Here is a 53,948-nt window from a genome sequence, read left to right on the forward strand (position 1 = left end):
AGTAAAATATGGGATTGCATGAATCCAAGAGTGAATTTGTTGAATGCTCGCTGTTTCCAGTTGGTCAGTGGCAGCTTGAGCGAATTCCGGAGAGCCGAGTGCGCCAAGAGTTATTTGAATATCATATCGGTGCATGGGATCAGTCAGGGGGGCGTTCGCAACTTCAGATAGCAAGTCGATAACCTCCTGAGAAACGTCTTCTCCTCCATTACGACTCAAGTAAGAAAGAGGATAAACTTTACCCCCGGTCTGCTTCGTTCGACACATTCCGCGAAAATGAGCCTTCCACCAACTTGTCGACATGTACGTCACACTAAAGCTTTGCCAGAGTCCACCATATTCCGCTTCTTGGAATGCGGCTTCTATTAGCGCGCTCTGGGAGCCATCTGAATATTCTTCTACAAAAAATGTTGCTACAGCTCTAATAACTAATGGGAGGCTAGTGTCAACAACAACAACTTTCCAGTTGATCGAATCATCTTCACGCAATTGAAAAATAACTTCAGCAATTACGGCGGAGGATAAAGTACTTGAGCCTTCCTTTCGAGCTCTCTCCAAAAGAAGCTCAAGGGCCTCGTTTGTTGCGAGCGTTATTGCACGATGCCAATCCAAATCCCATAGTTCTCTAATGTCTTCGTACCCAAGCACGACTTTTAGGCAGTCGAGCATGAGCTCGCTACTGGCAACTCGAACTAGGATGGTTGCTCGCTCATAAACATCACGATCGCTGTTTAAAAGTGCACTCCGAATGTCAGGGTGCAGTGGCTTGCAGAAACCGTCAGCGATCAAATTACCAATTTGTATTCTGATTTGATGTCCACCTCTAGTTAAGGCGTACGCTAACTTTGAAGCAACCATTTCCCGAAGATCTGAGCTAACAGAGGCGCCATTGACAATACAACGCGCAGCCAGCCTCAATGAAGTATAGAAAATATCATCATCTCGATCGATCTGACGACGCAGCAAGATATCCGCGTTGTCAATTTTCTCTACGGCAAATTGAATCGCTTGAGCCCATGGGCGGCGATAAACATTCTCAAGCCAATCGTCTGCATCGAGTCTACCGGCAAAAGCCAGTACACAGCCGGCCAAGTATTCTTGAATCGTAGGAATGCTAAAAGCAAGTCGTGGCCCCCTACGCTCAAGGAGCCCATTTTGGACGAGTGCATCAATGCAGTCGTCACCAATGGGGTCGCCGAGCGCTTTACTGAGGCATAAACGTGCCATTGATTCAGGAACTGCTGCTTCATTTCGTTCAAGAGATAAAAGCGCAATCGCTTCGGCTCCACGTCGTAATTGTGACTTTCCAATTGTAGACTTAACTACCCCTTTATGCCTTTCTGGCGAAAGTGCATGTAGGATGTAAAGTTCCAATACGTCTGATCTACTGGTGGGGATCACTCCACTTTTCGGCAGTGTGGCGGCATAAATTGCGAGAAACAGCGGAGTTCGGCAGAGCAGCTCTAACTCCTCATAGGCGCGAACATGACTCACGCTTCTTTGTATGTCGATTTCTCCTCGAGTGCGAAGGTAGGCTCGCAACATCTGAATCATTTGGTCGTGATCAAGCCGCTGCAACCGAAACAATTTGAATAGAGGTGGGAAAGATGTTACAGAAGCATCGCGAGCTCCGACCAATACTGGCATCTCTGGGAAGCGTGCCACCGCACGGCCAACCATGTTAATTAGTGCAGCTCTGGAGCTGTCATTAAGCTCATCGACGCCATCAATGAATAAGACTGCGCGTCCCTGTTCACAAAGCGCTGTCCAATCTATAGCCACTTGGTACTGAGCGTTATAGTCGGTATTTAAGTAATCCTGTATTGTGGGATGGTCAGGCAACCGCTCGGCATGTATGAAAGCCGGGACAAATGTTGTTTGATGTGCCAAGCGGCGAACTGTTGCACGGAGTAATGTTGACTTACCGTGACCTGCTCCGCTTTCCAGAATTACTAATCTCATTTCCGGCGTTGGGAATTCACGTAAATCTACTTCATCACCATTGTATCGGTGGGCACGCCATGGATCCTCATCATCAAAATTTGCCTGTTCGGTTTTTTCAAGCGACACAATGGTAGGCCAAACAAGCAAGTCATCTTGATGCATTGAAATAGATGTGCCAGGTACGCCAATATGATCCACCTGTGTGGCTATAGCTTGGCCATATCGCTCAAGTCCATCGGACTGAGTGCCAAAGACGCGAATATGATATTTTTTAAACAATGTTTCTGATAACTCATTCGCCCGGAAAGTATGACGAACTCTGGCGGCCCCACCACAGCAATCCCGCAATCGACTGTATAGGGCAGATGGGGTATCAGAGGCATGGGGCATCCAGTCCCTTATTCCTGACGTTTCAACTGAGCTCAGTGTTACAAATTCTGCACGGGTTCGCTTTACCACAAAAAATGCATCATCATCAGGTAAAGAAAGTGCATTCAATATCAAATCAGCAATTTCGCTATGCTTTTTATTAAGAGCGTCACGCCACTCTCCAATATTTTCTTTTCCTTGTGCTCGCTCTAACGTCTCCCGCAGATTTTCCAGCGCCGAGCCAAAAGTTCCGAGGACTAGTCGAAACTGATTTGAATCTGTACGACTTTTCTCAGCCTGTTTCCTAGCGGAGCTCCAAAATTTTACCCAAGCCTCACCTTGAAGAGCTAGTTGCTCTTTTGCCTGAATGTAAAGCACCGACCCATTCGCGTAGCTTACGACTATATCATCGATATGTTCGGGGGCCTCTACACGTACCGAAATAACTCTCGAGTGCCCATTGACTGGCGCCCGAATATCGAGTAATGCGCCCAAGTAAAGCGCGGTGATACTGTTTTGGTAATAAATTCCCGACTGCGTTGTCGGACCTCCGGACTCGGCCAATTTGCCTCCTTGTAAATCGAATTGTATCTATAGATAGGGGGGGACCGCGTGCTTCATCTAAATCATGCTTTTGGGCTATGTACTCCATTCTGGGAGATGAAAGCAAAGTAAGACACGTTCGCTAACCTACGTATTCCACTGCCTTAGTGCTACGCGCTTATGCCCTCGTTAGGCATTGTAGAAGAAGTAGTGCTCAGCGATCTGAGGTTTTAGCAGCAGCTTGCCCGTTAAGCAATTAGCAGCCATAGCTACTTTAGTGGTGGGTGCTGCATTCTCGACAGAGTAGATCAGCGGTAAAAAAATATGCTTAGCTCCGCTTATCTTATGCAGATGGTCGGAAAAGTCGTCCGCGAACGGAAGCTAATGGCCGTTTTCTGCCTGTCACGACTGACCAGGTTGGCTGCAAAAATCTCACTTCAGATGAAAGTCGCTTTCCATCAAGCGCAGTCTCTCGATTGCAGCTATGAAATTTAGGGCGATCATGAGCCCACCCAGAACGCCAAATAACCGGCCAAATTCGTTTCCGCAAATAAGTTCCCACCCCTTGATTCCAGAGGCCTCCAGAGCATTAATGAATACTGCCTAGCGGAAATGAATAAAACTTAAAGTATTGAAATATAAGGATTAATCTTCGGACTTGAAAACCGTCGACTGTAACAGGTCCATGAGTTCGAATCCCATCGCCTCCGCCATCTTATGTACGACAAAGCCCTGATTATTCAGGGCTTTGTCGTTTCTGGGGGTTGAGCGGCGTCCTCGTTTTTTGAAGGCGTTACAAAACTATTTGGTAACCGTTACAAAACTTTCCTGATTTTCCGTGCTCCCCCGGCTTTCTGCTAAACGATCACACCTCCTCTGACTGCTACGCTCTTTCCTATCAACGGAGGAATACCATGCCCGCTTAGGCTACCCCATTCCCTGCTTTCCAAGATCAGCAAAACTCAACTCGCCCTTGAGATCGCCACCCCGAGTGCTACCGATGCGCACATCCTTGAAATGGCTGGTCGACAAAAATAAAAGAGAGATGCTTGCTTTCATGGGAGCGGGAATCGCGGTCGTCATTGGTGGCGCCTGGACTGCCTTCATGTATTTTCAGAACAAACCGGGTTTCCCCCTGAAAATTGAAGCTTCATACAATGCCTGTATCGGCGCCGAGAAAGAACGTTGCCCTCCAAATACAGTGTTCTTGACGTGCGGACAGAGCGTTGCCGATTGGGCAAAGAAAGAGTGTTCTGAATACTTGATCACGCCAGTTTCCTCGAAAGGTGGGGGCATGTGCGGATACTCCGTAATTGCAATCAAGTGCACATCTGGTAACTAACAGCTACGTTCAGCACACGAACGCTGAAGGCTGCTGCCCGAGCAGAGCTACACCACGATTCTAAAGGGGGTAGGCATGACGAGGTCGTCTCTAGCGCCAGAAGACGCCATTCGGATCATCGAATCCGCATTCACCCCACTACGTTGCGTAGCTGAGCGATGGGCGACATGGTCGGGGTCGATGTGATCGACACGTAGCCGTTGTAGATGATGCTGCTACCGCCTGGCAGGTTGAGACGAAGCACTCGCACCTGCTTGTCATCGTCAGCAGCCTCGCAGACATCGACATAAGGCTTGGAAGGATCGTCCGCCACCGTTATGTTCAGCGTGATCGGGTTCTTGGTGGTCGGCATCTGGCGATCGTCATCGTCAGCCAGAAAGCCGTAGGTCAGGAACTGTTGATCACCACCACTGGACGCCAGTTCGGTGATCTGCGAGATTTCGGTAAACGACGTGACTTCGCGCACAGAACCAATACCGGAGCCGGCCGGATACTGCTGAACGTTGGTGGTGTTGATGCTGCCCAGCGCAAAGGTGCCGCTGGCGATTACACCGACCTGAACAGCTCGGCCGTCCAATCGCGTCCAGCCCGAGTTCACCGCAATAATGTCGCCCTCGGCCAAGCCATGCGCGGCGGCCGTGGCCACCGCCGGGTTCGCATTAGTCAGCGCAGTAAATGGGATTGCAGTGCCATAGGCGGAAGCAATTTCGAAAGTTGCGCCGTTGGGCATTTGAATGCCGGCCATGGGTTTTTCCTCTTTTCAGAAATGAAAAAACCCGCTCAGTGGCGGGTTCATTGGTCATCGATTGAAATGGTGAGTGGATAATCCAGGCGCTTCGGCTTGGCTTCAGACTGGTTGTGCAGATCCATTGTCGAGTTTGCGAGCTAGTTCGACATTCATCTCGAACTGTTCGCCAACATCGATCATCGTGCGGCGGCTTTCCTCGATTGAGCCTTCCTGAGTCCAGAGAAACGGAAAGAATGAAAAACACTGATCGGCTTTCAGTGCCTGCAAGTCGCTACGCCAGCCATCCCAGCGCAGGCCGTCGTAAAAGATTGCGAGCCGATCGCTCAAGGCCCAGCCAAGAAAGTCGGTATAGCCAATGTCCAACTGCTCCCAGCGCAGCGTGTCGGGCGCCCAGTAGTACATCGCTCCTACATCATCGCCCAAACCGCCGCCGTTGATGGAAAAGAACCCTCCAGCAGCATCGTCCGCGACCAGCAGATAAGCATCAGCTCGGCCGTCGTTCCAATCAACAAGGTTTCGTGGCAGCTGAGGATGCCCGGAGCCGAGCACGCGTAACCAGCCATGGTCGATAAGCAGACCACCAGTCCCGTAGGCGATCGCACCCAAAGTCGATCTGGTCGTAACCTGAAGGCCAGAAAGAACTCGGCCGTTCTCGGTGGACGGGGGTAGTAACTGATAGTTTAGGGTGGCTTCTACCAGCATTTTTTCAATGAGAGGCAGCGCGGGGTCGCGGCTATCTATCAAATCTTCCAAACTTTTCATCTACCGATCCTTGGGAAAAGGAAGCGATTATAGCCGCATAGGCAATGGAGCGGATTGGAGCTCGGGGTGATAACAAATCAGCTATAGACCCGTGTCCGCGCGGTACATGAACGACACGGGTACAGTAAAAGTTGTGTCGTCGGGAATGCCTGGGCCAGGGTCAACTGGCGTCATGGTCACGACGGTCAGTGCGCCCTTCGTGTTCCGTTCGTACAGCGGGAACAACGCGGCGATCTGGTCAGCCAGTGCACCGGCCGCACCGCGATACTTACCCGAGGGCGTCACGATGCTGACCTGAAATACACCGGTGTACAGCTTGTGGTCACCGCCGAGCGTGTTGCTTGCGGTGTCGCCCGGCAGCGTGAACGCCTTCAGGTAGGTGGCGCCGTCCACCGGCGTGTAAGCCTCGTTTTCGACGACAACCTTCAGCGGTACTGGCAACGCCTTCGCCCAATTGATCAGCTTGGCCTCGTAGATCGAGGCAATGAGGTTATGGCTCATACCTGGTTGTTCCTGATGGCTTCGTCGACGATCCGTTGAAAGCGGGCCAGAGTGATTCGGACCATTCCGCCGGGCGCCTGCTTCGAATGTCCGTACTCAAGCGGCACCGCATAAGGCAGGTTGTTCACGATGTACGCGGTCTGGCCGATGGTCAGGGCCTGCACCTGGGTCATGAGCACCGCAACCGACACGTTGCCCGATGGGTCGATCTGATCAAGTTCGCCATCGGCCGGAGTACCGATAGAGAACTGCCAGTTCCCGCGGAATCGCCCGCCCATGTAGTCCTTGCCCCCGACCAGGCCGTTTACGTTGAAGTTCTGGTCGCGCTCAGTCTTGGTCAGAGGCTTGGCGTACTTCACGCCGCGTTTCAATTTGCCGGCCTTGGTGAAGTTGCTGTCGGTCAGATTGATGACCGTACCGCTGACAAGCGCTGCGCCAGACTGCGGCGTCAAGGATGCACCCTTGGCGAGATTGCCAGCGTCACCGGTGTTGATCGAGACAAGGTCGCCGCACGTATCACCCTGGGCGAACGACTCCTCAGTCTTGAGGTTATCCCGTGACCCGACGCCAGCGGGCAAGGCGTCTGCTGATTTGGCGCGGCTCACTCCCGGTGATCGCCATCTTCACCTTCCTGATGCTGCTCAGCGCTCTGGCTGATCGCGTCACTCAGTAACCCACCATTTCAACGCTGCGTGCATCGCGGAAAGGAACACTCATGTCCACGAATATGCGGATCTGGGATCTGGTCGATACCACCGATCCGAGCGCCACCAAGAACTTCACCGGCATGGGCGGCTTCAAAGGCACCGCCATCAAGCCAACCTACCTGATGCGCAAGGCTACTGAGATCTTCGGGCCGTGCGGTGAAGGCTGGGGCTGGACTGTCCTTGAGGAACGCTTCGACGAGGGTGCACCGCTCCAGGCCCCCACCAAGGAATGGCCCGGCGCCCCGCTCATTAACGCCAAGCTGCACACAGTGAAGATTGAGCTTTGGTATCTGGGTAAAGAGGGCCAGAAATGCACTGTTCAGCGCTACGGTCACACGCCGTTCGTGTTGCTGCAGCAAGGCAAGATCATTACCGACTGGGAAGCAGCGAAAAAGTCGCTTACTGACGCCATTGGAAAATGCTTGCAGCCCCTGGGCTTTGCAGCAGACATCCACATGGGCATGTTCGACGATGCAGCGTATGTCGAGACTGTTCGCGATGAAGTGGCGATCGCCAAGGCAGAAGACAAGCAGCAAGAGATCGAGCGCCAGCAGCAAGAGCGCCTGGAATTCATCAGGTCGGTTATCGACACCATGGCCGGCGCCCAGTCCGCCCAGGAACTCAAGAAGATCCACGACACCGCTGTACGCAAGCTGAGCCTCCGCACCGAGGAACTGGCTGGTCCGGCACTGGCCTGGACAATAGACAGCATCGAGGGCGCCCAGCAGCCCGACGCCGGTCAGCTGCAACTGCCCTTCGCCCGTCGCTTCGACGTCGACCACCTGATCGAGAAGTACAGGGTCTGGGTCGAACGCGGGCACAGATACCCATGGCTGGCTGACGCCACGCGCGATCCTTGCAATCGCCAGCCCGGTGAAACACGCGAGGTCGCTGTGTGCCGAGCCGTCGTATTCGCCCAGACCGGTATAACAGTCAGCGTCCCCGCCGACCTCGTCCAGTTATAAGCCCCCGATTGACAACTCACAGCCTGCCGGTGAGCGGCGTATAGCGAAAGAGTGTTCTCCCTGCACATGACCTCGCCATCCATGGGCCGGTAAAGAGTCATGTAGCAGGGTGAACAGCTGAAACGATACACCACCCGAATTAGACCTGACAATTTATACCTATCGGCCTGCCGGTGAACGGCGGGCGAGGAATCGCTATGTTCGATTTTCAAACGGAATCCACGCCCACCGCTCGCAAGGTGCACAAGTGCAACGAGTGCCATGGGCACATCGAGCCCGGTCAGAAATACCAACTCATCTCCGGAAGCTGGGATGGAGACATGGGGGCGTTCAAGACCTGCATGCCTTGTCTCGCAGCTCGCACCTGGGCCATTGCTCAGCCCGAATGGGGCAGCGATGGCGAGCATCTCTATTACTTCGGCCAGTTGGAAGAAGACCTGTCCTACCTGGCACCGGAAATCACCTCACAGGACGGCCGCCGATTCCACGCCTACCGCTTGCAGGTACTCATGTGTCGCCGTCGGCTCGCCGCTAAGACGCTGCTCAAAGTGGCTTAACCCAATAACCACCTTCTGCCGCCACGCGCGACATGGAGCATCAACATGGAAACTGAAATTCTCTCAGACGAAGAACTGGCAGATCTCACCGGCTACAAGGCCAGGGCCTACCAGCGGCGCTGGCTGATTGATCGTCATTGGGTGTTCGTCGAAAGCCGCGGCAAGCGTCCACTGGTTGGACGGATGTACGCCCGCATGAAGCTGGGGATGGTCTCCCCGACCATCGCTGACCCAAACCCTCCCCCGGCGACTCCGGCATGGACGCCCGACTTCTCTCGAGTGAACTGATATGCGACCCCGCAAGGCCGAAACACGCAACTTACCGCCCCGGATGTATCAGTGGACTCGGAAACGGAAAAGCGGAAAGGACTGGATTGCCTATTACTACCTGGACCTGACCGGTAAGGCGATCCCGCTGGGCAAAGACTTGGACAAGGCCAGGATCAAATGGGCAGAACTTGAAGCCAAGGAAAAGCCGCTCGACCTGCGCACAATGAAGGGCATCTTCGACCGGTACATCCGCGACATTGTCTCCAAAAAAGCACCGCGCACTCAGAAGGACAACCTGTCAGAGATCAAGCAGCTCCGACCGATGTTCGACAGCGCCCCCATCGACTCGATCACCCCGGCCACGATTGCCGGTTACCGGGATGCACGGACAGCGAAGGTGCGGGCGAACCGTGAGATCGCCACCCTCTCCCACGTCTTCATTATCGCCCGGGAATGGGGGCTGACGACCAAGGAGAACCCCTGCCAGGGCGTGCGCAAAAACAAGGAAACGCCCAGGGACTATTACGCGAATGATGTGGTTTGGGATGCTGTTTACAAGAAGGCAGCTCAAGAGCTGAAAGACGCAATGGACCTGGCTTACCTGACCGGGCAACGGCCCGCGGATGTCCTGGTCATGCGGAAGGATGATATCGAAGGGGAATATTTGGGGGGGCAGCAGAACAAGACGCACAAAAAGCTTCGAATTCAAATGACGGCCGATGGCAAGGCAAACAGCCTGGGCCTGCTGATCGCAAAAATGGCCGAGCGCGATGCTCAGCACATTTGCAGCTATCTGATCGTGAGCGCGCGTGGTAAGCGCATGACCGCGAAGATGCTTCGCGATCGGTGGGACAAGGCTCGGGAAAAGGCCAAGAAGGAGGCGGATGAGCTCGGCGACACTCTGCTGGCCGAGAAAATCGGTAGCTTCCAGTTCCGTGACATCAGGCCAAAAGCTGCGTCAGAAATCATCGACGTCGCCGACGCGAGTCTGCTCCTAGGGCACACCAAAGGCGACATCACGGAGCGCGTTTACCGACGCATTGGCGCCATTGCGAAGCCGTCAAAATAGCCCAAAAACCCGTTACAAAACTCAAACTTCGCCCCTTGTAGAATGCGGTCTACAGAGGTGGCGAAAAACAAAAGTATTGAAACGAAAAAGCACTACAGGCCACGGTTTTAGCGACTTTAAATAGCGGTCTTGAAAACCGTCGACTGTAACAGGTCCATGAGTTCGAATCCCATCGCCTCCGCCATTTTTATACGACAAAGCCCTGATTAGTCAGGGCTTTGTCGCTTCTGGGGTTTGGTGAAAACCTCACCGCTCGGGATGTGTTCCATAACTATTATGGGCGCGTTCCATAACTCAGCCCGTTTCGCCCCGACCTCCGGCGTCCTGCCGACCGAAACACAATCAAACCTCCCTGCAATACCAAGACTGCGCGTACAGAACACCGTGGACTTCTTCCAGGCCGCTCAGCGTAAAACCGAGTGTTGCCATGCTGGTTATTCGAGCATCAAGTTCGCGTCATAGGCGCGGACGTAAAACCCCGTCCAGTTGCCGGCCGATCCGATCAGGCGCATTCGACACAAGCCGGCAACCCCGCCGACCGTGTCCGGTCTGACAAACACCAGCGGCGGCTCTTGGGATGTCACCGGACGCGCAAAGTACGTCGTTGACCCAAGTCCTGAATCTTCGGTCGGGGCGAACCGACCGGAAGAGATCACCATCAGCCTCGCATACTCAGAATCGATAATGACCGTGCCGCTGTTGTTCTTGAACTCAAGTCCATATCCCATCAGCTGAACCTCATCACGATCAGGCGCATGGTGCTGGCCGCCGAAGGGAACACGCGTCGAAATCGTGCAGGTATCGGGCCCGACCTTTATTGGGCTGCTATCAGTACAGCCAGACAGCAACGCCAGGGCCAAAGCCCCTACGATCAATTTCATGCAGGTCACTCCTGTGGAATGGGCTGGAAGACATCACTGGTTTGCAGTTTTACGAACCACGCGCGTATTGAAGAATTGCCCACAGAGACTGCGCGATAATGGCTTGCTGACATCTGAAATCGACCAGTTTGGCGAATCTCGCCGTAGCACAATTGACGCACCCGAGGATGAACATAAGTTCATCGAAAACATTGTTCTATACGTCTAGTCTGCGGGTTCCGACATAGTGACTACAGGAGTAACCCACCATGTTTTCGCACGAAAGCATCCCGCTGATCATCATTTTCATCATCATGCTGCTTGGCGTGCTTACCGCCGTCCTCCATCCGGTACATGCGTTCTATAGCTGGCTTCAGAGGCGCAGGGAAAAATCATCCGCCGAGATCGCGAAAGAGGTGGATTCGCGCTGAGGTTTTTTTTAACGAGCCCGGCTAAGTCAGGGCTTTTTGTTGCCTGTTTGGATCAGCGGAAACAAAAAAGCCCAGCGCAGGGCTGGGCTCATGCTGCCGCGGCAGATCTACTTTCGATAGAAGCGCCGAAAAACCGTTTTTCCGTCATATAGTCGCTTACAGATTTTTCGAGATGCAAGCACGCACAGCAGGAAAATAGCGCCAAAGACAACCCAGAGCACTGTCGAGTTAGTCGTGATGAAGCTATGGAACAGCTTGGCTCCCCACCACCCCGCAACAACACAAAGAATCAGGAAAAAGACCGCGACGCCTTGGGGAGTACCGTAACGGACCTCGGCCTGACAACCTCGGCAGACTTGAGCGCCCCATGGCACTTCGTTCATACAGTGGGGGCAGGTAACAGTGTGATTGCTTGCCACGAACTCATTCCTTTGATTGATACTAAAAAGCGTTGCAGTCTACGAGATTTCCAAATAGCAAGAAATCACTGGCACTGCTTCCCTTCCCGCCCTCGTCCACACGATCAATTTCATGCAGGTCATTCCTGTGGAAAGGCGGGCAATGTAGCACTGGGAGGATGGGAACGAAAAAGCCCGGCGCGAACCAGGCCTTTCGAGTTACGGATCAAACCATCTCCACCGGTGGTTCTGGCCAATGCGCGTTTACAAATTCACGCAGCTCCTCTTCGGTCTCGAATACCAGTCCTTTCATATCGGTTCCATCAGGAGCTGTCTCGAATGGTTTTCCAGTGAAGATGTTCCGAACATACAGCTGTTTACGCTCTGTCATGTGCAATCTCCGTTGCATGTAAAACTGACAGAATCATGCAGGCTTCCGCCGGCCATTTACAAGCTGCGAACGCCGACATCTGTACGAATGCCCAGTAACTCCCCGCCACCCGCCGATAGTAGCCTTATGACTCCATCGGAACGGATATTGATATGACCATCGACCTAGTGATGCCCCCCGAGACCTCTCAGCTTCTTAAAGTCGCGATTGATGAGCGCTACCCCGACTTGAAGCACTTGCATCGAAGCGTTGAAATCACTTCGAAAAATCCATGGACTGGAACCATTCGATTCCACAACCCAACGAGTTCCAGCAGCGCTATCTTCGACTTCGCACCGGGAAGAACAGACGGCAAGCCGGATCTGTACATCATCAAAGACTGGAATGACTAAATAACCACATCGCAACGGATTCCCCAGTCCTTTGCCTGCAAGCCCAAGGACTGGGATTGCGCCATTTTCGGCGCGCTTATGACCTAGAGGTCAATATGAGTAGCTTTGAAGGGGCCCTTATCAAGCATGGGGGTGTTACTTTCGCAGTCGTGATAGTCAAGCACCACTACACAAATTCTTCATCTGCAGCACAGCCAGTCCGCGCATCGTTCCAGCCGTACTTTCCTGGAGTTCCCGTTGTTCTGGCGTCACAAGATTCTCGGGGAACCTTCCGGTATCACGGTCGACCAGATCTGGCCAAGCTGCTTGCAGGACTTCACCCTTCGCAGATTCCGTGGATGAAATACAGCACGTAACTGCAATTGTGTCATGCGGGGTTTCTCCTTGTTTTCTGCTGTTCATGAGCATTCCAGCGGGAATCCCGCATCATGTGGTTGATTGTGCATCTCTGTGCCTGAGAGCCAGGCGTGTTCGGTCCAACCATGGGCCGCCGAAAACGATCACTTCAGACGGTCGTCCATAAAGGTGGTGCAGCAGAAAAGGTCCAGAGCCGAACGTGGTTGAGTCCTCTCCAGGTAGCGCCGGATCGCCACCAAGAAAAATCCCGGCGAGGTTCGGGTAAACCGTGCGCCCGGCTTCCATCACGATCATGTCCCCGGTTGATCGACCCGATAGAAGCCGGCGGCCTCGTAATTCGCCTCGTATAGTAACCTCGTCCCGTTCGTTGCCGATCAGGCCGTCACGCCTTTGCGAATACTCGGCCTGGGAGATGAGCCCGGCTTTCTGCTCAGCATCCAGCTTTTTCTGAGCGTTGCTGTATTCCGCCAGAATTGCCGTGAGTTGGTTTTTGGCATAGTTGAAACCGCTTAGATCTACGCCGCCTGCTGCTACGGCGGGATCCTTGTTCTTGTTCTTGATGTTTTGAATCGTCTTTGCCACGTAATCGGGCTTGACGAGCGGGCTATCCGGATTTGTCTTGTGTAGATCGTCGACAGACCGCTGATACTCCTTAATCAGCTTGTTGCGCTTCTCGGAATTGGTGAGGTTGGAATCGCTGATCGCTTTCAGCTTCTGCTCAGCCTCAATTGACACTTTTCGACGGACCATTCTCTTCTGAAGCGGGTAATGCCACCCAAAGCTAAAATCCCAGGATTGATGTGTCGCTGGTTGGAACAGCGTCGTGCCAAACGCCGTTAGCGGCACGCATCAACTCGAGGCCCCCTGCGGGCAAGATACCGGCAGCGCCAGTAGTATCTTCGTAGGCGATATCGCCATCAATCATGAAAGTGACCGTTGCAGTCCCTGAGTGTGGATGCATACCAGAGTCGGCCTTCCCGCAGTTTGCACCTAAACCGAAAATAGCCAGAAAGACAAAAGGCTTCAAAATCTCGCCCAAGTCAGCCGGGCTCATAAGTCTTGTTAAAGAGCCAAGGTTTTTTCCTTTGGTACGATGAATAATGGAGCGTTGCAGAACTTCGGCGGTCGCATTCATGTGAGCTCTCTCGAGGCACTAGAAGATATTGTTGATCAGTACTTCGACTATCTGGGACTGAGGTTCGAACAAGAGATGTTGCGCAACGTCAGGTTGGAACGAAAGCGACTCCAATGACTAACGTGAAGCACAGAGGAAGGAAAGCCTGCTGCTCATGTTAGCTTCAACAGGGCGGCAATCTACAGCCAACCCCCTTGAAAAAGACAAAACCATGTGAACCAAAACGTAAGTAATTTCCCCCAACGCTTTCAGGCACAAACAACTCTAGTCCAGAGTCGCTAGTCCGGCGCATTGCAGATTTTGGCAACTTTGAGAGCTAGCTCGATTGACAATTCTAAACGCTCTGCTATACATAGCTGGACTTAGCGTCATGCTCATTGCCGCGCATCATTTCGGCAACGAACTGGTTAATATTTCATATTGTCATGATGACAGGAATTAAGATGGAATTGATATTACCTAACTTGTACCTACTCAGGAAAACCCCTGCCGGCGAGCCCACCCCTTATACATTTTTTGCAACAAGACCGAGGGGGAATATTATTTTTGCCACGAAAGCGAATGTAACTGGCTTTTTCGGTGAGATCGAGAATCAAGGTGGTGTATCAGCTATCTTATTAGGTGATCGACACCATGCGAGCAGCCATACCGTAGACTTGGCAAGACATTTCAACGTGCCGCTGACTTGTAGTGATATTGAGGCAAAAGCTTTAAACTCCAAAGACCTGCATGTCTCTAATCCTTTGTCATTCTCTAATCAATTTTTTTCCGAGGATATTCAAATCATCCCGGTACCAGGGCATACCCCGGGTGCATTCGCCTATGTTTGGGATAATGAAGGATGCAAAATTTTATTTATTGGCGACACCTTGGTTCCGGTAGATGATGGTTGGCAATATTGGGTTTCGTCACCAAACAGAAGAAAGTTTGCGGAAACGTTGCAGATGCTGGAGAGTATTGAATTTGAGTATATAATTTCAAATTCCTTCGCCAGTACCGGAAACCCCTGCAGGAAAGTTAGTCACACTGAGAAGTCAGCCATCATAAATCAGGCAATCAATGACTTACTGGGAGAGTAAGTCACCGTGAGGTTTTTTGGCTGCGAAATTCGCATATCAATTTAATCACATCAAACCCTCCATTGAGGGAAGGCATATATGGATATTGCTTTGATAAACATGCCGTTTTGTTATTTGGAAAGCCCTTCACTGGCACTTTCCCAATTAAAATCGGTCCTTCAGGAAGACCCAGATATAGCCAATCGCACAAGTGTCGAAATTCACTATTTTCAACATGATTTTGCGATATGGGCAGGGCTTGACACCTATCAGAAAATAGCCGATTCGGAAACATTGCTACTGGGAGAATGGTTGTTTAGCAGTGTATTTTTTCCGGACGGTGATGTAGTAGCCCATGAATATGTTGACCGATACTACCCGACAAAGAAACAGTAACTCCTTGACATCAGATCGCGAATCGATGGCTTTCTGGATGACCTTATCAGGAAGTATAATCTCGACAGCTATGATGTCATCGGCTTGACTTCCTTATACCAGCAAACAGTGCCTTCGTTGGCATTGGCGGAAAAGTTGCGTCAGTATCCAGGAAAGCGAGTTATCCTCATGGGAGGAGGCAACTGCGAAGGAAAAATGGGAAAGGCTTTGATTCGGAATTTTAATTGCCTGGATTTCGCTTGCTCTGGCTCGGGACTGATTAATTTTCCATTATTTATAAGATATCTACTAAATCAGCAGATGGAGCGCTGCCATGTAATCCTAGGCTTTTTCTCTCGTTTCAACAAATGCGATATTGATTGGGATACCAATGCCATCGCTTCAGAAACACCTACGAATGCTGTAATCAAACAGGACTATATCTTTGGAGATGGCTTTCCGACGATTGCTTTGCATGGGCCAGAAAGGAGTATAGACCATGTAGTAACGATAAATTATCATGATTTTCTGGACAGTTTCGAACGCATTATTCAGCCGTTGCAACCCAATTTTAGCCCACGTTGACAGCTCAAGCCACAACATCGCTCACCTCAAACAATGTGCTCATTATGGTCTGACGCCGATGTGGACATTTCTGATTGGGCTTCCCGGTGAAACAGCCCGTACACCTGGCATCCGGAAAAATTCGATTTAGCCCTTCGCCCCGCGCAGGTCTATCGCTATATATATAATGTTCCGGAAAGCGAACTTAACGACTTGGCATATTATTTTGAGGATACTCATGACCAAGCAACTTATAAACTAAACTTGGAAAAGTACGCCGACGAATTATCTTTTCGGGTTGCCATATGGCGTAATGCCTGGTTTCAGGGGAACAGACTGCCGCAGCTTCATTTCATGACGGACGCAGAAGGTGCCTATGTGTATGACTCACGGACGAGCCTTGTAAGATTGCACCGACTTGATGAGTTCGAGCGAGACCTGCTAGAGCGATTCTCTGCGCCGCAGAAGCTGAAAACGGTTGCAAAGTCCTTGAGTTCGTCTGAGCGCTTCGAGGCTGTAGTAGGTAAAATGCTTAAGCTTGGCTTATTATTCGTCGATGACGATAGAGGCATCAGCCTAGTGCTAAAGAAGGAAACCAGTGAGCCTGAGATGATAGCCACGCTCAAACGGCAAGAAGCCAAGTTGCACTGATATGGTGACCGGTTTACTGGTGGTTGATGCGCTGCGTTATGGACACTGAAGTAGTTGGCTGACCGATTGAATCCACAGCCAAAAGTAGCCGTTCATAAATCGCAGCATTTGACCAAAAGTTGACTTTCTGACCAGAGCATAAAAATCGAAGCTCTACCGAAAACCACGCTTTGAATGACCTGCCCTTCTACACCGCGTCCTCTTCATTGACCGGCAACGAAGCAAACATTTCAGCGCGGCACACCTCGAGGATCTCATCCGCCAGCGCGGAATCATCCGGGCAGGCACGCGACAAAATAATCGCACCGACAGCGCGAGACAGCAGGTCGATCATTTTCTTTCTCCCCTCACCCGGGACAGCATCCGGGCTAGTCGGATATTTGTCCCCCAGGGTTTGCAGGGTGTGCTCGACCCCTTCGGCAAACGTCGCTTTCAAATCATCCGATTGACGCGCCGCGTCGCTACACAACGCGGCCATGGTGCAACCGCTGCCACGTCCGTCCCGATGCTCCCTCGTCACATAGACATCGATAAAGCCCGGTACATCGAGCGATTCAGCAACTTCCAGCGATTTGGAAAGGCTGCTGGCCGAGGCTTCGGCCATCAGGTCGGCCTTCGAACCGAAATGCTTGTAGAAACCTCCGTGGGTGAAACCGGCAGCCGCCATGAGATCCGACACACCGACGCCGTCGAAGCCGCGCTCACGGAACAGCTCAGAGGCCGTCTCAACGATGTGCTCCCGATTGGCCTGCGCCTGGGCTTTGGTCACTCTCACGTGCAATACCTCATGTCCACTGGGAAATCATGCGCCCAATGATACATAGATGTTGGTCATAATCAAAATTGTTGACAGTTTAGATTTCGATCATCATCCTAATTGCACGCCCAACCGATCTCCATCAACGGGCACGGAAGAATTACCAAATGACCGACCAGAATCTGTTCACCCCTTACACGCTTGGCGCCCTCACGCTGTCGAACCGCGTCGTCCTCGCGCCACTGACACGCAACCGAGCAGGCGAAGGCTTTGTGCCAAGCGAGTTGCCTGCAGACCGCACGTCAGGGCCTGCTGCAGCAAATCCGCCAGTCTGCGGTTGCCCAGCGCTACCAGACCCAACAGTGATCATTTTGTAGCGAACACCCGTGCAGGTTTCGATGCAGGCGCCCAAGGCACTGCATCGACTACGGGCCTCTGTTCGGAGTAGACATGACCCCCACGAAAACAAATAACCCCGCTGGCTCGCAGACGTCGTTCATCAACGCGACGAACCAGTCGATCACGGTCAAAGGCATTCCCTTCGCCTATCGCGACATCGGCCCCAAGACCGGCGTCCCCCTCGTATTGTTCAACCATTGGGGCGCGGTGCTGGACAACTTCGACCCCGCGATCATCGATGGCCTGGCACAAACGCGACGCGTCATTGCCACCGACTATCGCGGGATCGGCGGCTCTGGTGGAACCGCGCCACTGACGGTCGGCGAAATGGCTGACGATGCCATTCAACTGATACGCGCGCTGGGTTTCGAGACAGTCGATGTGCTCGGCTTTTCACTCGGCGGCTTCGTCGCTCAGGACATCGCCCTGAAGGCGCCCGAATTGGTGCGCCGCTTGATTCTCACCGGCACCGGGCCGGCCGGCGGCATCGGTATCGACAAGGTCGGTTCGGTGACGTGGCCATTGATGATCAAAGGCTTGCTGACCTTGCGAGATCCCAAGTTCTACCTGTTCTTTACTTCGACGCCCAATGGCCGTCGAACCGCATCGCAGTATTTGCAACGCTTGAAAGAGCGCAAAAAAAATCGCGACAAAGGCCCGACGCCCAGTGCTTTCCTGCGGCAGTTGAAAGCCATCACCGCGTGGGGCAAACAGGCACCCCAAAACCTCGGGCGCTTGCCGATACCGACGCTGATCGTCAACGGCGACAACGACATCATGGTGCCCTGTGTTAACTCGATTGCGCTGGCCAACCGCATCCCCAACGCACAGCTTGTGATTTATGAGGATGCCGGGCACGGCGGCATTTTCCAGCACTACGTTGACTTTGTGATCAAGGCACTGGCGTTCCTTGATGCCTGACAACACGGCACATTAACGCCGCAAACGCTCCGCCCCCCTCATTCCAACCTGACAAGAGCCGTACAACGATGAAGGCATTTTTAATTGATCGCTATGGCAAGAGCACCGGGCGCATTGGCGAAGTCCCCGCCCCCGCGGTGGGTGCTCATGACGTCTTGATTGAGGTACACGCCAGCAGCGTCAACCTGCTGGACTCGAAGATCCGCAAAGGCGAATTCAAACTGATCCTGCCCTATTCATTTCCGCTGGTACTGGGCAATGACCTGGCGGGCGTGGTGGTTGAGGTTGGCTCGCAAGTGAAACGCTTTAAACCGGGAGACGAAGTTTACGCTCGCCCGCCCGAAGCGCGGATCGGGACGTTCGCTCAATTGATCGCCATGAACGAAGACGCGATCGCCCTGAAACCTGCCAATACCAACATGGCACACGCCGCGTCCATCCCCTTGGTCGCACTGACCGCCTGGCAAGTGCTGGTCGAAACCGCCCAACTGAAAAAGGGCCAGAAAGTGCTGATCCACGCCGGTTCCGGCGGTGTCGGCACCCTCGCCATCCAACTTGCCAAACACCTCGGCGCCTTTGTCGCGACCACCACCAGCACCACGAATGTCGAATGGGTGAAGGCGCTGGGGGCCGATCTGGTGATCGACTACACACAGCAGAACTTCGAACGTGTCTTGCACGACTACGACGTGGTGTTGAACAGCCTCGGCGCGGACGTGCTGGAGAAGTCACTCAAGGTCCTCAAGCCCGGTGGCCAACTCATTTCCATCTCAGGGCCACCCACTGCGCAGTTCGCGCAGCAGCAAGGGTTGTCCTGGCCATTGAAGCAAGTCATGCGCCTGCTGAGCCTCGGTATTCGGCGCAAGGCACGCAAGCAGGACGTCAGCTACGCGTTCGTGTTCATGCGGGCCAATGGCGCCCAACTGCAACAAATCACCCCGCTCATTGAGGGCGGAATCATCAAACCTGTGGTTGACCGCTCCTTCACCTTTGAATCAACGGCAGAGGCATTGAAGTACGTCGAGCAGGGACGAGCCAAGGGCAAGGTCGTTGTGACGATCAAATGACTACGCCACCTATCGACGAGTCGACCGCAGAGGCTGCGCAGCGTTTGCCGATTCAGCAGTCAACATCCGGGGTGACTTCGCCAAAGTTGCAGAAACAGGAAGAGCTGCAACCGGACGTTGTGTCTGTTGAACCGCCAGTGATCGTTTGGCGCAGTTTGATGCTTGAGCAGTAGGACTAAACGGGTTGCATGGATGAGGGTGCGAGCAACATTCCTGAGGATAGTTTTCGCAGAAAGCGGCGGAACGAATGTAGAGATTGCGATCTTTTCCTCGCCACAGCCCAACAAATCACACACAAACAAAAACACCGGGTGCCGTTTTTTTTGCCTGGTGTTCATGCACAGTCGAAGCCTTGTAAAACCACTCGATGTAGTCAACGATGCGATTGGCCTTCGTCCCTTGTTTTGCGCCATGGCCCCTGCCCCATTTGCTGAATATTCAGGATTAAAGTTCGCGTACTTCACCCAAAAGACCCGATGACGGCAGAACCGACTATCCTTTCAACTAGTGAACGCTGCTGCACTCTTGGCAGAAAGGGACGCCATGCCAAACTATGATCGCGCCATCAGCTCCATACCCGGCATCACATGCGGTGATCGAACCTGTCTGATCAGGCTCCGGTTACTCTGGATGGCTTCAATTTCGGTTTTCTGTCTTTGCGCGGCAACTTCCGGATACGGCCAGAACCTGCCAACCGCAGCGGGAGTCGAAAACGCCACGGTTACGGTGATTCAAGCGCAGGAAATCGTTTCCAGGGCCACCCTCGAAGCCGTTCGCTGGAGCGGCCCTGAATCCGGCCCGCAAGCCCTGCGGGGCAAGAGCATCGCCCTTGTCGCAGAAGATTTGCGTAACGGAGGAATTGTCGGTGTCGCGCAGGGCGCTCGCGAGGCAGCCAAGGCGATGGGCTGGACGCTGAAGATATTCGATGGCGCTGGATCATCGGCCGGGCGCGCAAAGGCCTTTTCCGATGCCCTTGCAGCGAAACCCGACGGCCTCATTCTGTGCGGCTCCGATGCCCTTGAGAACAATGCGGCGCTGATCCTCTTCGCCAACAGGGATGTGCCGGTGGTTGGCTGGCACGCCGGGGCACGCCCCGGGCCGATTGACGGTACGCCGGTGGCCATGAACGTCACGACCGACCCGCTCGAAGTGGCTCGCCTCACGGCCATGGCGGCAGTGGCACAATCAAACGGACACGCCGGCGTGGTCATCCTGACCGACTCCAAGTACAGCATCGCCATGGCGAAAGCCAAGGCCATGGAAAACGTCATTCGGGCCTGTCGGGAATGTACGTTGCTGGAAGTGCGCGATGTCGCGATCTCCGAAAGTGGCGAGAAGATGCCGGCGATCACCAAGGAGCTGCTTCAGCGCTATGGCAAGCGTTGGACCCACACGCTGGCCATCAACGATATCTATTTCGACTACTCGATTGCCTCATTGACCAACGCCGCAATACCCAGTGACGGCATCAGTCTGTTGTCTGCCGGTGATGGCAGCGCCTCGGCTTTCTTGCGCATACAGGCAAAAACCTACCAGACCGTTACCGTGGCCGAGCCGCTCAACCTGCATGGCTGGCAAGTGATGGACGAATTGAACCGGCTGTTTGCAGGTCAGCCGGTGAGCGGCTTCGTAGCGCCGATTCACTTGGTCAATGCCGACAATATCGCCTTCGACGGCGGGAAGAATTTCCAGTACGACCCTGACAATGGCTATCGAGACATCTATCGCCACCAATGGAATCCCTGACATTGGACGTTACTTCCCGGCTCGGACGCCACCTATTGCCGCAATCGCTGCGCGCACAGTTCACCCTGGCGTTTCTGACGCTGGCGCTGCTGATCCTGGCGGGTGGTGCAACTGCGGTCTACGCGTTGCGCACGTCAAACAGCGCCACCCGCCAGCTGACGGATGAACGACTGGTCCGCATGCAAGATGGGCAAGACATGCTGCAGCGTACCTTGCTGATCGAACGCCAGACCGATCAGCTTCTGACAACCCGCTCCCCCGATACCCTGCGTTCAAGCTATGCGGCGACCGTCGAACAGCTTGAAGCCCTTGATCAACTGGTGCAGCAGCTGACTGCCGCGAACAGTGGCGTGGCGATACTCGACATGCATCAGTCGAGTCAGATGTTCCGCAATACCGCCAACATTGTTGCGCAGCTGCGAGAAAGCCTGCTGCAAACCGAGGTCACCTTCGAGCAAACCCTGGGGGATTACACCACCCGGTTAACCGCGGCCCAGACCCGGGCCAGCCTGGAACTGGCGGTGTTACTTTTCGGTTTGCCGCAGGCTGTTGACAGTGATGCGGTGCAACGGCTGCAGATCCGATATGAGCGCCTTTCACGCACCGCAGGCAAGTTACCCGCCGCTGATGTGCAGACGCCAGATCTCTTCTCGCTGCGCCTGAGGCTCATCAATCAGCACAACGTCATACAGCGCTTCAATGAGGAACTGAAGAATGAGGCCGGGGTTCTGGTCGCGGTCGCCCGTGCGCAATCCAGTGCTTACACCGAAGACTATCGCGAAGCCGTGCAGCACCTGGTCGTGGCCTCAAATCGTAGCCAGCAATGGGTGCTGATCATGTTGGGCGCCAGCCTGATGTTCGCCTGGTTTGTGACCCGGGTCTTCATGGGCCGTCATGTGCTCGTACGCCTGAATGAAATAAGCCGGCAATTGCGTCAGGAACGCACTGACAACACGCATTTGATGATGGCGGAACATGGGAAGGACGAGATCGGCAACATGGCTCGCGCGGTGAATCAATTCCTCAAAGACCGACTTCAGCTGGAAAAAAGAACGGTCCAATTGAGTATCGCCACAGAACGGCTCGCCTTGCAAAACAATCGATTAGAGCAAGAAGCCGTCATCCGTGCCGGACAAGGTCATGTCCTGGAGCTGATCGCCAGGAGCACCGAGCTTGCAGAAGTCCTCGACAGCCTGGCTCACCTGGTCGAGTCCCAACTGGAGGGGATGATGGTGTCCATCCTGGTGCTGGATGAGGATGGCAAGCACCTGCTGCACGGTGCTGCGCCCAGTTTGCCGAAAGCCTATAACCAGCTCATTGACGGGATTGCGATCGGTCCGAACGTCGGTTCATGCGGCACCGCGGTGTATCGGCGAGAACCGGTCATCGTCACGGATATCGAGCTGGATCCGCTGTGGGAGGAGTACCGTTCAGTCGCTGCGCCCTATGGATTTCGCGCCTGCTGGTCGACGCCGATTCTGTCCCATGAGCGAAAGGTATTGGGCACGTTTGCCTTGTACTCCAACACCGTACGCAGCCCCAGCTCGAAGGAGACGCGACTGATCAACATGGCGACACCTCTTGCCGGCATTGCGATAGAACGCCAACTTACCGAAAAGCGCATTCGCTATATGGGCGACCATGACGCACTGACCGGTCTGCCGAATCGCGCACTGCTCGAAGACCGTCTCAAGCAGGCAATACTTTATGCTCAGCGCTACAGCCGGCTGGTGACGGTGGTGTTTCTCGATCTGGACAAATTCAAACTGGTGAATGACAGCCTTGGGCACAGTGCTGGAGACGAACTGCTGAAAACCGTCGCCCAGCGCATGCTGGACTGTGTACGCCGCACCGACACCGTCGTGCGACTGGGTGGCGACGAGTTTGTGATCATCCTGTTCGACCAGCCCTCAGACCACGATGGCGTGACTCCAGCCCTGCACAAAATCCAGGAAGCCATCCTGCGGCCGATTCAGCTCAGCGGGCATACACTCCACGTCACCTGCAGCATGGGGTTGGCCACTTACCCTGCCGACGGCAGCGATACCGACACGTTGCTCAGCAATGCGGATGCCGCCATGTACCGAGCCAAGGAGCTGGGTCGCAACAGTTACCAGTTCTATACGAGCGAGATGAAAAACAAGGTTCAAGGCAAGCTCGCCATGCAAGACGGGCTTCGAAACGCACTCAACCATGACGAGTTCCTGCTGCTGTACCAGCCACAGGTGGACTTGCAGTCAGGTCAGATTATCGGCGTAGAGGCACTGATCCGCTGGCAGCACCCCGAGCTCGGCATCGTGTCTCCAATCAAATTCATTCCGCAGGCCGAAGAGACCGGGTTGATCGTGCCCATCGGCGACTGGGTGATTCATGCCGCGTGCAGACAGAACAAGGACTGGCAGGATGCGGGCTGGCCGCCGATCACCATGTCGGTGAATATTTCAGCACGCCAGTTCATCGAAAGGGACCTGATCGACCGGGTGAGGCATGCCTTGCAAGAAACCGGACTGAACCCGATGTACCTTGAGCTAGAGCTTACCGAAAGTCTGATCATGCAAGACCTTCAGCAAGCCATCAGCAAAATGAAAGAACTGCAATCAATGGGGATCAGTCTCTCGATCGACGACTTCGGCACCGGCTACTCCAGCCTCGCAGCATTGAAGAGCTTCCCGATCGCGAGACTCAAGATCGACCAGTCTTTCGTGCGCGATCTGCCCGACAACGAAAACGACAAAGCCATCGCCACCGCGGTGATTTCGTTGGGGCACAAACTGAACCTCAAGGTCATTGCCGAAGGTGTCGAAACCGAAGAGCAGCAAACCTTCCTGCGGGAAAACGGCTGCGATGAAATTCAGGGCCACTTTTTCAGCAGAGCGGTCAGCGCAGAGGAAATCAGTCTGTTACTGCGTACGCCCCGGTTGCCTCAACCGAACCGTATTGCGAGCCCTGGCTCGGTAAGGCGAAAACGCAATGTAAAACGCCCAGGCAGTCCAATGCCCGGGCGTTAATGCGCCATCCCGACGCCAATCACAGTGAATACGGTATGCCCCGGTGGATCTCTTCGGACTCCTCCGCAGGGGTTGGTCTACGCTGAAAGCAGGGTCGGAGGATTTGATCATGTGTGGTCGACTTTCCCAGTACCGAGGCATTCACGACTTCGTGGCCGCGCTAAGCATGCCCAATGCCCTGGTCAACAATGCCGGCGATCAGCCGTTCGAGCTCTACAACGCCGCGCCGTCGACTCAGCTCGCTCTATTCCACCAGGAAAGCAGCGTGCTGCACGCCGACAGGGTGCGTTGGGGCTGGCAGCCACACGGGGCCAGGGACCACGCCACACCGATCAATGCCCGTGTCGAGAAAGTCGCCCACGGCCCATACTTCAAAGCCATATGGCCGCACCGCGCAATTATTGCAATCGACAACTGGTTTGAATGGGTTTACGAAGGTGGCCCGAAGAAACAGCCCTATCTCATCCGCCGGAAGGATCGCGCGCCGATCCTGTGTGCTGCGATTGGCCAGTATCCAAGGTACGAACATGAACCGGACGAGCACGACGGCTTCGTGATCATCACCGCCGACAGCAAGGGCGGAATGGTGGATATTCACGATCGGCAGCCGGTGACACTGAATCCCGAATTGGCCCGGGAATGGCTGGACCCGGCTACGCCCAAGGATCGCGCCGAGCAGATGGTGTTGTTGCAGGGGGAACCAACCGAGGCGTTCGAGTGGTTCAAGGTCGACCAGGCTATTGGCAACGTGCACAACCAAGGTCCGGACCTGATCAGACCGATCAGCGATTGACCTCCCTGGCATATGCCTGGCAAGTCGACAGAAAATTACTATCAGCGCTACTTGCTAGAACATCAGCGCTGCTCATACTCTTGCCGGCATGAAAATACGCCGCCCCCTTACCCCTGAAGAAGTCGCCGAAAGCAACCGGCTCAAAGCGGTTTACTACATGTACAGGGTTCAGAACGGCCGCCGCTAAAGGTATTCTGGAACAAAGGCCGAATCACTATGGGGTTCCGGTCGAGCTCTCTCCAGGAAGACCCGGTGAACACAACGGTTCTGGAAAACGTGCCACTCGGTGCACTTTTCAAAATCAACATCCACGCCAATTCGAGCGACGCCGTGTCCGTCTCGGCGAGCTGTAACGGCGTCAAATCCACTTCCGCAATCATGCGTCTCGACAACACCTGGGACACGAAAACTCTCGCCTTCCACGGCGGCGTGTACAACCAGATCGATTACTCCGACACCACTGACCCGGAAGACGGTTCAGTGTGCATCATCAGCGACCTTTCCATCACCCACGCCTGATATCGGGAATTTTGTGCGAGCAAGGCAAGCGGTGCCACGTCAGCCTGACAATACAGTACCAGTCGTCAGCAGAGGGAGGGCCACCCTGGCATCCATTACTACGCTTTCAGTTCAATACATGGAGGTGTTCATGTCTGAAGAAAGTGTGATTGATTCGCTTCCGTTCCATCGCGATGCAGACAGTGGGTGGTTCTACCCTGATGACCTGATCGACATGAAACGAATCTGAATGGGTGCCCACCCTGACCAACTGCTGGCCATTCAGTAATCCTTCTGAAACACATCTGGCCGGGCAAGCGGTGCTGATTTTACCCAGATCAGCTTCAAGTGTCCCGAACACAATGCTGAACAAAATTAACATTAAAGGACTTGTCTACCGCTCATCGCTTTCCTTCCAGGACTAAAAATATCTGTTTGACAGTCTATTCTTCAGATCTATATTCAATCTGCTAAATAAGCAAAACTGCGACTTGGCTGCAATAAACATCCGCACCACAAAATCACTTGAAAAGGAATTCAGCATGACTATTAATTTCGTCCCGTCAAAAAGCGACCAAACGTACTTGACCATCAACTGCCACTCAGTAGTTACATTTAACTACAACAAGGACAACCCAACATTCTATGTGACATTTAATTATGGCCGCATCATTCTATGGACAGCCGTCCTAACACCTGTTTCACCCGTACAATCATTACCAGGCACAATCACCTCAGGCCCTGTCACACTATACGGAGGTCTCAGGGTCAACTTACAGTACTTAGGCAACAGCTACAACGTCCTGCTCACAGGAACTATTGGTGATATCAACGGCGCCACCTCCTTCAACTCCAGCAACATTGGCAGCTTCCAAACGGGCGCATTTGAGGAAGTAATCTATAACGCAACCGCTCCTGCTTAATAGTTTTTAAATACGTCTTACTTAAAGACCCAAGAGCGCTTCCCCTCCAACAATCGCTGTTATGTTGGAGGGGATTGACCTGACACCTCGTAGAAAACAACCAGCCAGCAACATCTGGAGTCGGGGCAAAGCTGATCGGGTAATCGTCACCCTCATTGAACAGGCCAATGTCTTTCGTTGGAAACGGTCGGCTCACGCTCTCACCCCGGACTTGAAATCGTTCAGGGTTGAGACTATCAGTGAGACTCAATCCTTCGAGGGCCGTGACATGCCAACGACTGAAGAATCAATCATTGCAGCGGCAAGGCTGCGTGCCGCCTACCGAGGAGAAAACGAGGCGTTGGCTGCGGCTTCAGCGCTCGAAGCCTTGGCAGTGCTGAAAAAAACGTTGAAGGGAGACAAGTACCAAGCAGCTCTCGAGAGACTGTATCTTGAGTATTCAACCTCTTGATCAATCCAGTACCGCGATCTCACTCTCTGGTGTCACACCACCATTCGTCGCCTATGTAAACCTGACGGGGAATTGGCGACCATGTCTGGCTTAGGGATTGCACAGATCGGTCGTAGCGGCCCCAGAACGACGTAATTCTGACGCGGCGGCATTCAAATTAACGCTTAAGGACTCCAGCGATACGCTTGGTCAGTCACCGGGAGATGTACCGTGTCAACTCTCAATGAAATCGCAGCGAACCACGCGAGAATGGCTAAGGCAAAGGAAGAAGAGTCGACCGGGCTGAGTGAGCGACACCTTCAAATAGTGGGAAGTTTCGAAATCTCATCCATTGATGAGCAACAGCACATTCCACTGCACCTCATCACTGGAGTGCAGGACAACCATCTCGCACAAGCCACTGGCTATTGACTCTGACGGTGCACACTGAGCGTCGACCCAGTCGACGCCTGTTGGAAAAGCGGACATCACAATGGCTCACGCTGCCAGCGAGTCGTTTACAGCGGGCAGATAGCGACAACTTCATCGCCACTGCCTGCAGAGGTGACTTGCACAGTCCAGCCTTGCGCAAAAGTCATGTCGTGATCCTCCACGATGGCGCTGATGACGGGGCAAAGCTTTCTGGCTTCCTCTAGAGAGCCATCAACAGAGATGTAAACCGAACGATCCTCGCTTGAGAACTCGGAGGCCTGGGTCAAGGCGTCGTTGCCATCCAGGATTTTGCAGAGTAATGAGGCGTTCTCGACGGACTCGTCAGTAGTGCCGGAGTACGCACATTGAGCAGTCACAATCGTCAGTAAAAAGAACATACCTGCTGCGTATTTGTTTCTCACTTCCATGTTCCTTGGGTGGGAGGGGCAGAAAATACTAATTCATCAGTCGGTTAATAGTTATCAGTTTTGGCTGACAGCTCCTTCCCCCTCCCCTCCGCCCCCCTATTTGCGTTGACCATTGACGGTAACGAAGGCGCGCCCCATACCTGCGGCCAGCAGGAGGCACGATCGCTAATGGCCAGCTATTCTGCTGCTCGACCAGAAACTTTGGAGCGTCTCTCTGGTCAGCTGTCTCGTACAAAAAACAGCGCGGATTCGCTGTTCAACATGGATCAAGTCAAAAGGGAAATTTCGACTGTGCAAAACTTCATGCGCCTTACAAAAGGTGCCTCAACCTATCAATTATGCATCGGCAGGCTGCGATTAATTATTTTCAGGCTTTCCGTCAATCGTTATCGATGGAAGCCTTGGCGAAGAATATCCTTCCAGATCACTGATTGAAGATTGCCCTACCGCTTCAGCTCTCCATGCGGATGAGCTGAAGCCCCCCCCCCGAAGCTACAACCAGACACGTCAATAAAATCCCGCGCAAGCTCAGCCTATTCGATCAGATCCGAAAACTGCCCACCCGCTGCTTCAAGCGAGCCGCCTGCTGCTCCAGATCGGAACAGGCCTGCTAGGTCGACTGGAGGTTTTCCACGCCACCGATGCGCAGGGTCACGCTATTCAAGCGCTCGCCGGCCAGGTTGGCGAGGGTCGTAACCCTCCGGCAGTTTGGCCTCCGGATACGCATGACCGGACACGCCCCTATCAGTCCGCCATCATGACGAGTGGAGATAAAACAATCTGAACCTGTACCTCCCTCCCAAAGTCGAAAAAATTGGTAGCCATTAATCACTCAAGCGTCACTTTAAAAGGGGTCTTTTCATGAAGATTTCGCAAGTTATGACGAAAGATGTTTTAACAGCCAAGCCAAACCAGACGATCCAGGAAGCAGCAAGCATGATGGCCAGGATCGATAGCGGTGCCATTATGGTTGAGGAGCAAGAGCGCCTGGTTGGCATGATCACGGACCGGGATATAGCCATCAGAGCCGTAGCCGAAGGACTCACCGGCACAACCCCTATCAGCAAGGTAATGACTGGCGGCATCCGTTATTGCTTTGAGGATGATGATATAGAGCATGTGGCAAAAAACATGGCGGACGTTCAACTCCGTCGCCTCCCCGTGCTCAGCCGAGACAAGCGGCTGGTGGGCGTCGTGTCGCTGGGAAACATTGCCAGCACTCACTCTCAGTCCGCCGCCGCTACTGTTTTGCGCGGTGTAGCGCAGGCTCACTAACCAGTTGGATAAGGGGACGTTCAAGTGTTCATCAGGATTAAAGCAACCATGGATCTGGCACACTCGCCTGGCCTGGAATCCTGTTGGGAACACGGCTTCAGGGTCAGGCGAGTCCTTCCGTAAACATCCGCTGCCAATGGCTCGCCGGATAGCCCCTTTCCCCACCCAGCGCGTCTCTCGCTGGATCGCTTGCGCATTGCGCGACATGTCAGTCCGACTCGATGAACAGGTCTTTATCATCCGGGCCTAGCGCCGGCTCTTGATCCTCCAGGCTGTCGGTTTCACGCTTCTTTTTCAGCCGGGCTCGAGCGCGCTCGGTGTCGCAGGTCTTTCCTTCTGCCAAGGTAATCAGAGTTGATGAAACCCGATAGAAACCACCACACGGCTCGCAATAAACACGTAATCCACCCCCGAACGAAAGATCTTCCAGTGCATTAGTATTTCCACACAGCGGACAGTTCATAGCCACCTCCTGATCGTTCAGCCACAACCGCTTTAGGCCGCCCTAGACTCTGACAATCTGAATGACGTGGTAAATGAATAGCGGGGGCATGTTGATATCGACAGGGGTTATCCAGGTAGGTTGCTTATTCTTTACTCGCACCGCCAACCAGACCGGGTGCGCTCTTTAGGAATTTTTCGCTCTGCCTCGCTGAGCCCCGTAGGAACTGCCGAAAGCTGCGATCTTCTTTTGATCCTGACAGGAGCCGCTGAAGATCAAAAGATCGCAGCCTTCGGCAGCTCCTACGGAGGGTGGTATTACAGCCGGGTGGAATCTAATCCGAAGTCAGCGGCTGCCTGGAGCGACTTGGTGCGATGAACGACTTCTCCTCGGTGTCGCGATGCAATAAGGAAACGTTGTAGTCATAGCGGGATATCAACGGCACCGGCTCGTCATTGCGGGACATCTTGAGCCATTGTCTTGTGCGCTCGATGTCAAAGGACTCGTTCCTGCCCTTCATTTTTTTTATCAGGTTCGTCGAGACCCTGAAGCGTCCACATCCGGCCGAGCATGCAACCTCTGACCAGTCTTCAGCCACATGAACAGTGTTAGAGACAGCGTGACAGATTAAGCACTTCATGTTCGATCTCCTTATCCATGAATTATCAACTGTAGACGATCCACGACCAGGGAGCCCTGTCTCCCGGCGGAAAACCAAGTCAACCGGTCACCTCGCCAGGTGAACAGTCAAAGAAGCGATAAGTGAAGAGCCCAGCGCGATGGCTGGGCTCCGGTTATCTTCTGTTTTCCAGCATTTTGTCGGCGAGCGCCTTGGCCCTTTGGATCAGCAGGTTTTGCCTGTCTTCATGGGTGGCTTCTCCAACCACCGGCGCCGTCAGATGGCTTTCGGCAATTAACGCAGCACAGAAGTATTGATCCCAGACAGCGCTTTGCTCCGACACCGGTTTGTTCATTTGGTCGGCGATCATATGCGGCTCCTTTCTGATGAGGTAGCTCCGCTATTTTACGCCCGAATCGCGAACAACCGGCGTCGGTCAGGATAGTCGGTGCCTCATTGCAATGCCGCGCACTGGCGACAAGTCATTTCCTCGACTAGGATTTTAGCGTACAGGACTTCGCCCACTGTGTTGTCGGGCGACTCACCAGGGAGAGATAGATGACACCTACTCGTATTTGCGAGCAAACCTATCGTGGCTGGTCCAGCCCCATCTTGCTTGAACTCAAAGAGAGAGAACATCAGCTAGACCCTTCGGAACGCCAGGCCCTGCAAAATGTCCTGGTAGAGAGGAGACTTCTAAACACCGGAAACCCTTCTGGCAGTGATCGACGCAAAGCTGATCCGGCCAAATAGCTTTCACCAACGCTGCTAGCACCCTGCCAGCAGCGTGCTTATCAGCAATCACCAAATTCCAGACAAAAAAAAGCCCAGGCAGCTGATGGACGCCTGGGCTTTAAAAATGCATAAACCGTGGTGGTGAACGCGGGGCGATATTACCCAATAGCGTGATCTGTAACAAGATATTTTGACTCACTATCCAGTTACTAAGTTATCTAACCCATTAAATAACCACACTATTTTTAAGCTATCTACAAACAATCCCGGACAGCCTTGCGCAACGCCGCTGATTTGGCCCATGGCGGCCCTTGGTAAAGTGATACCCGGCTGCCATCCTTCGATTTCACGATATCCAGAATTTCGTCAGCCGTGATGACGCTCGGCGCGGTGATTCGGTAGCCGTTGGAAATCGTCGATTGCGTCGATCCAGGGATGTCCTGACGCCACAAGGGCAGTACACACGCGGCATATTCCTTGGGCGCTTTATCGCTGTATTTGCTGACATTGGGCTCGCCGGGCACCAGGGATGCGGGTAACGAACAACCCGCCAACAAAGCCACCGCTACTCCCGCTATCAACATCCGCATAACGCTTCCCCATCCTGAAAAACGGGAAATGTAGCCTTTACCTGCGCAGACATCCAGTGGACGCTGGGGCAATGCCTCTATGAAGGAATTCTTATAGGGCAATGCCAGTCAGTTAAGGTGCGGAATCTGTGGGAGCGGGCTTGCTCGCGAAAGCGGTGTATCAGGCGACATCAATATTGACTGTGCCGCCGTCTTCGCGAGCAAGCCCGCCCCCACATGGATTGCGCTTAACTGACCGGCATTACTCTTATAGGGGAGCTTTTATACAGAAGCTTCGCCCTGCCCCGGATCGGCTCCCGAACCGGAATCGGGATATGACCTTGCGTTCAGGTACACCATCCATCGCTCGTACGCTTCATGCTGCCATGCCGTGACGCGCTCCCATTCCGGGCCGCTCATCTGATGAGCCGAGATCAGCTTCATCATCTCCGTGGTTGCCGCATCCAGATCAACGATCAGCCCATGTGCATGGTGTCTGAAATCATCGGTAGCCGTCATTTGAGATACCTCGCCCCAGCGAATAAGGCATTACCTCAATACGACAGCAGAGCTGTTCACTCGCGTTGATTTTCCCGACCAATGGAACCACCTTCCATCCCTACCCCTTCACGCACACCACCTGCCGCAAGGTGTGCAGCACTTCCACCAGATCACGCTGGGCGTACATGACTTTGTCGATGTCCTTATAGGCCATCGGAATCTCATCGATGACTGCCGCATCCTTACGACACTCCACATGAGCAGTCGCGCGGATCTGGTCTGCGACGGTGAAGGTGTTTTTGGCTTTGGTACGGCTCATGGTTCGACCGGCGCCGTGGCTGCAGGAACAAAACGATTGCTCGTTGCCCAGGCCACGCACGATGAAGCTTTTGGCGCCCATGGAACCGGGAATGATCCCCAACTCGCCCTTCTTCGCCGACACCGCCCCCTTGCGGGTGACCAGGACGTCCTCGCCGAAGTGCCGCTCTTTCTGCACGTAATTGTGGTGGCAGTTCACGGCCTCCAGCGCGACCTCGAAGGGTTTGCGGATCTCTTGTCGCGCCGCGTGAATCACCGCTTGCATCATCAAGGCACGGTTCTGCCGGGCGAAGTCCTGAGCCCAGCCCACCGCTTCGACGTAGTCATCGAAGTGTCGGCTGCCCTCTTTGAAGTAGGCCAGATCGCGGTCCGGCAGATTGGCGATGTGCTGGCGCATGTCCGCCTGGGCCAGTTGAATGAACAGGGTGCCGATGGCGTTGCCAACCCCGCGAGAACCGCTGTGCAACATGAACCAGACGCGGTTGGCCTCGTCCAGGCAGACCTCGATGAAGTGATTACCGGTACCGAGGGTACCCAGGTGCTGACGGTTGTTGGTGCTGGCCAGTTTCGGGTACTTGTCGGTGATCGCCTTGAACCGTGGGTTCAACGCCGCCCAGGCCTGATCAGCCTGCTGTGGAACGCGCTCCCAGGCGCCCTCGTCGCGCCGGCCACGGCTCAACGTGCGGCCATGGGGCACGGCCTTTTCAATGGCCGTGCGCAGACCGTGCAGGTTGTCCGGCAAGTCGGCGGCGGTCAGCGACGTGCGCGCGGCAATCATGCCGCAGCCGATGTCCACGCCCACGGCCGCCGGAATGATCGCACCCACGGTCGGGATCACGCTGCCGATGGTGGACCCTTTGCCCAGGTGCACATCCGGCATCACCGCCAGATGCTTGAAGATGAACGGCATCTTCGCGGTATTGATCAATTGCTGCCGGGCTTCGCTTTCAACCGGCACGCCTTCGGTCCAGAGTTTGATCGGCTTGCCGTTGGCGACTTCCAGCAGTTGGTAGGCAGGTTGTTGCATGATATCGACTCTCTTCGGATCAGACGAACATAACGCTCCATCGAGGGAAATGGGATTACTATTTCGTAGCGGGGAATTGCAGGAGGTCATCATGTGGCTTAACGAATATGAACAGCAACTTCGGCGCGATCTGCAAGGCGTGGCGTCGGATCTGAGGTGGTCGGCGGTAGAGCTTTTGCGCATCGCAGAGCAGTTGCGCCAGGCCGGTAATGATGTGGATGCAGAGGCAACGCTAAGGCTGTGCGCGTTGTTCCAGGGCGATGAAGAACGCCTGGCGGGCTATGCTGAAGAAGTGAAAGCAAAGAGCATCACTCGAACGAAAGTTCACTAGAGCGCGCTGTCATGAACAAGCCTCTATGCGCGCTGATTGCCGTGCTGGCGGCGTCAGGTGGCTGCAACACCGAATCACATCTCTATCGAGACCAACCGTTGGTCGCCAAGGTCGAAACCGGCATGACCAAGGATCAGGTCGAGCGGATTGGCGGCAAACCGCTATCGATCACGGCTCGCACGGTGGAGCCTGGCACCTGCTTTGATTACAAGCTGACCCAGGCCGGCCATCAGCAGCCATACAACGTCAGCTTCGACGGCAGGGGCCAAGTCGACCATAAAAGTTTCATGACGTGCGCGCAATGGAGTCATGCCCAAGAAAAAGCCAGAGAGTATTCTCCCTCCACGGGCGGGATGGGTGGCGGTTATTGACCTGTAAAAGCAGCCTCGCGAGCTCGGCAGCTGCTACAAATAGTACAAAGCCCCGGCAAACCGGGGCTTCAGGCACACTATTTGTCTGATTTTTGGCTACGCGATGATCTACCCGACCGGGCCCTGTAGGCGGGAAGCGCAGCCGCATAGGCCAGTGCTTCTTCTCGGCTGCCAAAGGATCCAAGCCGGTCACCTTTGGTGCACACCCGCCAGGGGCCGCTGTTCACGCTGAGTACGTCATAACCGTTCATGTGCATTTTGGTCAGCATCGGAACGCTCATAGTCACCTCCATTTCGGCAGTGATAGTCCAGGGTCAACCCAACTACCTTACACCCGACTTTCAGTGAAGTGCCAACTAGACGTCGCGTCAGGATTCCGGCATTCCATTGCACTTTCAACGGCCCTGTCGGCTCTAACCCTTGAAGCAGACACTTCTGCGGATTGCGGTCTGAATATTGCATTTTTATGACTGTTTTATGACAACCGGCAGTCAGGTAATCCATGAAAGTACGCGCAACCGTCATTTGCGAGCAGGACCGGCATATTCTCCTGGTGCGCAAACCCAGGGGGCGCTGGACCTTGCCCGGCGGAAAAGTCGAGCCTGGCGAAACCGCTGCGGGCGCGGCCACAAGAGAACTCTACGAAGAAACAGGGCTTGGGGTCGACGGCCTTCTGTACCTGATGGAGCTGGAAACGGCCAGCACCCGGCACCATGTCTACGAGGCGTCGGTCGTCAACCTGGCAGAGGCTCGGCCACAGAATGAAATCTTCGACTGCCTCTGGTATCCGCTGGACGCCGTGCACAACCTGAGCACAAGCGACGCCACGCTCAGAATCGTCAAAGCGTTTCAGCGTCGTTTGTAGATCGCCCCCCGGGCTTTGGCCAATGCCATCACGGCCTTGTCGATGAACCCGGCAATCTCGACCGGCATCGGGGCCAGCGATGCATGGCTGGCGTTCAGGGTCAGAATCTCCCTGGCGTTCAGTCGCACCGCCATCCATTGCCGGTTTTGCGGCGCGGGAGGGTGTATTGCAAACCTGTCAGCCCAGATCGCCGCCACCGACCGGCATGACCATGCCGGTGATGTAAGAGGCTTCGTCGCTGGCCAGAAACAGAATAGCGCCTGCCTGCTCATCCAGCGTGCCATAACGCTTCATCAAACTGCTGTCGAGGGTCTGGTCGACGATCTGCTGGTACCACAGTTTTTCCTGAGCGCTTTGCTGCGCGGTGTTGCGCGGGATCAGCCGCGGCGGCGCTTCGGTGCCACCGGGGGCGGTCGCGTTGACCCGCACGCCACGACCGGCGGTTTCGAACGCCAGGCACGCGGTCAGCGCATTGACCCCGCCCTTCGCCGCACCGTAGGGCACGCGATTGACGCTACGGGTCGCGATGGATGAAACGTTGACGATGGCGCCGCTGCCTTGTTCGAGCATGAACGGCAGCGCGGCATGGCAACACCACAGCGTCGGGAACAATGAACGGCGAACCTCGGCCTCGATTTGCTGCTCTTCATAGTGTTCGAAAGGCTTGGTCCAGATCGTGCCGCCGACGTTGTTGACCAGCACATCAAGGCGATTAAAACGTTCGACAGCGGTGCGCATCACGCGGCTGCATTCGCTGTATTGCTCAAGGTCGGCGGTCAAGGCGAGCACCTGACTGCTCTGCCCCAATTGCTTCTGGAGTTCGAACACCAGATCGGAGCGATCGACCAGAATCAACCGCGCCCCTTCGGCGGCCATGCGTTCTGCCACGCGCCGGCCGATGCCTTGGGCGGCACCGGTAATCAGCGCGACTTTTTTGTGGAATCTGTTCATGTGTACCTCGTGACGAAGGATACCGGTCCGTCAAGACTTACCGGACGAAACACTGTCCTGTGGGAGCGAGCCTGCTCGCGATAGCTGTCTCACTGGCGACATCCTGGGTGAATGTTCCGGCCTCTTCGCGAGCAGGCTCGCTCCCACATTGGGACCTTTGCCGAGCACGGTATTTGTGTACGACTTCGCTCCCACAACAGCACGAATCAAGCCGCGCTGGCGGCAAATTTCTCGTAGTAGAAGTTCGCAGGCGCAATGCCTTGCTCGCGAATGAACTGGCTGACCGCCTCGACCATCGGCGGCGGGCCGCACAGATAGACATCGACGTCGCCATCGTTCAAATGCCGTGGCTCGATGTGTTGGGTCACGTAGCCCTTGAGCGGGTGCCGACTGTCGGGGTTGGCCACGCAGGCGCTGAAGCTGAAGTTCGGGATCCGCGCGGCGAAGGCTTCCAGTCGATCCATCTCCACCAGGTCGAAATCGTTGGTCACGCCGTAGATCAAATGCAGCGGATGCTCGCTGCCCTGCTCGGCGATTTTTTCCAGCATCGCGGTAAACGGCGCCAGGCCAGTGCCACCGGCCAGCAACAACAACGGACGGCGGATATCGCGCAGATAGAAACTGCCCAACGGTCCGGCCAGGCTCATGCGGTCGCCGGCCTTGGCCATGCTGGTCAGGAAGCTGCTCATCAAGCCGCCGGGCACGTTGCGAATCAGAAAACTGACCTCGCCGTCGCGCTGCAACGAGCTGAACGAATAGGCGCGGGTCTGCTCGCTGCCGGGCACCCCGAGGTTCACATACTGCCCCGGCAGAAACGCCAGTTTGCTCAGGGCCTCGCCTTTGATCGACAGCGCAATGGTGCTGTCGGACAACTGACGCACGGCGCTGATGGTCGCGTCGTAGCTGGCCTGACGGGTGCGGCAGACATCCGATGAAACCGGCACCCGCACCACGCAATCGCTCTGCGCACGCATCTGGCAGGTCAGGACAAAACCCTGCTGCGCCTCGTCGGCGCTGAGGGCGTCTTCGATGTAGTCCTCGCCCAAGTCGTAGCGGCCGGCCTCGGCGAAGCATTTGCAAGTGCCGCAAGCGCCGTCGCGGCAGTCCAGCGGAATGTTGATGCCCTGGCGGTACGCGGCATCGGCCACGGTTTCCCCAGCATTGGCGTCGATGAACCGGGTGACGCCGTCTTCGAAATTGAACGCAATGGAATGAGTCATGACGGCCACCTCAGAAGTGGTAAACATCGATGACCTGGCGAACGTAGTCGTTCTTCAGGATCACTTTCTTGGCCTTGATCAACGGGTTTTCACCGCGCACATCCAGGGTGTAGAAACTGCTGCCGAAATAGCTGTCGACGGTCTTGTAGCGAAAGCTCAGGGTGTGCCAGTTGAAGCGCACCTTGCACAGGCCGTCGGCCTGTTCGAGCAGCTCGATGTTGCTGAGGTTGTGCGAGGTGCGGGTGTCCGGCACGCTGGCACTGGAACGCTCGGTCTTGATTCGGAAAACGCGGTCTTCCAGGCCGGTGCGATTGCCGTACCAGATCAGCGAGATTTCCCGCTGCGGGTCTTCAGTCAGCTCGTCGTTATCGTCCCAGGACGGCATCCAGAAGGTTGCGTCCGGCGCGTACAACTCCAGCCAGTCGTCCCATTGCTTGTCGTCGAGGTAGCGTGCTTCGCGGTAGAGAAAATCGCGCACCGCGTCATAGGTCATGGTCATGGTCATTGCACGGCCTCCACTGCAATCAGTTCGGACTGTTCGGCGGCCAGGGCCTTGAGCATGGTCTGCTGCCAATATTTGTGTTGCAGCACGAACAGGCCTTCGTCTTCGGTGCGCACGCCGCTGAGCAGCGGATGCAGGTCGATTTCTCTGGCCGCATCATCGGCGCCTTCGACCCAATGCTCGGCGCCACGGGACATGTCATTCCAGGCGGTGACACTGCCCTGGTAACCCGTCTGGCAGGAGCGAAACTCTTCCAGATCGTCTGGGGTGGCCATGCCGCTGACGTTGAAAAAGTCCTCGTACTGACGAATGCGGCTCGAACGGGCGTGGTCGCTTTCACCTTTGGGGGCGATGCAGTAAATGGTGATTTCGGTGCGGTTGACCGAGATCGGCCGGGCGATGCGAATCTGCGAACTGAACTGGTCCATCAGGTACACGTTCGGGTACAGGCACAGGTTGCGCGAGTTCTCGATCATCCAGTTGGCGCGGGCCTGGCCGAAGTCCCGGGCCAACTCGTCGCGACGCTCGTACAGCGGACGGTCCTCGGGGTTGGACCAACGGGTCCAGAGCAGCATGTGGCCCTTGTCGAAGGAATAGAACCCCCCACCCTGCTTGGCCCAGGTGCCGGCGCTCATCGTTGGATTGCAATCGCCGGCTTCACGCTGCTTGCGCTGGTTCTGGGTGGCGGCGTAGTTCCAGTGCACCGAGCTGACGTGATAGCCGTCGGCACCGTTTTCGGCGGTGAGTTTCCAGTTGCCTTCGTAGATGTAACTGGAGGAACCGCGCAGCACTTCCAGGCCATCGGCGGACTGGTCGACGATCATGTCGATGATCTTGGCCGACTCACCCAGGTGCTCAACCAGCGGCACGACATCGGCCTTGAGGCTGCCGAACAGGAAGCCGCGATAGGATTCGAAACGCGCGACTTTGGTCAGGTCGTGGGAGCCATCGCAATTGAAGCTCGCCGGGTAGCCGGCCGCCGCCGGGTCTTTAACCTTGAGCAGCTTGCCGGAGTTGTTGAACGTCCAGCCGTGGAATGGGCAGGTGTACGAACTCTTGTTGCCGGTCTTGTGCCGGCAAAGCATTGCGCCACGGTGACTGCACGCATTGATAAAGGCGTTCAACTCACCGTCCTTGTTGCGCGCGATGAAGATCGACTGACGCCCCATGGTGGTGGTGTAGAAATCGTTGTTGTTGGGGATCTGGCTTTCGTGCGCCAGGTACAGCCAGTTGCCTTCAAAGATGTGTTCCATCTCGAGGTCGAACAGCCGCGGATCGGTGAACATCTCGCGCTTGCAGCGATAGATGCCCTGCTCAGGGTCTTCTTCAAGCAGGGAGTGAAGGTATTCGGGTCGCAGGGTCATGGCCGCCGCCTCCATTGTTTTTATTCAGGCAGGGCCATGCTAGGACGAGGGGATGGGGCGGACTATCCGCGGGGTGCAGACCTGTATCCATTTTGTGCAACGAGCGGTCGGTGGTTGATGATCGTTCCCACGCTCCCGCGTGGGAATGCCTCAACGGACGCTCTGCGTTCGGCTCTGGAAGGGACGCGGAGCGTCCCGGGCTGCATTCCCACGCAGAGCGTGGGAACGATCAAACGGTGGGCGGCGTTTGCGAGGTCAGTGGCGGCGTTTGAGGGTGTCCGATGGCAATTCGCCGAACTGTTTGCGGTAGCTGCCGGAGAACCGGCCCAGGTGCAGAAAGCCGTAATCCATGGCTACTTCCGTGACGTTGCGCACGTTGCAGGTCGGGTCGCTCAGGTTGGCGTGGATGCGTTCGAGCTTCTTCTGCCGGATGTAGTTTTTTGGCGTGTCCCCCGCGTTACGTTCGAACAACCCATACAGCGAACGCAGGCTCATCCGCGCCTGGCGCGCCAGTTCCTCGCTGTCGATGTCTTGCTTGAGGTTGCAGGCGATGTAATCGACCAGCGCCTCGAACGTCGCCGAGGCTGAGCCAGGGTCGGTGCGCATGACGTTGGTCTTCATCAGGCCGAGCATCTTGCTGACTACGATTTGCGCATAGTGCTCCTGCACACGGGGAATCGGCTCGGCGGCTTCTGCCTCCTGGCAAATCATCGCCAGCAGACCGACGAAACCTTCCAGTTCATTGAGCTGATAACGGTTCTCCAGAAATCGCACGCCCTGCCCCGGATACCGCCAGCGCTGCTCTTCGCACACTGACTCCAGTAGCCGCGTGGGAACTTTCAGGATGAATTTTTCGCAATCACTGGAATAGGTCAGATCCACCGGATCGTCGGGGTTGATCAGCAGCAACTCGCCGGGGGCGAAGTAATGTTCCTGGCCATGGCCACGCCACAGGCAGTTGCCGCGCAGCAGCACTTGCAAGTGATAGATGCTGTCCAGCGCGCCGGACGTAACCCGCACGCTGGCGCCGTAACTGATGCGGCACAGGTCGAGGCTGGCGAACTTGCGGTGGTCGAGGCTGGCCAGCGGTCGGCCGGCCCTGGGCATCTGGAGGCAATGATTGCCGACGTGCTGATTGACGTAACCCGATACCGCGTACGGGTCGGCATGGTCGAAGACTCTGCTGCGATGACTCAACCATTGCGCTTGCATCATCGGTTCGCTCTCATTGTTGTTATAGGGTGCGTCAGGCGATTCTAGAGCAGTGCTCGCATCGATGTGTCAGTTGACCGACCTGTGGGAGCGAGCCTGCTCGCGAAAGGGTCATCAGCTTCAACATCAACGTTGACTGACACTCCGCTTTCGCGAGCAGGCTCGCTCCCACAAAGGTTTGGCTGGTCGAGGGTATCAGTCCTCGAGCGCACGCACCCGTTCGTGGCGTTGCTGCTCCTCAGGCTGGGCGGAGGACTGCAGCGTGAAGTCGAAATCGATTTCGGCAAAACGACCGCTCACACCATGGGCCGCCGCACGCTGCGGATCGTCGCTGAAGGTGATTTTGGCGATCAGTTCGTCACGGGTGGCGTAGGCGAAATCGTCATGCAGGTACTGATCGCCGTCGAGGTTGATCTGGGTGGTCAGGTGACGATGATCCGGTGCCGAAATGAAGAAGTGAATGTGCGCCGGCCGCTGGCCATGACGGCCCAGTTGATCGAGCAGTTGCTGGGTCGGACCGTCCGGCGGGCAGCCATAGCCCGACGGCACAATGCTGCGAAAACGGTAACGGCCCTCGGCATCGGTGACGATGCGCCGACGCAGGTTGAACTCGGACTGGGTGGTATCGAAGTACGAATAGGTGCCACCGGTATTGGCGTGCCAGACATCCACTACCGCCCCGGCCAGCGGTTCGCCAACGGTGTTGCGCACCTGGCCTTGCATGAACAGCACCACACCCGGATCGACGCCATCGTCCAGTCGCGCTTCGACGTTCGACAGCGGCGCACCGGCCACGTACAGCGGCCCTTCGATGGTCCGCGGGGTGCCGCCGGATTTACCGGCCTGCTCGTCTTCGGCGTCCATCAACAGGTCCAGGTAATGCTCAAGACCCAGCCCGGCCACCAACAGACCCGCCTCCTGACGCGCGCCCAGCACGTTGAGGTAGTTGACGGCTTTCCAGAATTCTTCCGGGGTCACGGCCAGGTCTTCGATGATGTTCACCGAGTCCCGCAGGATGCGGTAAACCAGCGCTTTGACTCGCGGATCGCCGGCGTCGTTGAGCAGGCCGCTGGCCTCTTCGAGAAACTTCTGGACACTGGCGGTGTTGGAAATCTTGACGTTCATGGTGGATCCTCATCTTGTAATTATTAGCGTAGCGAACTGAACAGACTGGGTTCAGCGGTCATCCTCGCGAATGGAAGAAGGATGCCGGCACAGTGCGTTGACCTCGATGGCCATGTACGGGTACAGCGGCAACTGCATCAGCAGGTCGTGCAGTTCCTGAACGCTGTCGACATCGAACACGCTGTAATTGGCATAGAGCCCGGCGATGCGCCACAGATGACGCCACTTGCCTTGCTCTTGCAGACGCTGGGCCAGGGCTTTTTCGTCGGCCTTGAGCTTGGCGGCGCGTTCCGGGTTCATGTCGACCGGCAAATTCACAGTCATTTTTACGTGAAACAGCATGATGCCCTCCTCAGGCTTGATGAACGGCAGTGGATGTCTTGTCCCTACGGAAAAACGCCAGGCGTTCTTCATCCAGGCTCAGGCCCAGCCCCGGTGTTTGCGGGACATGCAGTTGGAAGTCGCGGTAGACCAATGGCTCGCTGAGGACGTCTTCGGTCAGCAGCAGCGGGCCGAACAGCTCGGTATCCCAGCTCAGTGTGTTGAGCGTGACGAAGGCATGGGCCGAGGCCAGCGTGCCAATCCCGCCTTCGAGCATGGTGCCGCCGTACAGACCGATACCGGCCGCCTCGGCAATGGCGGCGGTTCGCAGCACGGCGCGCGGGCCGCCGTTCTTGGCGATTTTCAGGGCGAATACTGAAGCCGCGCCCTCCCGTGCCAGGTTGAAGGCGTCCGCTACGCATTCGATGGATTCATCGGCCATGATCGGCGCCGGGCACACGGCATTCAGGCGCACCATGCCGGCGCGGTTATTGCGCGAGATCGGTTGTTCGATCAGGTCGATGCCGTTGGTGCCGAGGATCCGGCAGGCCCGCAGGGCCACCGCTTCATCCCAGGCCTGATTGACATCGACCCGCACACTGGCGCGGTCGCCCAAGGCCTTTTTGATCGCAATGACGTGGGCCAGGTCGCGGTTGACCTCGCCAGCACCGATTTTCAGTTTGAAGATCCGGTGGCGACGCAGGTCGAGCATTTTTTCCGCTTCGGCGATGTCCTTGGCGGTGTCGCCGCTGGCCAGGGTCCAGGCCACCGGCAAGGCATCGCGAACCCGGCCGCCCAGCAGTTCGCTGACCGGCAGGCCAAGACGCTTGCCTTGGGCGTCGAGCAAAGCACTTTCGATACCCGATTTGGCGAAGGTGTTGCCACGAATGCTGCGCTCCAGGCGCAACATCGCGGCATTCACATTACCGCCGTCCTGGCCAATCAGCAGTGGCGCGAAGTGTTTGTCGATGTTGGTCTTGATGCTGTCCGGGCTTTCGTTGCCATAGGCCAGACCGCCGATGGTGGTCGATTCACCGATCCCTTCAATGCCATCGGCACAGCGCACACGGATGATCACCAGGGTCTGGTTCTGCATGGTGTGCATCGCCAGCTTGTGCGGGCGGATGGTCGGCAGATCGACAATGATCGTCTCGATCGATTCAATGGCAGTTGCACGCATGTCGATACCCGTCAGGTTCTTGAAGTTCTGAAACGGATTCTCGTACGGTTTTTTCCGGGCGGCCAATATAGAATTGGTCTGGCTCGATACCTTAAAGGTATTCAACAGACCGACATCCGGAGGCCCCATGGAACTGCGTCACCTGCGGTATTTTCAGGTGTTGGCTCAAACCCTCAACTTCACCCGCGCCGCCGAACTGCTGCACATCGCCCAACCGCCACTGAGCCGGCAGATCCAGCAGCTGGAAGACGAACTCGGGGTTCTACTGCTGGAACGCGGCCGACCGCTGAAGCTGACCGACGCCGGGCGTTTTTTCCATGAACACTCCACCGCTCTGCTTGAACAATTGGGCAAGGTTTGCGACAACACGCGGCGGATCGGTCTGGGCGAAAAGACCTGGCTGGGCATCGGCTTCGCACCCTCGACGCTCTATGGCGTGCTGCCGGAATTGATTCGCCGGTTGCGCAGCGGCGAGCCTCTGGCGCTGGAGTTGGGGCTCTCGGAAATGACCACGCTGCAACAGGTGCAAGCGCTCAAGGCCGGGCGCATCGATGTCGGCTTCGGGCGTATCCGCATCGACGACCCGGCCATCCTGCAGACCGTGCTCACCGAAGATCGACTGGTCGCCGCCCTGCCCGCCGGCCATCCGCTCCTCGCCAGGCCCATCAGCCTCCGTGAACTGGCGAAGGAACCCTTTGTGCTCTACCCCGGCAACCCGCGCCCCAGTTACGCCGACCACGTGATCGCGTTGTTCGAAGCCAGTGGCGTGCACATCAAGGTGGCGCAATGGACCAACGAGCTGCAAACAGCGATCGGTCTGGTGGGGGCGGGAATCGGTGTGACACTGGTGCCGGCCTCGGTGCAGTTGCTGCACCGCGACGACATTGGCTTCACCCCGGTGCTGGAAGACAACGCGACCTCGCCGATCATTCTCAGCAGGCGCGTGGGCGACGTATCGCCGGGGTTGAATCATTGTTTGCAGATGATCGATGAACTGCTTGCGGGTGACAGGCTCGTGAACTAGGCCATGACACCAGCGAAGGCTCGACGACCGGCGCGCATTTCAGTGCGAAGTTCGCCGATCAGGTTGGAAATATCGCGAACATTGGTCAGCTCGTCGGGGGATACGCCGGTGATCAACAGTTCAATCCGCCCGGTGGTGCGCTCGAAGACCTTGATCCGCAACGTTTCATTGCCGTTCACAGTGCATTCGCAGGACAGCGGCTTGAAACCGGACTCAACAATTTGGCAAAGCTGCGCAAGTGGAACCATGGCGAACGCCCTCGTGGACGGTTTTGCGATTGGATCCACTCAGAGCTGATCAACTAGCGCAACGCGCCAGCGAGTTTTGTAGGCGCTGGCGAAGCCTGCGCCTACACAGTCAATCTCCCTGACGTCGTTCAGTGAGAATCCCCGTCCCATAACCAGTTCCAGATCCCTGGCAACTCAACCGCCTCTGAACTGTCACGGACAGTACGCGCCATGGCCGCCCGCTGCAGCGCTGTCGTGTCGTCGTAAAACGGCTTCTGCGCCGTGGCCAGACCTGTGGCGCTGGCACTGTCGAGGAGGATTTGCAGGTATTCCCGGGTATGCCGGGCGGTGTAGCGATTGAGATCGTGAAAGGTCACCACCACCGGAATCACCCCGTCCACCGTCGGCAACTCGCCGAGGGCGATGCGCTCGCGGACTTCGGACAGCTGCCGCAGCATATTGGCCCGCCGCCGAGGGCTGGCGTTGAAGCCCCAGATCTTGCCGTCATTGGCACTCAGGTCGGTCAGCAGTACGTGCATGCCATGCTGTTGGTAGGCGGCAAAGGTGCGCTTGTCGTAGTTCCAGAATGGCGGACGCACCAGGATCGGCGAGACGCCAGTGATCGCAGCAATGTCTGCGCTGCCATGGGTCAGCGACTGTTCCAGTTCTTCCGCATTCAGGGAGCGATGGTTGGTGTGGTGGGGAGTGGCCGTGTGGAAGCCCAACAGGTGTCCCTCGGCGTGTTCGCGCCCCATGATCTGACGGCCCACGTCACTGCCGCCGGCGCCTGAGGCACGGGTTTGCACGAAGAACACGGCTTTAATGTCGGGTTGCAGCGGATTACGCGCCAGGCTGTCGAGCACGGTGACGGTCGGGTTGTAAAAACCGGACGCGCTGGGCCCGTCGTCGAAAGTCAGCAGAAAGCGGATCGGCGCTTGTGTGCGCAGGCGCTGTTGCGTCTGCGGCGTCATTTCGATGGGCGCGGCGATGCAGCCAAACAGGCCAGCTGCAATGGCGAACGCGGATAGAACCTTGAACAACTGCTTCATGTTTTGCCTTGGGCCAGACCTTGCGGACGTCATGTTTAATGGCAAAAACCCCTCGCCCATTCATCCCTTTATCGGCCCGCCAATCGCTGCGAGCCGAGGTTGGATAAGGGTACACAGTGTTTGGTTCCAGCGCCCGCTCCCAGGCTCGCGTTATGCCTTCGATTTTCGGTTATTAGTTGTTTACCCAGCAACAGCGACTCAACAGACTGTTTTCCTCGGTGCATGCCGTTCCCCCGACACCCTCCTCCCTTCAAGCCCGCTCCCACAGGTGATTGCATTTCAGGCCGCTGGAACTAAAAAGCCCCGCCATCAATGGCGGGGCTTTTGGGTATGTGCAAGCCGATCAAGGCTTCAGCGGGCGCTCCTGGTCGCGGTCCGACAGCTCTTTACCGTCGTCGGGGTGCTTCCAGTCCGGCGTCGAACGCTTCTGCCGCTCGAGTTCTTCCTCCGTCGGTTCATCGGTGTCTTCATTCGGGTCTGGATGCTTTGGTTCAGTGGCCATGTCCACCTCCCGCCCTCAAGGAATCAATCATCCGTTTTAAGCGTAGAACAGTTTCGCACCGGACGACTCAGAGCCACCACCGCAACAAAAAGAAAAACCCCATGCTCAACAACATGCTGAGCAAGGTGTTGCGGGTGTAAAGCACCAGGCCCACGGCCACCAGCGAACTGATCAGGTAGGGGTTGTCCCACTGCAGGTTCAACTGTTTGTCGGGCATGAACACGATCGGCCCGCAGATCGCGGTGAGCATGCCCGGCACCGCGAAACCGAGGAACTGCCGGGCATTGCTGCTCAAGCGCACCGGCAGCCGAGGTTCGAGAAATACGTAGCGGTTCAGGAACACCAGCAGGCCCATCCCGATAATCACAGCCCAGACCATCATGTGCGCCCCATGTAGAGTTTGTTGCAGATAAAGCCCGCAGTCATGCCCGCTAACCCCGACAGCACCAGCGCCGAGCCCCATTGCCAATAGCTGAACAGCACCGAACAGAACAGCGAAACCGCCACGCAGACCACCGTCGGGACGTTGCGCACCACCGGTGTGATCAAAGCGATAAAAGTCGCCGCGATGGAGAAGTCCAGCCCCAGGTGTTCAAGGCCCGGAATGCTGCTGCCCAGCACAATGCCCGCCAGGGTGAAGAGGTTCCAGGCGATGTAAAACGTCAGGCCCACACCCAAGGCATACCAGCGATTGAACTGCTGTTTGTCATGCTGGCTGGTCAGGGCGAACAACTCATCGGTGAGCAAAAAGCCCAGCCCCACGCGCCAGCGGCCCGGCAACGGGGAAATCACCGAACGCATGCTCATCCCGTAAAGCAAATGCTGGGAGGTCAGCAACAATGTGGTCAACAGAATCGAAAAAACCCCGGCACCGCCCTTGAGCATGCCGATGGCGACCAATTGCGCCGCGCCGGCAAATACGATGCTCGACAGACCCTGGCCTTGCAGGGGCGTGAGGTTGGCCTCGATGGCCATGGAACCGGCCAACAGCCCCCAGGGCGCGGTCGCCAGGGACAACGGCATGATGGCCGCGGCGCCGCGAAGGAATGCACTGCGCGGCATGAGTGAGTTGGACATAACGCTCTACAACCAGGGAAAGGCCCCAGACTGTGCCAGCAGTCGCGGCCGATGGCTTGAACAATTTTGCGCACTTGCGACGAGCACGCCTTGTTTTGCTGTTACGCATCGGGTTCGCTGATTTCACGATTGACAAATACCCCACCGACTTTTAAAACTGGGCACCTCATTCAGGGTGTAAGCAAGCATGTCTGCAACCTCCAACCTCAACACTGTCGTCATTGGCTTGAATGCCAAGGCGCAAGGTTGCGTTGCGCACGCCCCTAAATCGAAGAAACAGTCGCTCATGTGACCGGGGCGCGCTGTCCCGTCAGATGAGCTGACAGGACATTGAGCGCGACGGACACCCCTCCTCTTGCTGACTTCCTTCTACGCTTCTGACGGTGACGAAATCGGTCAACCTTCAGGAGAAAGTGCATGTCATCGTTTCAAGGTATCTGGGTTCCCATCGTTACACCGTTTCACAATGGGGCCATCGACTTCGCCGGGCTGCGGCGGCTGGTCAGTCATCTGCTGGAAAAAGGCGTCGACGGCATTGTGGTCTGCGGCACCACCGGGGAAGCCGCGGCGCTGGGCAAACATGAGCAACTGGCGGTGCTCGATGCGGTGCTGGAACAGGTTCCGCCAGAACGTGTGGTCATGGGCCTGGCCGGCAACAACCTCGCCGAATTGCTGCAATTTCAAAGCGAAATCCTGAAACGTCCCCTGGCGGGCCTGCTGGTTCCGCCGCCGTACTACATCCGCCCTTCCCAGGCCGGCCTCGAAGCCTTTTTCAACACCGTCGCCGATGCGTCCAGCGTCCCGGTCATTCTCTACGACATCCCCTATCGCACCGGCATAGCCTTCGAGCAGGCGACTCTGCTCCGGATCGTCGCCCACGAGCGGATCGTCGCGATCAAGGACTGCGGCGGCAATCCAGCCACCACTCTTGCGCTGCTCTCCAGCGGCAAAGTCGACGTGCTGTGCGGCGAAGACCACCAGATCTTCAACGCTTTGTGCCTGGGTGCCAAAGGCGCGATTGCCGCCTCGGCCCATGTTCATCCCGAGCTGTTCGTGACGCTGTATCAACAGATCCGCGATGGCCAGTTAGCGGCCGGCCGAGCGACCTTCTTCCAGTTGCTGCCGCTGATTCACAGCCTGTTCATCGAGCCCAATCCCGCCCCGGTGAAAACCGCCCTGGCCCTTGAAGGGCTGATCCGCGACGAACTGCGCGCGCCGATGCAACGCAGCAGCGAAACCACGGCGATGCGCTTGAAAGACGTACTCGCAGTGCTTGAAAACAGCAATCAATAGAACACACGCACCCAGCCCGAGTACCATGGAGCGATTCACATAACGCGTCAGGGAATCGACATGCTTTACCGAATCGCCGCCGACGGGCTGGTGCTGTCTCACTTGCTGTTCATTCTATTCGTGCTGTTCGGCGGGCTGCTGGTGCTCAAATGGCGCCACCTGATCTGGTGGCACCTGCCTGCCGCCGCATGGGGCGTGATCGTGGAAGTTTTCCACCTGACGTGCCCACTGACCGAATGGGAAAACCGCCTGCGCCACGCGGCCGGGCAAACCGGTTACGGCGGCGGTTTTATCGAACATTACGTGTGGCCGATCATTTACCCGGCCGGGCTGACACCCACGATTCAGCTGGGGCTGGGTAGCGTGGTGCTGGCGCTCAACGTGCTGATCTACCTGCGGCTGTTCCGGTCGTGGAAGTTGCGTCACCCGACTCGTTCAAGGCAGTGACGGGCCTGGTTGAGTTCAGTTGGCAATGACGCTCATGTTCCGGCCACTGGCCTTGGCCACGTACAGTGCCTTGTCCGCGGCGCCGACCACATCATCGGGCTGGGCTTGCGAGGCCGGGTCGTAGGCGCAGACACCCAGGCTGACCGTGACCACGCCTTCCACGCCCCCTACGTGTTTGATGTCGGCCTGCTGAACCGCGCGGCGGATCTTTTCCGCCACCAGAAACGCCCCCACATAATCGGTGGCGGGCAGCACCACCGTGAACTCCTCACCACCGAAGCGGGCCGCGAGATCGCCGGGGCGCTTGATATTGTCGGTGATGATCGCGCTGATCTTGCGCAAACACTCATCGCCCGCCAAATGACCGTAGTGGTCATTGAAGCTCTTGAAGTGGTCGACATCGATCATCAGCAGCGCAAGGCTGGTCTGGCTACGCCTGGCACGCCCCATTTCCGCCAGGATGAACAGGTCGAATTGACGCCGGTTGGAAAGCCCGGTCAGTGCATCCTCCAGCGCCAGCAACTTAAGGCTGTGGTTGACGTCAATGAGTTTGTCCTGAGCCTGCAGCAGTTCGTTCTGAATTTGATTCTGCTGCTTCATGAGGCGGATCAGGCGATAACCGATAACGCCCAGAAACCCCAGCAGCAATGAGACGATGCCCGCACTGAATATTGACTCCTGCCGCCAGCTGGCCAGTACTTCATCCTTGTCGAGCGCGGTGAAGACGACAAGCGGATAACCCTCGACCCGTCGAAACCCCACGACCCGAACCACCCCGTCCACGTAGGACTTGACCGTTTCCGTACCGGAATCGCCCTTGGGCAATAGTTGAGTAAACAGCGGCCCCTTGGCGACGCTGGCGCCGATATCGGCTTCGTTGAACGGGTGGCGAACGACGATGGTGGCGTCGTCGGCAATCAGGTTGATCACCCCGTTTTTGCCCATGTCGATGCTGTTGTACAGGTCCAGGAAATGCTTGAGGTAAATCGAGGCCACCACCACACCGGCAAACCGGCCATCGGCGTGATTGATCCGGCGTGACACGGTCATGATCCACTCGCCGGTCGAGCGACTTTTTATCGACGGACCGATATGAGGACCGCGGTCGGGATGATCACGGTGGTAGATGAAGTATTCACGGTCGGCATTATTGGCGTTGGGCGGTATAACGTTAATGGCGTTGGCGAGCCAGCGTCCTTCTTCGTCGAACACGAACAACCCATGGATCTGCGCCAGTTCACTGCGCTGGGCTTGAAGCAAACGTTGCAGCCTGGGAAGTTTTTCCGGTTGCATGCCGTCGATTTCGAGGCGGTCCACCAGGGAAAACAGCAACGTATCGGCCTGTTTGATCGATGCCTGCGCCTGCGAGGCCAGGGTTTGCGCCAGGTTGGACATCGCCACTTCGCTGTCACGCAGATGGTACTGACGCGAGTTCCAGCTTTCACCGATCACGATGGCCATCATGGACAGGCACACCGCAACGAGCAGAAAGACCGCGTATCGAACCTTGAGTCTCGACTCGACTTTCTCTGGCACCCAAGGTGTGGTGAGCCGGGTGTTTTCAATACGGTCTTTGACGGACGGATGCCCCATGACGCTCCCTGAATCCCTTATGACATGGCGAATTTTGCCGTTCGCCCTTTTCGCGCCTGCCAGCCGTGCCCGGCGCTCAGACCACTATGACTCATCAACGAATACGATAGGCGACTTGCGCGAAAACGCTCATCGCCAGCAATTGCAGTGCTACATCAACGTCTGTTTGATCGCCTCAAGCCAGGCCGGATTCAATTGCATCTGTTCGGTATCGATGCCTAGCGCTTGCATCCGCGCCTTGTGCTGATCCATCTCGCGGGTCAACTGGCCATGGTCGCTGGAGTTGCCGTCCAGCTGGTGCATCTGGCTCAGCCCCAGATGATAAAAACGCAACAGCTTCATGGCGCCCGGATCACCCTTCTCCACCGCCGCCGTCACCTGGTGCATGACGTTGGTGACGCTCATCAGGCTGCGCTTGAGCTGCCAACCGTAGACCGCTGGCGCCATCCAATCCTGGGTCCGGAACTTGCCGCGTATCAGTGCCGTCGTCAGCAACAAGGCGGCAAACACCCCGCCAACATTAAAACGCAGATTGTCGCCGCCGGGTTCACCGAACAGCACCACCGCCGCCGTGGACAACACCATCGCCAGCGCCAGGAACATCAGGGCGATGATCACCGTGCTGCGCCGCGTCTGACGTCGATAGGTTTCGGCATTCATTGGCTGGATTTCGAACATCGCGACGGGGTTCCTTGCATCAATGGTAAAGGCCATGTGGCAAAAAGACTGCGGGGCATTATCGCCTCCCCGAAAGATTTAGCTATGCTGGAGCGCCTTTTCGTCTTTTCATCGTCAAACGGGAGCATGGCGATACAGCGCAGTTCGTGCCATCTTCATCATGGATACACACTATTCGGATGCCATGCGCCGTTGCTGGCGGGTGACATCGTTTTAAGGATCATTGAATGACCCAACGACATGTAATCAACGCCTCGGTCAGCCCTAAAGGCAGCCTCGAAACACTCTCCCAACGTGAAGTACAGCAACTGAGCGAAGCCTCATCCGGCCTCACCTACACCCTGTTCCGCCAGTGCGCCCTGGCCATTCTCAATACCGGCGCCCACGTCGATAACGCCAAGACCATTCTGGAAGCCTACAAAGACTTCGAGATCCGCATTCACCAGCAAGACCGTGGCGTACGCCTGGAATTGCTGAACGCCCCGGCCGACGCTTTCGTCGATGGCGAAATGATCGCCAGCACCCGGGAAATGCTCTTCAGCGCCCTGCGCGACATCGTCTACACCGAAAACGAACTCGATGCCTTGAGCATCGACCTGAGCACCTCCCAGGGCATCAGCGACTACGTCTTCCACCTGCTGCGCAACGCCCGCACCCTGCGCCCCGGCGTCGAGCCGAAAATCGTGGTGTGCTGGGGCGGCCACTCGATCAACACCGAAGAATACAAATACACCAAGAAAGTCGGCCACGAACTCGGCCTGCGCAGCCTGGACATCTGCACCGGTTGCGGCCCGGGCGTGATGAAAGGCCCGATGAAAGGCGCGACCATCGCCCACGCCAAGCAGCGCATCCACGGCGGCCGTTACCTTGGCCTGACCGAACCCGGGATCATCGCCGCCGAAGCGCCGAACCCGATCGTCAACGAACTGGTGATCCTGCCAGACATCGAGAAACGCCTGGAAGCCTTCGTGCGGGTCGGCCATGGCATCATCATTTTCCCGGGCGGTGCGGGCACGGCGGAAGAATTCCTGTACCTGCTCGGCATTTTGATGCACCCGGACAACGAAGGCCTGCCCTTCCCCGTGGTCCTCACCGGGCCGAAAAGCGCCGCGCCGTATCTGGAGCAGTTGCACGCCTTCGTCGGTGCCACCCTCGGTGAAGCCGCGCAGCAGCACTACGAGATCATCATCGACGACCCGGCAGAAGTGGCGCGGCAGATGACTCAGGGCCTCAAAGCGGTCAAACAGTTCCGCCGCGAGCGCAACGATGCGTTCCATTTCAACTGGCTGCTGAAGATCGACGAAGGCTTCCAGCGCCCGTTCGACCCGACCCACGCCAACATGGCCAACCTGCAACTGAGCCGCGACCTGCCGTCCCACGAACTGGCCGCCAACCTGCGCCGCGCGTTTTCCGGCATCGTCGCCGGTAACGTCAAGGACAAGGGCATCCGCCTGATCGAAGAACACGGGCCGTACCAGATCCGTGGCGATGCCGCGGTCATGCAGCCACTGGACAAATTGCTCAAAGCCTTCGTCGCCCAGCACCGGATGAAACTGCCGGGCGGTGCGGCGTATGTGCCGTGCTACCAAGTAGTGGCTTAATACGCTCCCACACGTTGACAAGAAACCCCGCGTGATGTGGGGTTTCTTGTTTTTGGAGACTGAGTCAGTGGGCCTCATTGTGGCGAGGGAGCTTGCTCCCGCTGGGTTGCGAAGCGACCCCAAAACCTGCAACCGCATTTTTCTGGCACACCGCATGTACCGGTTTTGCGACTGCTGCGCAGCCGAGCGGGAGCAAGCTCCCTCGCCACAGATGCCTAATAACTTCAGATCCAGTGTCAGGCAGGCGGATCGAGGTTATCCAGCACCCGGTTGACGGCCAATTCACCAAGCATGACCACCTGTTGAATCCCCAACATCATGTTGCGATGTGGCATGTCCATCAACCCGGCGAACTCACTGAGCATCACGCTCGCTGACGCCAGGGATTCGCAGGCGCTGACCAGCAGGGTTTCGTTATCGACCTGTGCACCCACATGGTAAATGGTGCTGGGTTTGCGCTGGGTGTCTTTGGGGATGGGCGGTTTGAGGTAATGGTCGAGGGCGCGGTCGGCGGCTTCGTGGAGCTTTTTGGAATCGAGGGATTCGTAGGGGGATGTCGGATCGGCTTCCGGCGGGTTGGGTGTGGGTTTGATCATAGATGAAGCTCCTAGAGTCATGGAGCTGCCACGGTTCGCTGCGAGACGAAAGGAGGTGGCAGCTATACGCAGGTCGCAGACCGGGACTCTAGAACCGGCAGACCCGAAGGTCTCCCACGTACAGCCGCCATAACATGAACGGACAGGCGTACCTGTTCACGAACGGGGAATGTTGTGCGTCTAGAGATACACGGGCTGCGAGACCCGATCGCTGATTTGTCAGCGACCCGGAAACGATAGAGCCCAACCTCAAGGCGCACAAGCCGGCGGATTCTGGCGTAGTCGTAGGCAACGGCGCAAGGCTGTGTAGCCTGAGTGAGTATCTGGAGATGTCGATTAAACATCGCCTGTTTATCGGTCTCGCTTCGGGTTTTGTAGTGGATGGGCTTGCTCGCGAAGAGGCCCGAAAGAACACCCTCCAACGTTCGGTCAATCCACCAATCGCGCCGCAAGAGACTTGGCCTGGCTCGCCACATCGGTCACCGCCGTGCTCTCCCACCACATCCCGCGCAACGGTGGGCCCATGGCGAACAAACGACTGGCGACCTGCCCGTCAGCACTGAGTACCGCGCCATCCACCGCCGCGGCAATGCCCAACGCCAATGGCCCCGGACGCACCAGCCCGCGAGCGAGCAACTGCTGGGGCAACGGCCGCGCCACCCGGCGCCAGTCGTATTCGATGCCGCTGGAGTTGATCAGCGCCGCGCCGTGCACCACGCAGGTTTCGGCCTCGCCACGGCGACGGATGCGAATACTCACCAAACCCTCTGAAGCAGGCTCCAGCCCTTTGTACGACGCGGCATGAATCCGCAACCGCCCTTCCCCATACAGCCGCGCCACCAACTCGGCACTCAACGGCGGCGAGCGATGGTGATGGCTTTCCCACCACGGCCGCACATGCCGCACAAACTGCCGCCGCTGCACATCTGTCGCCTGACGCCACAACCGCCCGATGTGCGCCCGCACGGTGTCCAGCGGCGCTTGCCAGTCGATGCCCTGAGCGATGGCGTCGCGACAGTGCCGACGCAGTTCGCGCACCAGCTGACGCGGCGTGCGAACGCTGTGGTCCTCGGCCAGAAAATCGCTCCAGGCCGGTGGCTGCCGCCGCACATGGGGCAGCAAACCATGGCGGGAAAACACGT

The 53,948-nt window shown here is 56.3% G+C and carries 65 protein-coding genes and 4 pseudogenes (2 of these 69 cut by a window edge); 32 read left to right on the forward strand and 37 right to left on the reverse strand.

Translation table 11 applies throughout. The features are described 5' to 3' along the window. Positions 1-2,877: the 5' portion of an NACHT domain-containing protein gene (locus AACY49_RS10240; RefSeq protein WP_339523435.1), read on the reverse strand. The gene continues 642 nt to the left of window position 1, outside the view; only the first 2,877 of its 3,519 coding nucleotides appear in the window; it begins with the start codon at positions 2,875-2,877; the stop codon falls past the left edge of the window. A 979-nt stretch (positions 2,878-3,856) separates the two neighbouring features. On the opposite strand from AACY49_RS10240, the gene AACY49_RS10245 reads away from it, so the two are divergent. Next, entirely contained in the window at positions 3,857-4,198 is a 342-nt protein-coding gene (locus AACY49_RS10245; RefSeq protein ID WP_339523437.1) for a hypothetical protein, read from the forward strand. A gap of 130 nt (positions 4,199-4,328) precedes the next feature. Here AACY49_RS10245 and AACY49_RS10250 read toward each other — a convergent pair whose 3' ends face one another. The 4 genes from AACY49_RS10250 to AACY49_RS10265 form a co-directional block, all read right to left on the reverse strand. Continuing rightward, positions 4,329-4,943, reverse strand: coding sequence for a phage tail protein (locus AACY49_RS10250; RefSeq protein WP_339523439.1), 615 nt, complete (start codon positions 4,941-4,943; stop codon positions 4,329-4,331). Between the two features lie 102 nt (positions 4,944-5,045). Further along, a complete protein-coding gene (locus AACY49_RS10255; RefSeq protein ID WP_258700215.1) occupies positions 5,046-5,708 on the reverse strand; it encodes a DUF2625 domain-containing protein in 663 nt (220 codons plus the stop codon). 81 nt (positions 5,709-5,789) lie between these two features. Continuing rightward, the gene (locus tag AACY49_RS10260; RefSeq protein ID WP_339523442.1) at positions 5,790-6,209 is read right to left on the reverse strand and encodes a phage tail terminator-like protein; all 420 of its coding nucleotides are present in this window, start codon (positions 6,207-6,209) and stop codon (positions 5,790-5,792) included. Continuing rightward, positions 6,206-6,814 carry a hypothetical protein gene (locus AACY49_RS10265; RefSeq protein WP_339523444.1) on the reverse strand — a complete coding sequence of 203 codons (609 nt, stop codon included), beginning with the start codon at positions 6,812-6,814 and terminating at the stop codon, positions 6,206-6,208. Before AACY49_RS10265 ends, AACY49_RS10260 begins: the two co-directional genes overlap by 4 nt. Before the next feature lie 110 nt (positions 6,815-6,924). Between AACY49_RS10265 and AACY49_RS10270 the strand changes: the two genes are divergently transcribed. The 4 genes from AACY49_RS10270 (at position 6,925) to AACY49_RS10285 (ending at position 9,777) form a co-directional block, all read left to right on the forward strand. Continuing rightward, positions 6,925-7,881 carry a hypothetical protein gene (locus AACY49_RS10270; RefSeq protein ID WP_339523445.1) on the forward strand — a complete coding sequence of 319 codons (957 nt, stop codon included), beginning with the start codon at positions 6,925-6,927 and terminating at the stop codon, positions 7,879-7,881. A 197-nt stretch (positions 7,882-8,078) separates the two neighbouring features. After that, positions 8,079-8,438 carry a hypothetical protein gene (locus AACY49_RS10275; protein WP_339523447.1) on the forward strand — a complete coding sequence of 120 codons (360 nt, stop codon included), beginning with the start codon at positions 8,079-8,081 and terminating at the stop codon, positions 8,436-8,438. A 45-nt stretch (positions 8,439-8,483) separates the two neighbouring features. Continuing rightward, on the forward strand, positions 8,484-8,726 hold the full coding sequence (locus tag AACY49_RS10280) for a DUF4224 domain-containing protein (protein ID WP_258700210.1): 243 nt from the start codon (positions 8,484-8,486) through the stop codon (positions 8,724-8,726). A 1-nt stretch (position 8,727) separates the two neighbouring features. Then, positions 8,728-9,777, forward strand: a complete 1,050-nt coding sequence (locus tag AACY49_RS10285; protein ID WP_339523449.1) for a tyrosine-type recombinase/integrase — start codon at positions 8,728-8,730, stop codon at positions 9,775-9,777. A gap of 449 nt (positions 9,778-10,226) precedes the next feature. On the opposite strand, the pseudogene AACY49_RS10290 reads toward AACY49_RS10285, so the two are convergent. Continuing rightward, positions 10,227-10,505: pseudogene (locus AACY49_RS10290) on the reverse strand (hypothetical protein); the annotation flags it as partial. 401 nt (positions 10,506-10,906) lie between these two features. Between AACY49_RS10290 and AACY49_RS10295 the strand changes: the two are divergent. Next, positions 10,907-11,068 (forward strand): hypothetical protein, encoded by a 162-nt coding sequence (locus tag AACY49_RS10295; protein ID WP_258700208.1) that lies wholly within the window; start codon positions 10,907-10,909, stop codon positions 11,066-11,068. A 624-nt stretch (positions 11,069-11,692) separates the two neighbouring features. Here AACY49_RS10295 and AACY49_RS10300 read toward each other — a convergent pair. After that, positions 11,693-11,857 (reverse strand): hypothetical protein, encoded by a 165-nt coding sequence (locus AACY49_RS10300; protein WP_339523451.1) that lies wholly within the window; start codon positions 11,855-11,857, stop codon positions 11,693-11,695. Positions 11,858-12,009: 152 nt separating this feature from the next. On the opposite strand from AACY49_RS10300, the gene AACY49_RS10305 reads away from it, so the two are divergent. Then, positions 12,010-12,249 carry a hypothetical protein gene (locus AACY49_RS10305; protein ID WP_339523453.1) on the forward strand — a complete coding sequence of 80 codons (240 nt, stop codon included), beginning with the start codon at positions 12,010-12,012 and terminating at the stop codon, positions 12,247-12,249. 156 nt (positions 12,250-12,405) lie between these two features. Here the strand turns inward: AACY49_RS10305 and AACY49_RS10310 are convergent, their stop codons facing one another. The 3 genes and pseudogenes from AACY49_RS10310 to AACY49_RS10320 all read right to left on the reverse strand — a co-directional run bounded on the left by AACY49_RS10310 (position 12,406) and on the right by AACY49_RS10320 (position 13,741). Further along, entirely contained in the window at positions 12,406-12,651 is a 246-nt protein-coding gene (locus AACY49_RS10310) for a hypothetical protein (RefSeq protein WP_339523455.1), read from the reverse strand. Between the two features lie 24 nt (positions 12,652-12,675). Continuing rightward, positions 12,676-12,956 (reverse strand): annotated as a pseudogene (locus tag AACY49_RS10315) (phage tail protein); the annotation flags it as partial. Between the two features lie 431 nt (positions 12,957-13,387). Next, positions 13,388-13,741: a pirin family protein gene (locus tag AACY49_RS10320; RefSeq protein WP_339523457.1), complete on the reverse strand. Its 354-nt coding sequence runs from the start codon at positions 13,739-13,741 to the stop codon at positions 13,388-13,390. A 443-nt stretch (positions 13,742-14,184) separates the two neighbouring features. On the opposite strand from AACY49_RS10320, the gene AACY49_RS10325 reads away from it, so the two are divergent. The 4 genes from AACY49_RS10325 to AACY49_RS10340 all read left to right on the forward strand — a co-directional run bounded on the left by AACY49_RS10325 (position 14,185) and on the right by AACY49_RS10340 (position 16,389). Further along, positions 14,185-14,820: a hypothetical protein gene (locus AACY49_RS10325; protein ID WP_339523459.1), complete on the forward strand. Its 636-nt coding sequence runs from the start codon at positions 14,185-14,187 to the stop codon at positions 14,818-14,820. 78 nt (positions 14,821-14,898) lie between these two features. Beyond that, the gene (locus tag AACY49_RS10330; protein WP_339523461.1) at positions 14,899-15,195 is read left to right on the forward strand and encodes a hypothetical protein; all 297 of its coding nucleotides are present in this window, start codon (positions 14,899-14,901) and stop codon (positions 15,193-15,195) included. An 84-nt stretch (positions 15,196-15,279) separates the two neighbouring features. Continuing rightward, positions 15,280-15,759 carry a hypothetical protein gene (locus tag AACY49_RS10335; protein WP_339523463.1) on the forward strand — a complete coding sequence of 160 codons (480 nt, stop codon included), beginning with the start codon at positions 15,280-15,282 and terminating at the stop codon, positions 15,757-15,759. Positions 15,760-15,951: 192 nt separating this feature from the next. Continuing rightward, complete coding sequence (locus tag AACY49_RS10340) at positions 15,952-16,389, forward strand: hypothetical protein (protein ID WP_339523465.1); 438 nt, start codon at positions 15,952-15,954, stop codon at positions 16,387-16,389. Positions 16,390-16,576: 187 nt separating this feature from the next. Here AACY49_RS10340 and AACY49_RS10345 read toward each other — a convergent pair whose 3' ends face one another. Continuing rightward, the gene (locus tag AACY49_RS10345) at positions 16,577-17,164 is read right to left on the reverse strand and encodes a TetR/AcrR family transcriptional regulator (RefSeq protein ID WP_258700185.1); all 588 of its coding nucleotides are present in this window, start codon (positions 17,162-17,164) and stop codon (positions 16,577-16,579) included. A 149-nt stretch (positions 17,165-17,313) separates the two neighbouring features. On the opposite strand from AACY49_RS10345, the pseudogene AACY49_RS10350 reads away from it, so the two are divergent. The 11 genes and pseudogenes from AACY49_RS10350 to AACY49_RS10400 all read left to right on the forward strand — a co-directional run. Continuing rightward, a pseudogene (locus AACY49_RS10350) lies at positions 17,314-17,466 on the forward strand (alkene reductase); the annotation flags it as partial. A 130-nt stretch (positions 17,467-17,596) separates the two neighbouring features. Next, positions 17,597-18,466, forward strand: a complete 870-nt coding sequence (locus AACY49_RS10355) for an alpha/beta fold hydrolase (protein WP_339523467.1) — start codon at positions 17,597-17,599, stop codon at positions 18,464-18,466. A 68-nt stretch (positions 18,467-18,534) separates the two neighbouring features. After that, entirely contained in the window at positions 18,535-19,533 is a 999-nt protein-coding gene (locus AACY49_RS10360) for an NADP-dependent oxidoreductase (protein WP_339523469.1), read from the forward strand. Next, positions 19,530-19,706, forward strand: coding sequence for a hypothetical protein (locus AACY49_RS10365; protein ID WP_258700180.1), 177 nt, complete (start codon positions 19,530-19,532; stop codon positions 19,704-19,706). Before AACY49_RS10360 ends, AACY49_RS10365 begins: the two co-directional genes overlap by 4 nt. Before the next feature lie 553 nt (positions 19,707-20,259). Continuing rightward, the gene (locus tag AACY49_RS10370) at positions 20,260-21,279 is read left to right on the forward strand and encodes a substrate-binding domain-containing protein (protein WP_320394503.1); all 1,020 of its coding nucleotides are present in this window, start codon (positions 20,260-20,262) and stop codon (positions 21,277-21,279) included. After that, the gene (locus tag AACY49_RS10375; RefSeq protein WP_339523472.1) at positions 21,267-24,287 is read left to right on the forward strand and encodes an EAL domain-containing protein; all 3,021 of its coding nucleotides are present in this window, start codon (positions 21,267-21,269) and stop codon (positions 24,285-24,287) included. The genes AACY49_RS10370 and AACY49_RS10375 overlap by 13 nt, the downstream gene beginning before the upstream one ends. A 109-nt stretch (positions 24,288-24,396) precedes the next feature. Next, positions 24,397-25,080: an SOS response-associated peptidase family protein gene (locus AACY49_RS10380; RefSeq protein WP_258700178.1), complete on the forward strand. Its 684-nt coding sequence runs from the start codon at positions 24,397-24,399 to the stop codon at positions 25,078-25,080. Positions 25,081-25,233: 153 nt separating this feature from the next. Next, positions 25,234-25,599 (forward strand): annotated as a pseudogene (locus AACY49_RS10385) (polysaccharide lyase family 7 protein); the annotation flags it as partial. A 521-nt stretch (positions 25,600-26,120) separates the two neighbouring features. After that, positions 26,121-26,501, forward strand: a complete 381-nt coding sequence (locus AACY49_RS10390) for a hypothetical protein (protein WP_258700177.1) — start codon at positions 26,121-26,123, stop codon at positions 26,499-26,501. Between the two features lie 61 nt (positions 26,502-26,562). Further along, positions 26,563-26,952: a hypothetical protein gene (locus tag AACY49_RS10395; protein WP_258700176.1), complete on the forward strand. Its 390-nt coding sequence runs from the start codon at positions 26,563-26,565 to the stop codon at positions 26,950-26,952. A gap of 210 nt (positions 26,953-27,162) precedes the next feature. After that, a complete protein-coding gene (locus AACY49_RS10400; RefSeq protein ID WP_320394083.1) occupies positions 27,163-27,363 on the forward strand; it encodes a hypothetical protein in 201 nt (66 codons plus the stop codon). Positions 27,364-27,449: 86 nt separating this feature from the next. Here the strand turns inward: AACY49_RS10400 and AACY49_RS10405 are convergent, their stop codons facing one another. Beyond that, entirely contained in the window at positions 27,450-27,791 is a 342-nt protein-coding gene (locus AACY49_RS10405; RefSeq protein WP_339523484.1) for a hypothetical protein, read from the reverse strand. Positions 27,792-27,959: 168 nt separating this feature from the next. Between AACY49_RS10405 and AACY49_RS10410 the strand changes: the two genes are divergently transcribed. Next, entirely contained in the window at positions 27,960-28,226 is a 267-nt protein-coding gene (locus tag AACY49_RS10410) for a hypothetical protein (protein ID WP_258700173.1), read from the forward strand. A 426-nt stretch (positions 28,227-28,652) separates the two neighbouring features. Next, the gene (locus tag AACY49_RS10415) at positions 28,653-29,066 is read left to right on the forward strand and encodes a CBS domain-containing protein (RefSeq protein WP_258700172.1); all 414 of its coding nucleotides are present in this window, start codon (positions 28,653-28,655) and stop codon (positions 29,064-29,066) included. A gap of 208 nt (positions 29,067-29,274) precedes the next feature. Here the strand turns inward: AACY49_RS10415 and AACY49_RS10420 are convergent, their stop codons facing one another. The 3 genes from AACY49_RS10420 to AACY49_RS10430 all read right to left on the reverse strand — a co-directional run bounded on the left by AACY49_RS10420 (position 29,275) and on the right by AACY49_RS10430 (position 30,497). Then, positions 29,275-29,529: a hypothetical protein gene (locus tag AACY49_RS10420; RefSeq protein WP_258700171.1), complete on the reverse strand. Its 255-nt coding sequence runs from the start codon at positions 29,527-29,529 to the stop codon at positions 29,275-29,277. Between the two features lie 313 nt (positions 29,530-29,842). Beyond that, a complete protein-coding gene (locus AACY49_RS10425; RefSeq protein ID WP_258700170.1) occupies positions 29,843-30,148 on the reverse strand; it encodes a hypothetical protein in 306 nt (101 codons plus the stop codon). Between the two features lie 154 nt (positions 30,149-30,302). Next, positions 30,303-30,497, reverse strand: coding sequence for a hypothetical protein (locus AACY49_RS10430; RefSeq protein ID WP_258700169.1), 195 nt, complete (start codon positions 30,495-30,497; stop codon positions 30,303-30,305). Positions 30,498-30,685: 188 nt separating this feature from the next. On the opposite strand from AACY49_RS10430, the gene AACY49_RS10435 reads away from it, so the two are divergent. Further along, entirely contained in the window at positions 30,686-30,880 is a 195-nt protein-coding gene (locus AACY49_RS10435) for a hypothetical protein (RefSeq protein ID WP_258700168.1), read from the forward strand. Positions 30,881-31,116: 236 nt separating this feature from the next. Here the strand turns inward: AACY49_RS10435 and AACY49_RS10440 are convergent, their stop codons facing one another. From AACY49_RS10440 to AACY49_RS10450, 3 genes are all read right to left on the reverse strand, one after another. Further along, positions 31,117-31,452 carry a hypothetical protein gene (locus tag AACY49_RS10440; RefSeq protein ID WP_258700710.1) on the reverse strand — a complete coding sequence of 112 codons (336 nt, stop codon included), beginning with the start codon at positions 31,450-31,452 and terminating at the stop codon, positions 31,117-31,119. A gap of 261 nt (positions 31,453-31,713) precedes the next feature. Further along, on the reverse strand, positions 31,714-31,950 hold the full coding sequence (locus AACY49_RS10445; RefSeq protein WP_339523490.1) for a hypothetical protein: 237 nt from the start codon (positions 31,948-31,950) through the stop codon (positions 31,714-31,716). Positions 31,951-32,050: 100 nt separating this feature from the next. Further along, positions 32,051-33,277: an RtcB family protein gene (locus tag AACY49_RS10450; protein ID WP_258700166.1), complete on the reverse strand. Its 1,227-nt coding sequence runs from the start codon at positions 33,275-33,277 to the stop codon at positions 32,051-32,053. A 91-nt stretch (positions 33,278-33,368) separates the two neighbouring features. On the opposite strand from AACY49_RS10450, the gene AACY49_RS10455 reads away from it, so the two are divergent. Further along, entirely contained in the window at positions 33,369-33,608 is a 240-nt protein-coding gene (locus AACY49_RS10455; RefSeq protein WP_007895573.1) for a hypothetical protein, read from the forward strand. Positions 33,609-33,619: 11 nt separating this feature from the next. Further along, the gene (gene osmE, locus AACY49_RS10460) at positions 33,620-33,979 is read left to right on the forward strand and encodes an osmotically-inducible lipoprotein OsmE (RefSeq protein ID WP_320394075.1); all 360 of its coding nucleotides are present in this window, start codon (positions 33,620-33,622) and stop codon (positions 33,977-33,979) included. A 77-nt stretch (positions 33,980-34,056) separates the two neighbouring features. On the opposite strand, the gene AACY49_RS10465 is transcribed toward osmE, so the two are convergent. Continuing rightward, a complete protein-coding gene (locus AACY49_RS10465) occupies positions 34,057-34,260 on the reverse strand; it encodes a DUF2188 domain-containing protein (RefSeq protein WP_258700164.1) in 204 nt (67 codons plus the stop codon). Positions 34,261-34,481: 221 nt separating this feature from the next. Here AACY49_RS10465 and AACY49_RS10470 point away from each other — a divergent pair, with 221 nt between their 5' ends. Next, positions 34,482-34,844, forward strand: a complete 363-nt coding sequence (locus AACY49_RS10470; RefSeq protein WP_258700163.1) for an NUDIX hydrolase — start codon at positions 34,482-34,484, stop codon at positions 34,842-34,844. Here AACY49_RS10470 and AACY49_RS10475 read toward each other — a convergent pair. From AACY49_RS10475 to AACY49_RS10515, 9 genes are all read right to left on the reverse strand, one after another. Further along, a complete protein-coding gene (locus AACY49_RS10475) occupies positions 34,829-34,978 on the reverse strand; it encodes a hypothetical protein (protein ID WP_339523635.1) in 150 nt (49 codons plus the stop codon). The two genes, AACY49_RS10470 and AACY49_RS10475, sit on opposite strands and share 16 nt — an antisense overlap. Positions 34,979-35,021: 43 nt before the next feature. Further along, positions 35,022-35,795 (reverse strand): 1,6-dihydroxycyclohexa-2,4-diene-1-carboxylate dehydrogenase, encoded by a 774-nt coding sequence (locus tag AACY49_RS10480; protein WP_339523497.1) that lies wholly within the window; start codon positions 35,793-35,795, stop codon positions 35,022-35,024. A 206-nt stretch (positions 35,796-36,001) separates the two neighbouring features. After that, the gene (benC, locus tag AACY49_RS10485; RefSeq protein WP_339523498.1) at positions 36,002-37,015 is read right to left on the reverse strand and encodes a benzoate 1,2-dioxygenase electron transfer component BenC; all 1,014 of its coding nucleotides are present in this window, start codon (positions 37,013-37,015) and stop codon (positions 36,002-36,004) included. Positions 37,016-37,025: 10 nt separating this feature from the next. Next, positions 37,026-37,514, reverse strand: a complete 489-nt coding sequence (gene benB / locus AACY49_RS10490) for a benzoate 1,2-dioxygenase small subunit (protein WP_339523630.1) — start codon at positions 37,512-37,514, stop codon at positions 37,026-37,028. 2 nt (positions 37,515-37,516) lie between these two features. Then, positions 37,517-38,881 (reverse strand): benzoate 1,2-dioxygenase large subunit, encoded by a 1,365-nt coding sequence (benA, locus tag AACY49_RS10495; RefSeq protein WP_339523500.1) that lies wholly within the window; start codon positions 38,879-38,881, stop codon positions 37,517-37,519. Between the two features lie 255 nt (positions 38,882-39,136). Continuing rightward, on the reverse strand, positions 39,137-40,096 hold the full coding sequence (locus AACY49_RS10500; RefSeq protein WP_339523502.1) for an AraC family transcriptional regulator: 960 nt from the start codon (positions 40,094-40,096) through the stop codon (positions 39,137-39,139). Between the two features lie 192 nt (positions 40,097-40,288). After that, positions 40,289-41,218 carry a catechol 1,2-dioxygenase gene (gene catA / locus AACY49_RS10505; RefSeq protein ID WP_339523504.1) on the reverse strand — a complete coding sequence of 310 codons (930 nt, stop codon included), beginning with the start codon at positions 41,216-41,218 and terminating at the stop codon, positions 40,289-40,291. A 51-nt stretch (positions 41,219-41,269) separates the two neighbouring features. After that, entirely contained in the window at positions 41,270-41,560 is a 291-nt protein-coding gene (gene catC / locus AACY49_RS10510) for a muconolactone Delta-isomerase (RefSeq protein WP_258700158.1), read from the reverse strand. Between the two features lie 10 nt (positions 41,561-41,570). Further along, complete coding sequence (locus tag AACY49_RS10515) at positions 41,571-42,719, reverse strand: muconate cycloisomerase family protein (RefSeq protein WP_339523632.1); 1,149 nt, start codon at positions 42,717-42,719, stop codon at positions 41,571-41,573. Positions 42,720-42,846: 127 nt separating this feature from the next. On the opposite strand from AACY49_RS10515, the gene AACY49_RS10520 reads away from it, so the two are divergent. After that, positions 42,847-43,743, forward strand: coding sequence for a LysR family transcriptional regulator (locus AACY49_RS10520; RefSeq protein WP_320394069.1), 897 nt, complete (start codon positions 42,847-42,849; stop codon positions 43,741-43,743). On the opposite strand, the gene AACY49_RS10525 is transcribed toward AACY49_RS10520, so the two are convergent. The 5 genes from AACY49_RS10525 to AACY49_RS10545 form a co-directional block, all read right to left on the reverse strand. Beyond that, entirely contained in the window at positions 43,740-43,991 is a 252-nt protein-coding gene (locus AACY49_RS10525) for a DUF1652 domain-containing protein (protein ID WP_339523507.1), read from the reverse strand. The two genes, AACY49_RS10520 and AACY49_RS10525, sit on opposite strands and share 4 nt — an antisense overlap. A 128-nt stretch (positions 43,992-44,119) precedes the next feature. Beyond that, a complete protein-coding gene (locus AACY49_RS10530) occupies positions 44,120-45,019 on the reverse strand; it encodes a polysaccharide deacetylase family protein (protein WP_339523509.1) in 900 nt (299 codons plus the stop codon). A gap of 343 nt (positions 45,020-45,362) precedes the next feature. Further along, complete coding sequence (locus AACY49_RS10535) at positions 45,363-45,521, reverse strand: hypothetical protein (protein ID WP_258700154.1); 159 nt, start codon at positions 45,519-45,521, stop codon at positions 45,363-45,365. 67 nt (positions 45,522-45,588) lie between these two features. Next, the gene (locus AACY49_RS10540; protein WP_162830927.1) at positions 45,589-45,900 is read right to left on the reverse strand and encodes an AzlD domain-containing protein; all 312 of its coding nucleotides are present in this window, start codon (positions 45,898-45,900) and stop codon (positions 45,589-45,591) included. Beyond that, on the reverse strand, positions 45,900-46,598 hold the full coding sequence (locus tag AACY49_RS10545; RefSeq protein WP_258700153.1) for an AzlC family ABC transporter permease: 699 nt from the start codon (positions 46,596-46,598) through the stop codon (positions 45,900-45,902). Before AACY49_RS10545 ends, AACY49_RS10540 begins: the two co-directional genes overlap by 1 nt. Before the next feature lie 417 nt (positions 46,599-47,015). On the opposite strand from AACY49_RS10545, the gene dapA reads away from it, so the two are divergent. Beyond that, the gene (dapA, locus tag AACY49_RS10550; RefSeq protein WP_339523512.1) at positions 47,016-47,891 is read left to right on the forward strand and encodes a 4-hydroxy-tetrahydrodipicolinate synthase; all 876 of its coding nucleotides are present in this window, start codon (positions 47,016-47,018) and stop codon (positions 47,889-47,891) included. Positions 47,892-47,951: 60 nt separating this feature from the next. Next, entirely contained in the window at positions 47,952-48,338 is a 387-nt protein-coding gene (locus AACY49_RS10555; protein WP_258700151.1) for a DUF2784 domain-containing protein, read from the forward strand. Between the two features lie 15 nt (positions 48,339-48,353). Here AACY49_RS10555 and AACY49_RS10560 read toward each other — a convergent pair whose 3' ends face one another. After that, on the reverse strand, positions 48,354-49,931 hold the full coding sequence (locus AACY49_RS10560) for a sensor domain-containing diguanylate cyclase (protein WP_339523514.1): 1,578 nt from the start codon (positions 49,929-49,931) through the stop codon (positions 48,354-48,356). Positions 49,932-50,081: 150 nt separating this feature from the next. After that, positions 50,082-50,609, reverse strand: a complete 528-nt coding sequence (locus tag AACY49_RS10565) for a DUF3087 domain-containing protein (RefSeq protein WP_339523516.1) — start codon at positions 50,607-50,609, stop codon at positions 50,082-50,084. Between the two features lie 227 nt (positions 50,610-50,836). Between AACY49_RS10565 and ppnN the strand changes: the two genes are divergently transcribed. After that, positions 50,837-52,210: a nucleotide 5'-monophosphate nucleosidase PpnN gene (ppnN, locus tag AACY49_RS10570; protein ID WP_258700148.1), complete on the forward strand. Its 1,374-nt coding sequence runs from the start codon at positions 50,837-50,839 to the stop codon at positions 52,208-52,210. 236 nt (positions 52,211-52,446) lie between these two features. Here the strand turns inward: ppnN and AACY49_RS10575 are convergent, their stop codons facing one another. Both AACY49_RS10575 and AACY49_RS10580 read right to left on the reverse strand, forming a co-directional pair. Next, positions 52,447-52,806 (reverse strand): DUF6124 family protein, encoded by a 360-nt coding sequence (locus AACY49_RS10575; protein WP_339523518.1) that lies wholly within the window; start codon positions 52,804-52,806, stop codon positions 52,447-52,449. A gap of 429 nt (positions 52,807-53,235) precedes the next feature. Next, positions 53,236-53,948 carry the final stretch of an FAD/NAD(P)-binding protein gene (locus tag AACY49_RS10580; protein WP_339523520.1) on the reverse strand. 715 nt of this gene lie beyond the right edge of the window, so only the last 713 of its 1,428 coding nucleotides appear in the window; its start codon lies off the right edge, out of view — the gene reads right to left on this strand; it ends in the stop codon at positions 53,236-53,238.

The sequence above is a fragment of the Pseudomonas sp. EL_65y_Pfl2_R96 genome (genome assembly GCF_963970905.1).
Taxonomy (GTDB): Bacteria; Pseudomonadota; Gammaproteobacteria; order Pseudomonadales; family Pseudomonadaceae; genus Aquipseudomonas.

What these genes read in the sequence shown, in the direction of transcription:
- AACY49_RS10245 (WP_339523437.1), top strand. Translation starts at nt 3,857, where the DNA reads ATGCGCACATCCTTGAAATGGCTGGTCGACAAAAATAAAAGAGAGATG.
- AACY49_RS10250 (WP_339523439.1), bottom strand. Translation starts at nt 4,943, where the DNA reads ATGGCCGGCATTCAAATGCCCAACGGCGCAACTTTCGAAATTGCTTCC.
- AACY49_RS10255 (WP_258700215.1), bottom strand. Translation starts at nt 5,708, where the DNA reads ATGAAAAGTTTGGAAGATTTGATAGATAGCCGCGACCCCGCGCTGCCT.
- AACY49_RS10260 (WP_339523442.1), bottom strand. Translation starts at nt 6,209, where the DNA reads ATGAGCCATAACCTCATTGCCTCGATCTACGAGGCCAAGCTGATCAAT.
- AACY49_RS10270 (WP_339523445.1), top strand. Translation starts at nt 6,925, where the DNA reads ATGTCCACGAATATGCGGATCTGGGATCTGGTCGATACCACCGATCCG.
- AACY49_RS10275 (WP_339523447.1), top strand. Translation starts at nt 8,079, where the DNA reads ATGTTCGATTTTCAAACGGAATCCACGCCCACCGCTCGCAAGGTGCAC.
- AACY49_RS10280 (WP_258700210.1), top strand. Translation starts at nt 8,484, where the DNA reads ATGGAAACTGAAATTCTCTCAGACGAAGAACTGGCAGATCTCACCGGC.
- AACY49_RS10285 (WP_339523449.1), top strand. Translation starts at nt 8,728, where the DNA reads ATGCGACCCCGCAAGGCCGAAACACGCAACTTACCGCCCCGGATGTAT.
- AACY49_RS10295 (WP_258700208.1), top strand. Translation starts at nt 10,907, where the DNA reads ATGTTTTCGCACGAAAGCATCCCGCTGATCATCATTTTCATCATCATG.
- AACY49_RS10300 (WP_339523451.1), bottom strand. Translation starts at nt 11,857, where the DNA reads ATGACAGAGCGTAAACAGCTGTATGTTCGGAACATCTTCACTGGAAAA.
- AACY49_RS10305 (WP_339523453.1), top strand. Translation starts at nt 12,010, where the DNA reads ATGACCATCGACCTAGTGATGCCCCCCGAGACCTCTCAGCTTCTTAAA.
- AACY49_RS10310 (WP_339523455.1), bottom strand. Translation starts at nt 12,651, where the DNA reads ATGAACAGCAGAAAACAAGGAGAAACCCCGCATGACACAATTGCAGTT.
- AACY49_RS10320 (WP_339523457.1), bottom strand. Translation starts at nt 13,741, where the DNA reads ATGAATGCGACCGCCGAAGTTCTGCAACGCTCCATTATTCATCGTACC.
- AACY49_RS10325 (WP_339523459.1), top strand. Translation starts at nt 14,185, where the DNA reads ATGGAATTGATATTACCTAACTTGTACCTACTCAGGAAAACCCCTGCC.
- AACY49_RS10330 (WP_339523461.1), top strand. Translation starts at nt 14,899, where the DNA reads ATGGATATTGCTTTGATAAACATGCCGTTTTGTTATTTGGAAAGCCCT.
- AACY49_RS10355 (WP_339523467.1), top strand. Translation starts at nt 17,597, where the DNA reads ATGACCCCCACGAAAACAAATAACCCCGCTGGCTCGCAGACGTCGTTC.
- AACY49_RS10360 (WP_339523469.1), top strand. Translation starts at nt 18,535, where the DNA reads ATGAAGGCATTTTTAATTGATCGCTATGGCAAGAGCACCGGGCGCATT.
- AACY49_RS10365 (WP_258700180.1), top strand. Translation starts at nt 19,530, where the DNA reads ATGACTACGCCACCTATCGACGAGTCGACCGCAGAGGCTGCGCAGCGT.
- AACY49_RS10375 (WP_339523472.1), top strand. Translation starts at nt 21,267, where the DNA reads ATGGAATCCCTGACATTGGACGTTACTTCCCGGCTCGGACGCCACCTA.
- AACY49_RS10380 (WP_258700178.1), top strand. Translation starts at nt 24,397, where the DNA reads ATGTGTGGTCGACTTTCCCAGTACCGAGGCATTCACGACTTCGTGGCC.
- AACY49_RS10390 (WP_258700177.1), top strand. Translation starts at nt 26,121, where the DNA reads ATGACTATTAATTTCGTCCCGTCAAAAAGCGACCAAACGTACTTGACC.
- AACY49_RS10395 (WP_258700176.1), top strand. Translation starts at nt 26,563, where the DNA reads ATGTTGGAGGGGATTGACCTGACACCTCGTAGAAAACAACCAGCCAGC.
- AACY49_RS10405 (WP_339523484.1), bottom strand. Translation starts at nt 27,791, where the DNA reads ATGGAAGTGAGAAACAAATACGCAGCAGGTATGTTCTTTTTACTGACG.
- AACY49_RS10410 (WP_258700173.1), top strand. Translation starts at nt 27,960, where the DNA reads ATGGCCAGCTATTCTGCTGCTCGACCAGAAACTTTGGAGCGTCTCTCT.
- AACY49_RS10415 (WP_258700172.1), top strand. Translation starts at nt 28,653, where the DNA reads ATGAAGATTTCGCAAGTTATGACGAAAGATGTTTTAACAGCCAAGCCA.
- AACY49_RS10420 (WP_258700171.1), bottom strand. Translation starts at nt 29,529, where the DNA reads ATGAACTGTCCGCTGTGTGGAAATACTAATGCACTGGAAGATCTTTCG.
- AACY49_RS10425 (WP_258700170.1), bottom strand. Translation starts at nt 30,148, where the DNA reads ATGAAGTGCTTAATCTGTCACGCTGTCTCTAACACTGTTCATGTGGCT.
- AACY49_RS10430 (WP_258700169.1), bottom strand. Translation starts at nt 30,497, where the DNA reads ATGATCGCCGACCAAATGAACAAACCGGTGTCGGAGCAAAGCGCTGTC.
- AACY49_RS10435 (WP_258700168.1), top strand. Translation starts at nt 30,686, where the DNA reads ATGACACCTACTCGTATTTGCGAGCAAACCTATCGTGGCTGGTCCAGC.
- AACY49_RS10440 (WP_258700710.1), bottom strand. Translation starts at nt 31,452, where the DNA reads ATGCGGATGTTGATAGCGGGAGTAGCGGTGGCTTTGTTGGCGGGTTGT.
- AACY49_RS10445 (WP_339523490.1), bottom strand. Translation starts at nt 31,950, where the DNA reads ATGACGGCTACCGATGATTTCAGACACCATGCACATGGGCTGATCGTT.
- AACY49_RS10450 (WP_258700166.1), bottom strand. Translation starts at nt 33,277, where the DNA reads ATGCAACAACCTGCCTACCAACTGCTGGAAGTCGCCAACGGCAAGCCG.
- AACY49_RS10455 (WP_007895573.1), top strand. Translation starts at nt 33,369, where the DNA reads ATGTGGCTTAACGAATATGAACAGCAACTTCGGCGCGATCTGCAAGGC.
- osmE (WP_320394075.1), top strand. Translation starts at nt 33,620, where the DNA reads ATGAACAAGCCTCTATGCGCGCTGATTGCCGTGCTGGCGGCGTCAGGT.
- AACY49_RS10465 (WP_258700164.1), bottom strand. Translation starts at nt 34,260, where the DNA reads ATGAGCGTTCCGATGCTGACCAAAATGCACATGAACGGTTATGACGTA.
- AACY49_RS10470 (WP_258700163.1), top strand. Translation starts at nt 34,482, where the DNA reads ATGAAAGTACGCGCAACCGTCATTTGCGAGCAGGACCGGCATATTCTC.
- AACY49_RS10475 (WP_339523635.1), bottom strand. Translation starts at nt 34,978, where the DNA reads ATGGCGGTGCGACTGAACGCCAGGGAGATTCTGACCCTGAACGCCAGC.
- AACY49_RS10480 (WP_339523497.1), bottom strand. Translation starts at nt 35,795, where the DNA reads ATGAACAGATTCCACAAAAAAGTCGCGCTGATTACCGGTGCCGCCCAA.
- benC (WP_339523498.1), bottom strand. Translation starts at nt 37,015, where the DNA reads ATGACTCATTCCATTGCGTTCAATTTCGAAGACGGCGTCACCCGGTTC.
- benB (WP_339523630.1), bottom strand. Translation starts at nt 37,514, where the DNA reads ATGACCATGACCTATGACGCGGTGCGCGATTTTCTCTACCGCGAAGCA.
- benA (WP_339523500.1), bottom strand. Translation starts at nt 38,881, where the DNA reads ATGACCCTGCGACCCGAATACCTTCACTCCCTGCTTGAAGAAGACCCT.
- AACY49_RS10500 (WP_339523502.1), bottom strand. Translation starts at nt 40,096, where the DNA reads ATGATGCAAGCGCAATGGTTGAGTCATCGCAGCAGAGTCTTCGACCAT.
- catA (WP_339523504.1), bottom strand. Translation starts at nt 41,218, where the DNA reads ATGAACGTCAAGATTTCCAACACCGCCAGTGTCCAGAAGTTTCTCGAA.
- catC (WP_258700158.1), bottom strand. Translation starts at nt 41,560, where the DNA reads ATGCTGTTTCACGTAAAAATGACTGTGAATTTGCCGGTCGACATGAAC.
- AACY49_RS10515 (WP_339523632.1), bottom strand. Translation starts at nt 42,719, where the DNA reads ATGCGTGCAACTGCCATTGAATCGATCGAGACGATCATTGTCGATCTG.
- AACY49_RS10520 (WP_320394069.1), top strand. Translation starts at nt 42,847, where the DNA reads ATGGAACTGCGTCACCTGCGGTATTTTCAGGTGTTGGCTCAAACCCTC.
- AACY49_RS10525 (WP_339523507.1), bottom strand. Translation starts at nt 43,991, where the DNA reads ATGGTTCCACTTGCGCAGCTTTGCCAAATTGTTGAGTCCGGTTTCAAG.
- AACY49_RS10530 (WP_339523509.1), bottom strand. Translation starts at nt 45,019, where the DNA reads ATGAAGCAGTTGTTCAAGGTTCTATCCGCGTTCGCCATTGCAGCTGGC.
- AACY49_RS10535 (WP_258700154.1), bottom strand. Translation starts at nt 45,521, where the DNA reads ATGGCCACTGAACCAAAGCATCCAGACCCGAATGAAGACACCGATGAA.
- AACY49_RS10540 (WP_162830927.1), bottom strand. Translation starts at nt 45,900, where the DNA reads ATGGTCTGGGCTGTGATTATCGGGATGGGCCTGCTGGTGTTCCTGAAC.
- AACY49_RS10545 (WP_258700153.1), bottom strand. Translation starts at nt 46,598, where the DNA reads ATGTCCAACTCACTCATGCCGCGCAGTGCATTCCTTCGCGGCGCCGCG.
- dapA (WP_339523512.1), top strand. Translation starts at nt 47,016, where the DNA reads ATGTCATCGTTTCAAGGTATCTGGGTTCCCATCGTTACACCGTTTCAC.
- AACY49_RS10555 (WP_258700151.1), top strand. Translation starts at nt 47,952, where the DNA reads ATGCTTTACCGAATCGCCGCCGACGGGCTGGTGCTGTCTCACTTGCTG.
- AACY49_RS10560 (WP_339523514.1), bottom strand. Translation starts at nt 49,931, where the DNA reads ATGGGGCATCCGTCCGTCAAAGACCGTATTGAAAACACCCGGCTCACC.
- AACY49_RS10565 (WP_339523516.1), bottom strand. Translation starts at nt 50,609, where the DNA reads ATGTTCGAAATCCAGCCAATGAATGCCGAAACCTATCGACGTCAGACG.
- ppnN (WP_258700148.1), top strand. Translation starts at nt 50,837, where the DNA reads ATGACCCAACGACATGTAATCAACGCCTCGGTCAGCCCTAAAGGCAGC.
- AACY49_RS10575 (WP_339523518.1), bottom strand. Translation starts at nt 52,806, where the DNA reads ATGATCAAACCCACACCCAACCCGCCGGAAGCCGATCCGACATCCCCC.